Source organism: Pseudomonas gebzensis (assembly GCF_034427815.1).
Classification (GTDB): domain Bacteria; phylum Pseudomonadota; class Gammaproteobacteria; order Pseudomonadales; family Pseudomonadaceae; genus Aquipseudomonas.
In genome coordinates this window covers 227,044-284,714 of record NZ_JAXQNS010000002.1, presented here as the reverse complement: position 1 = coordinate 284,714, position 57,671 = coordinate 227,044, and the positions used below count along the sequence as shown (strand labels likewise).

Below are 57,671 nucleotides of genomic sequence, written 5' to 3'. Positions count from 1 at the left end.
CAAGGCCAGATCCGGCCGAGACACCAGGCCGCGACCGAGCATGATGTCCTGGGCGCCGCTCACTTCCCGGCAGCGCTGCCAGTCTTCGACCGTCCAGATTTCGCCATTGGCGAACACCGGTACCTTGACCACATCCTGCACGCGGGCTACCCACTCCCAGTGAGCGGGCGGCTTGTAGCCTTGAGCCTTGGTGCGTGCGTGCACCACCAGATGCTCGGCCCCGCCATCAGCCAAGGCGATGGCGCAATCGAGCGCGCCGTCGGGGGTATCAAACCCCAGGCGCATTTTCGCGGTGACCGGGATGTGCGCCGGCACGGCGCGGCGCACGTGCTGCACGATGGCATGCAGCAGCTCGGGCTCCTTGAGCAACACGGCCCCGCCCCGCGACTTGTTCACCGTCTTGGCCGGGCAGCCGAAATTAAGGTCGATGACTGGCGCACCCAGCTCACAGGCCAGCGCGGCGTTATCGGCCAGGCACTGCGGATCAGAGCCGAGCAACTGCACGCGCATGGGCACGCCCGCTGCCGTGCGTGCACCTTGGCGCAGCTCGGGCGCCAGCTTGTGGAACGACGAGGCAGGCAGCAAGCGCTCGCTGACGCGGATGAACTCGGTGACGCACCAGTCGATACCACCCACCCGCGTCAGTACGTCGCGCAGGATGTTGTCGACCAGCCCCTCCATCGGGGCCAGGGCAATTTGCATAATACAACTCTCAAAGAAGGCGGGGCGTAACGCTCGGCTGGCACCTCAGGCGCGGATCAGCGCCGGGGCGTAGCCGTCGATGAATTCAGGCGGCATGCGCTTGGGTTTGCCAGTGGACAGCTCGATACAGGCGAAGGTGGTCTGGGCCCGCAGCAAGGTGACGCCATCGCATGGACGTTTGAGCTGGAAGCGACGAACCATACGCAGCCGCTGGTCCCATTCGACGATCCAAGTGGCAAGTTGCAGCTCGTCGTCCTCGTAGCCGGCGGCCAGGTAATCGATTTCATGTCGGACCACTGCCATGGCACGGTCGAGCCTGCGGTATTCGGTGAGGTCCAGGCCCAGGCGCTGGGAGTGACGCCAGGCGCAGCGTTCCAGCCAGGTGACGTACGCGGCGTTGTTGGCATGGCCAAGGCCGTCGATGTCTTCGTTGCCGACACGCAGGTCGATGATGAATGGCGTTGCCAGGTCCCAGCTCATAGCCGCTCCGTGAATCAGGTGAGCGGCCGAGTGTAACGGATGTGCCGCCGCCCTGCTGACTGGGCGGCAGGACAGGGCAAGCGACCTGAAGCCAGAAAAACAAAAGGCCCATTCAATATGCGAATGAGCCTTTGAAGTCTCGCAAAACGCGAGTGAAAATGGCGTCCCCTAGGGGACTCGAACCCCTGTTACCGCCGTGAAAGGGCGGTGTCCTAGGCCACTAGACGAAGGGGACATGTAACCTTCGTGCAGATGCGTGGGTACGCATCCTGGCAAAAATGGTGGAGCTAAGCGGGATCGAACCGCTGACCTCCTGCATGCCATGCAGGCGCTCTCCCAGCTGAGCTATAGCCCCGAAAACAAAAGGCTCATTCAATAGGCGAATGAGCCTCTTTAAGTCCCGCAAAACACGGGTAAAGTGGCGTCCCCTAGGGGACTCGAACCCCTGTTACCGCCGTGAAAGGGCGGTGTCCTAGGCCACTAGACGAAGGGGACATGTAACCTTCGTGCAGATGCGTTGGTACGCATCCTGGCAAAATTGGTGGAGCTAAGCGGGATCGAACCGCTGACCTCCTGCATGCCATGCAGGCGCTCTCCCAGCTGAGCTATAGCCCCGGATTTCTAGCCTCGCGGCCCAGCGACAGTAGAGCATCGCTTGTGCAGAACTGGCGTCCCCTAGGGGACTCGAACCCCTGTTACCGCCGTGAAAGGGCGGTGTCCTAGGCCACTAGACGAAGGGGACGAACCTTCTTACCTTCAAGACCAGGCGCTGGACCTGATCCTGCTTCCCGGCCAAAGCCGTGAAGCGGAATGTGGTGGAGCTAAGCGGGATCGAACCGCTGACCTCCTGCATGCCATGCAGGCGCTCTCCCAGCTGAGCTATAGCCCCACGATGTCGCGAGTTGCCAAAACGCTGGCTGGGTGGCTGGCGTTTCATGTTGGCTCGTCGCTGTGGACGGGGCGCATATTAAAATCCGATTGCTTGTCTGTCAAACTTATTTTTTAAAATGACTTAAAAAAATTTCTCAGATAACAATCACTTAACGCTCCGCCTTGTCGCAAACAGGTTTCATTCTGCCTGCGACCGGCCGATCACCCCGAAGAGACGGGCAAACCCCGCCTCCTCACACCCTTCAGGCGATGGTTGCGAGCAGCTTTTCCCACTCTTTGTTTTCTTTCTTCGAGACACCGCCCAGCAGGTCCAATGCCTGGCGCAAACGGTAGCGCGTGAGGTCCGGGCCAAGGATTTCCATGGCATCGAGCACCGACACCGAGCTAGCCTGCCCAGTGATTGCCGCGAACATCAAGGGCATGGCATCGCGCAACTTCAACGACAACGCCTCGACCACCGCCTGGATGCAGCCAGTGATGCGATCCTTTTCCCACTGGCGCAGGCCTTCAAGCTTCCACAGAATGAGCTGCATGACCTGGCGCACCTGGTCGGCGCTGAGCTTCTTGCTCTGCAACAGGCTGGCATCGAGCGCCACGCCACCTTCGAAGAAGAACCCACCCAGCGGCACGACCTGGCTGAACGTCTCGACACGGCCTTGCACATGCGGCGCGATCTGCATCATGTAATCACTGTTGAACGCCCACTTCTGCAACCGCGCGGCGAACTGTTCGACCGGCAATTCACGCAGCCACTGGCCGTTGAGCCAGGACAGCTTCTCGATGTCGAAGATCGGACCGCCCAGCGACACGCGAGACAGGTCGAAATGCTCGACCATTTCGGCCAGAGAGAACTTCTCGCGCTCGTCAGGCATCGACCAGCCCATGCGCCCGAGGTAATTGAGCATCGCCTCGGGCAGGAAGCCCATGCGCTCGTAGAACGTGACCGAGGTGGGGTTCTTGCGCTTGGACAGCTTGCTCTTGTCGGGGTTACGCAACAGCGGCATGTAGCACAGCACCGGTTGTTCCCAGCCGAAATACTCATAGAGCTTGATCAGCTTGGGCGCCGAAGGCAGCCACTCTTCGCCGCGCAACACGTGGGTGATGCCCATCAGGTGGTCATCGACGACGTTGGCGAGGAAATAGGTGGGCAGCCCATCGTTCTTCATCAAGACCTGCATGTCCATGCGGTCCCACGGGATTTCCACGTCACCACGCAGCATGTCCGGCACCACGCAGACGCCCTCGGTGGGCACCTTCATGCGGATCACATGCGGCTCTCCAGCCTGCAGGCGCTGCGCCACCTCTTCAGCGCTCAATTGCAGGGCGCGACCGTCATAGCGCGGGGTCTCGCCACGCGCCATCTGTTCGGCACGCATCTGCTCCAGCTCTTCGGCGCTGCAGAAGCAGTAGAAGGCGTGCCCAGCTTCGACCAGCTGCTTGGCATAGCGGGCATAGATCTCGCCACGCTCGCTCTGCCGGTAAGGGCCGTGCGGGCCACCGACATCAGGGCCTTCATTCCACTCGATACCCAACCAGCGCAGGGCGTCGAAGATCTGCTGCTCCGACTCACGGGTCGAACGCAGTTGATCGGTGTCCTCGATGCGCAGGATGAACTCACCGCCGTGCTGCTTGGCGAAGCAGTAGTTGAACAGGGCGATGTAGGCGGTGCCGACATGGGGATCGCCGGTGGGCGATGGCGCGATACGCGTACGAACGGTGGTCATTGGGGGTCTCGAAGGGCAATGAAACAAAGGCGCGATGTTAGCAGGGAGCGGGCATCCTGCTCCAGCCATGGCAATACCTGAGCCCTGTCCGGGCCCAGGCAGCGCAGGTCAGCTGGCGATCAAGCGGTCACGCAACTTGCCGACTTCGTCGCGCAATTGCGCGGCGGTCTCGAACTCCAGGTCGCGGGCAGCCTGGAACATGCGCTCTTCAAGCTGCTTGATGCGCTTGGTGATGTCGGCCGGGGTCTTGAGCTGGGCCTCGGCCAGTGCGGTTTCCTCGGCCGCCTTGGCCGCGTTCTTGCGCTTCTTGCTCCGCGCTCCCGGCACGACCGCGCCTTCGAGGATATCCGTGATGTCCTTGACCACACCCTTGGGCACGATGCCATGCGCTTCGTTGAATGCGATCTGCTTCTCACGGCGGCGGTCGGTTTCATCGATCGCGCGCTGCATGGAGCCTGTGATCTGGTCGCCGTACAGAATGGCCCGGCCGTTGAGGTTGCGCGCCGCGCGGCCGATGGTCTGAATCAGCGAACGCTCTGAGCGCAAAAAGCCTTCCTTGTCGGCATCGAGGATCGCCACCAGCGACACCTCTGGCATGTCCAGGCCCTCGCGCAACAGGTTGATGCCGACCAACACATCGAATGTCCCCAGGCGCAGGTCGCGGATGATTTCAACGCGCTCGACGGTGTCGATGTCCGAGTGCAGGTAACGCACTTTGACATCGTGATCGGCCAGGTAATCGGTGAGGTCTTCGGACATGCGCTTGGTCAGGGTGGTCGCAAGCACTCGCTCACCCACGGCCACACGCTTGCGAATTTCGGACAGCAGGTCGTCGACCTGGGTCCGCGCAGGCCGTACCTCGACGGGTGGGTCGATCAGCCCTGTGGGGCGCACCACCTGCTCGATCACACGCCCGGCATGCTCGGCCTCATAGGGGCCCGGGGTTGCCGAGACGAAGATGGTCTGCGGGCTGATCGACTCCCATTCGTCGAAGCGCATGGGCCGGTTGTCCAGCGCCGAGGGCAAGCGGAAGCCGTACTCGACGAGGGTTTCCTTGCGCGACCGGTCACCCTTGTACATGGCGCCGACCTGCGGAACGCTGACGTGGGATTCGTCGATCACCAGCAGGGCGTCGTGCGGCAGATAGTCGTAGAGCGTGGGCGGCGCCGCGCCGGACGGGCGGCCGGACAGATAGCGCGAGTAGTTCTCGATGCCGTTGCAGTAGCCCAGTTCGAGGATCATTTCCAGGTCGAAGCGGGTGCGCTGCTCGAGGCGCTGCGCCTCGACCAGCTTGTTGTTCTTGTGCAGGTATTCCAGGCGATCCTTGAGCTCGGCCTTGATCCCTTCCATGGCATCGAGCAGCGTTGAGCGCGGCGTGACGTAATGGCTTTTGGGATAGAAGGTGAAGCGCGGCAGCTTGCGAATCACCTCGCCGGTCAGCGGGTCGAACGCGGCAATGTTCTCGACCTCGTCATCGAACAGCTCGATGCGGATGGCCTCGAGGTCCGACTCTGCCGGGAACACGTCGATGACATCGCCACGCACACGGAACGTGGCACGGGCAAAGTCCATTTCATTGCGCGTGTATTGCAGGTCAGCCAGGCGGCGCAGCAATGCGCGCTGATCGAGTTTGTCGCCACGGTCGATGTGCAGGACCATTTTCAGGTACGTGTCGGGGCTGCCCAGACCGTAGATGCACGACACGGTGGTGACGATGATCGCGTCGCGCCGCTCCAGCAGCGCTTTGGTGGCCGACAGGCGCATCTGCTCGATATGGTCGTTGATCGAGGCATCTTTCTCGATGAAGGTGTCAGATGACGGCACGTAGGCTTCAGGCTGGTAGTAGTCGTAATAGGAAACGAAATACTCGACGGCGTTATTGGGGAAAAACGCCTTGAACTCGCCGTACAACTGCGCCGCGAGGGTCTTGTTCGGCGCCAGCACCAGTGTGGGCCGCTTCACCTGCGCGATGACGTTGGCGATGCTGAAGGTCTTGCCGGAGCCTGTGACCCCGAGCAAGGTCTGATGCGCCAGGCCTGCATGGATGCCTTCGACCATCTGACGAATGGCCTCGGGCTGATCGCCTGCAGGCTCAAAACGGGTCACGAGCTGGAATTCGGACATGGACGACCTCTGCCACCTGTAAATTTAGCCAGTAGTTTATACCCATTCGGGCGCAACCTAGAACGCTTTCCTGGGCTGCACGACCGGCTGCTGTGCAGTGGACCTGGCGGATCGGGCAATGGTTGGAAAAAATTCAGCGTAAAACTCGGAAAAGCTGCGCCAGACTGTCGCGGCGCAGCAGCGCTATCACTATACTGACTCCCCGTTTGTGCACCGCTTCAGTGCATGTCGGCTGAAGGGTGCGCGCGCTCCCATCCTTCAATCAGAGCCAAGGTAAAATGAGCCTGTTTTCCGCTGTTGAGCTGGCACCCCGCGACCCCATTCTGGGCCTTAACGAAGCATTCAACGCCGACCCTCGGACCGACAAGGTCAACCTGGGTGTGGGCGTGTATTCCGACGAACAAGGGCGGATTCCATTGCTGCGCGCAGTGATCGAAGCCGAGCGCCAGCGCACCGCCCAGCAAGTGTCCCGCGGTTACCTGCCAATCGACGGTATCGTCAGCTATGACCAGGCCGTGCAGAAGCTGCTGTTCGGCGCGCAATCGCCGCTGCTGGCCGCAGGCCGCGTCGTTACCGTGCAGGCCGTAGGCGGAACGGGCGCGCTGAAAATCGGCGCCGATTTCCTCAAACGCCTGAGCCCGGAAGCGGTCGTCGCCATCAGCGACCCGAGCTGGGAAAACCACCGCGCGCTGTTCGAAACCGCCGGCTTCCCCGTACAGAACTACCGCTACTACGACGCCGCCAGCCACGACGTGAACCGTGCCGGCATGCTCGAAGACCTGCAGAACCTGCCGGCGGGCTCGATCATCGTGCTGCACGCCTGCTGCCACAACCCGACGGGTGTGGACCTCGGCCTGGACGACTGGAAAAACGTCCTCGAGGTGGTCAAAGCCAAAGGCCATGTGCCGTTCCTCGACATGGCCTACCAGGGCTTTGGCGACGGCATCGACGAAGACGCCTTCGCCGTGCGCCTGTTCGCCGATTCGGGTCTGGACTTTTTCGTCTCCAGCTCCTTCTCCAAATCCTTCTCGCTGTACGGTGAACGGGTCGGTGCACTGTCGATCGTCACCGGCTCCAAGGATGAAGCCACGCGCGTGCTGTCGCAGGTCAAGCGCGTCATCCGCACCACCTACTCCAACCCGCCGACTCACGGTGCGAGCATCGTCTCGGCGGTGCTCAACAGCGCCGAGCTGCGCCAGATGTGGGAAGCCGAGCTGGGCGAGATGCGTCAACGCATCCACGGCATGCGCAAGCAGATGGTCGAGCTGCTGACCGAATACGGCGCGCAGCGCGACTTCAGTTTCGTGGGGCGCCAGCGCGGCATGTTCTCTTACTCGGGCCTCAGCGCTGAGCAGGTTGCACGCCTGAAAGAGCAGTTCGGCATCTACGCGCTAGACACCGGGCGCATCTGCGTGGCGGCGCTGAATCAGGCCAACATTCACGTCGTCACCAAGGCGATTGTCGAGGTTCTGTAACCCTGACTGAAACCCGGGGAAGATTGACTTCCCCTTTGTAATCAGTAAGATACGCGCACATTCCGCGATAGCTCAGTCGGTAGAGCAAATGACTGTTAATCATTGGGTCCCTGGTTCGAGTCCAGGTCGCGGAGCCAGATAGAAAAAACCTCCAGTTGCGCGAGCACTGGAGGTTTTTTTATCGCCTGATTTCAGCGCAACCCGTGCGCCCCATCTGGCCGTACCCTGGCGGGCCATGCCTGACCGGCCGTACCTGACCGGCCGTACCTGACCGGCCGTACCTAACCGGCCGTACCTAACCGGCCGTACCTAACCGGCCGTACCTAACCGGCCGTACCTAACCGGCCGTACCTAACCGGCCGTACCTAACCGGCCGTACCTAACCGGCCGTACCTAACCGGCCGTACCGATAGGGTAGAACACGCCACCGCTCCACACGCCCAGCCATTCCTGGCCATCGATGAGCCTGGGGACCGCCAGCTCGACCATCTGGTAGAACACATTGCGATGGATCAGTGCGTGCAGGTTGCTGTGCACCAGCACGTACGGTGACGGCTGCCCATCACGCGGGTCGGTGGTGATATCGATCGGGTGCTGCGGCCCGGCCTCGACTTGCTCATCGACCTGAGTGGTAAAGCGCAGCACTTGCTGCTCGCCCTCCCCGATCACCTCCAGCAGAACGGCCACAAACGGCGCATCATCAACGCGGATGCCAACCTTTTCAACGGGCGTTACCAGAAAGTAGTCATCGCCATCGCGGCGCAAGATCGAGGAAAACAGCCGCACCATGGGCTTGCGACCGATGGGCGTACCCAAGTAGTACCAGGTGCCATCACGCGCAATGCGCATGTCGATGTCGCCACAGAAATCGGGGTTCCACAGGTGCACGGGGGCACGCCCCGAGCCTTTTGGAACCTGCGCCAGCAACTCACCGGCCTTGCCTGGATCAGTCATGCTGCCCTCAACGACTCATGCCTACGAGGCTTTGAGCGTACTCGCGCATGGGTGCGCCAAGCAAATCCTCGGGCCGGGTGTCGTGTAGCGTCAACAATCCGCCACGGCTCTTGATACGCACCGAATCGATGAGGTAGCGGGTGCTGGTTTCGATGAGCATCATCTGCACCACGCCAGAGTCCCAACCCAGCCGGTCGACGGCTTGCTCGTCGTACCATTGATCGCCATTGCCGATGCGGTCGTCGGTGCGGGCATAACGGGTGTACAGCACGTAGTGAGCGCCGAGTGACCGCGCTTCGTTCAGCGCCTCTTCCAGGCCCAAGGGGCCCTGGGCACGACGCACCAAAGGGAAATACTCGACGAATGCCTTGAACGCCTCCTCCGCCACCACATTCTGCCGGGGCTGTGGCCCCTTGCCCGGCGGCACGAAGGCACCCTGGCCGATGAAGATGAATGAGTCCGGCTGCAAACGGACTGACAGGGTGCGTCGGGTGTCGCTGTGATCGAGCAGGCCGGCGTCGCTCATCTGGTAGCGCACCCCCTCGCCCATGTCGCTGACCTTCATGCAACCGCCTAGCGCCAACAGCGCCAGCAACAAAACCAGGCTCCGCATCGTTCCTCTCCGTGTCGGTGTCGAAAAACCGACGATCAGACGCCTGATGCAGCTTTTGCGCCATGTACGGTCGCAGAGCCCGGTTTCATGCAGCGGATTCGGAATCGCGTTTGCGTTTGTTGCCCATGCGCACGCCAATGTCCATCAGGAACTGAAAGAAACCTTCCTGATCCTCCAGCACATTGCTCCAGAACGGCGAGTGGTAGAGCGCCACCGCACCATGCACCAGGGCCCAGGCGGCGCAGTAGTGGAAGTAGGGCGGCACGTCTTCGAGCTTGCCCTCGCTGATTCGCCCCTTGATCAGCAGCGTGAGCCGCTCGAAGTTGGAGGCGCGGATGCGGTGCAGCTCCTCGACCATCTCGGGCACCTGATTACCCTTGACGACCTTCTCCTCCAGCCGATCGAACAGGCGATAGCGCTGTGGATCACGCATGCGGAACTCGAAATAGGCGCGCGACAGCGCTTCCTGGTCACGGTCCACGTCATCGGAGTGCAGCAAGGTGTTGAGGTCACGCTCATAATCGAGCATCAGGCGCAGGTAGATCTCGGCCTTGGATTTGAAGTGCTTGTAGATGGTGCCTTTGCCGATACCGACTGCGTCGGCAATCATCTCGACGGTGACGCTGTCTTCACCTTGTTCGAGAAACAGCTTCAGGGAGGTATCGAGGATTTCCTGCTCGCGGCGGCGAAACTCACGGACCTTACGAGGTTCTTTCTGCATGGGGGAAGACTGGCTGAAAATCGAAGCGGATTATTATGCCTAACCAGCAGCAAAAAGCACGGAACATCGAACATCGATCACGTTCTCGATGACCTGCAGCAGGCTCAGCCGGCCCTGCCATCGAGCCGCATGACGCCATTTGATCGACCATTCGGCAGTTCGCCGCCCTACTGATCAAAAAGCAACCAACACGCACTGGCACTGTGCCAATCCTGGCCAATACTAGAAGTGTTGGCGCGTGGCATCCCCCCGTGATGCGCCAATGAAGGTGCCAAGGACCGCGCACCTTTGTTCTACTCCTAATGGTCTTGACCCGGATTCCGTCCCCCCAGAACCCGGGTTTTTTTTGCGTGACAGATCAAACCCCGTCAGGCCACGCGCGCCAACGGAAACAGCCGCTTGAAATTGTCCGTGGTCTGCGCGGCCAGCGCCTCGTAGCGCTCGCTGCGCAGCGAGGCGATGAATTCGGCGACCTCGCGCACGTACTGCGGCAGGTTGGGCTTGCCACGGTGCGGAATCGGCGCCAGGTAGGGTGAATCGGTCTCCACCAGCAGGCGGTCGGACGGCACCTTGCGCGCCACCTCACGCAGCGCCTCGGCATTGCGGAAGGTGACGATGCCCGACAGCGAAATGTAGTAGCCCAGGTCCAGCGCGGCCTTGGCCATCTCCCAGTCTTCGGTGAAGCAGTGCAGCACGCCGGCTTGCGGCAGGTTGAATTCTTCGAGCAGGGCCAATGTATCGGCCTTGGCCGCACGGGTATGGACGATCACCGGCTTGCCGGTGTGCCGCGAGGCCTCCAGGTGCAAGCGAAACGACGCCTGCTGCACGTGCGCAGCCTCAGGCTCGTAGTGGTAGTCCAGGCCCGTTTCACCAATGGCCACCACATGGGGATGCGCAAGCTCGCCCAGCAACCACTCCAGCGCGGGGGTTTCACCCGGCGTCAGGTCGAGGGGATGGATACCGACCGAGCAATCGACGTCGGCGTACTGCTCGCTCAATGCCTTGACGGCACCGGCGTTCTCAGCACTGACGCCGATGCACAGGAAGTGCCCTACCCCACGTTCGCGCGCAGCTTGCAGCGCTGTGTCGAGCGAGCCCTGGTGGGCGCCGAGGTCAAGGCGATCGAGGTGGCAGTGAGAATCTACGAGCATGGCGAAACAGACATCCGTTAATAAGTAGAGAGGATCATCGCGTGCCGGGCAACTGCGCCCACTGGGCCAGCAGCGCCTCCAGCAGCAGCGCACGGTTGAGGTTGGCTTTGCACAGCACCTTCTGGCGCTGCTGCAGAATCCAGGTCTGGGTATCGAGCACGCTGGCCTGGCGACTTTTCTGCGCCAGGTATTGCACGACCTTGCGCATGTCGGCCAACCCCAGCCCTTGCTCATCCTGAGTCAGCTGATAGCGCAGCACGTGTTGCGACCACTCGCAGAACCAGTCGAACAGGCGCAGCAACGGCACGCCGTTCCAGGCTTCGGCGAGCTGGCTAGGTGACTGTTGCTGCTTGAGCAATTTCTTCACCCCTTCCACCACCAGCGCCCGCTGCTCGCGTACGCCTTGCTGGTGCAAGCTCAACGCCATCAGCGCAGAGCCCGAAGCCAGCGCCAGCAGCTCATGGCGCTCGTGCTCTTCAGCATCCGGCAAGGCCGACGCCAACCAGGCCTGGCTTTGCGCCTGGCTCGGCAGTGGGCAGGCGATCTGCTGGCAGCGGCTCTTGACGGTCGGCAGCAACCGGCTGGGCTGATGACTGACCAACAACAGCACGGTATCGCCCGAGGGTTCCTCGAGGCTTTTCAGCAATGCGTTGGCCGCGTTGAGGTTCATGGCCTCCACTGGCTCGATCAGCACCACCTTGCGTCCGCCCATCTGCGCGGTCTGCACGACAAAGGCCACCAGCTCCCGGACTTGATCGACCTTGATCGGCTTGTCGGCGTCTTCAGGTTCGAGGATGAAGTTGTCAGGGTGCGTGCCGGCCTTCAGCAACAAGCAGGATTTGCACTGACCACAGGCTTGGGTAGCGCGCGGTTGCTGGCACAACAGTCGTGCCATCAAACGCTCGGCCAAAGCCCGCTTGCCCGTGCCCTGAGGGCCGTGCAAAAGGTAGGCGTGAGCATGCTGGGCGCGGCCTGCGAGCTGCTGCCAGAGCGTCTCCTGCCAGGGGTAGGCCTCAGCCACGGCAACGATCCAGAATGCTCGGCAACAGGCCATCGATGGCACGCTGCACCGCGTCCAGCGGCTGGCCCGCATCGAGCAGCCGGTAGCGCTCGGGTTGCGCGGCGGCGCGGTCAAGGTAGGTCTGGCGTACGGCTTCAAAGAAGTCGCGGCCTTCGCGCTCGAATCGATCGAGGCGGCCGCGCGCTGCAGCGCGAGACAGCCCCACGTCCACCGGCAGGTCGAAAATCAGCGTCAGATCGGGGCGCAGGCCGTGTTGCACGAACGCTTCCAAGGTCGCAATGCGGGCCATCGGCAGGCCTCGGCCGCCACCTTGATAGGCGTAGGTGGCATCGGTGAACCGGTCACAGATCACCACCGCTCCGCGCGCCAGCGCCGGCAGGATCACCTGGGCCAGGTGCTGGGCGCGGGCGGCGAACATCAGCAGCAGCTCAGTGTCCGTGGCCATGGCTTCATCGCCGGGTTCGAGCAACAGATCACGAATGCGCTCAGCCAGCGGCGTACCGCCAGGCTCACGACTGAGCACGACATCCACGCCTTGCTCGCGCAGGCGCGCGGCCAGGTATTGGCGGTTGGTGGTCTTGCCGGCGCCTTCCGGCCCTTCGAGGGTAATGAACAAGCCGCTCACAGGCATTCCTTAATGAGTGTTTTCGGGCACCGGCGCCTGCTCAGGGGCAGCTTCGCTGGACGGTGCGGCCACGTCGGGTTCTGCTTCGACGCCAGGCGCTGTGCTGTCTTGCGGCGACGCAGGCGCTTGATCGGCAGGTACGCGTTCGGCAGGTGCCGATGACGAACTGCCTTGAGCTGCGGGGCTCGAGCGGTAATCCGCGCGACGCTTTAGCTGGAACTCACGAACGGCCGAATTATGGTTGTCCAGGTCATCGGAGAACACATGGCTGCCATCACCGCGTGCCACGAAGTACAGGCTGGTGCCCTCGGAAGGGTTGAGCGCCGCGTGAATCGCCTCGCGACCGACCATGGCGATCGGCGTGGGCGGCAGTCCGGTCATGGTGTAGGTGTTGTAAGGCGTGGGTGCGCGCAGATCGGCGCGGGTGATCCGGCCGTTGTAGCGCTCGCCCATGCCATAGATGACGGTTGGGTCGGTCTGCAGCATCATCCCCAGGCGCAGACGCCGGATGAACACACCCGCGATCTGCCCGCGCTCTTGCACGATGCCGGTTTCCTTCTCGACCAGCGAGGCCATGATCAATGCCTGATAGGGATCGCGGTACGGCAGGTCGGTGGCACGCGCAGCCCATTCCTTGGCCAGCACTTCGTCCAGACGCTGATAGGCCTGCTGCAACAGCTCGACATCCGACATGCCCCGCACGAACCGGTAGGTATCGGGGAAGAAGCGGCCTTCCGGGAACACGCCGGAGTGCCCCAGCTTGTCCATGACTTCGGCGTCACTCAAGCCCTCCAGGGTGTGCTCGAGCGTATCGTGGCGCGCCAGCGCTGCACGCACCTGACGGAAATTCCAACCTTCGACCAAAGTGAGGGTGTACTGCACCACATCGCCCCGCCGCCAGGCATCGAACAGCTCGCCCATGGTCATACCGGGCTTGAGCCGGTACTCGCCGGTGTGCAGGGCAGTACCGGCCATGTTGAAGCGCCAGTAGAGGCGCAGCCAGACCGCTTCATCGAGCAGCCCATCATTCTGCATACGGTAGAACATGCGATTGGGTGTGGTGCCGCTGGGGACTTCAAGCATGCGCTCTTCGGTGAGCTGCAGGGGCTGGTCAACCACCGAGTGGACTTTCCAGGCCGCCCAGCCAAACGTCAGGCCGGCCACAACCAGGCCTATTTCCAGGAGCAGGAGGAGTTTACGTCTCACGAATCAGGTTTCCAGTAGCGTACGGGCAACGGCCTGCAGTTTACGGGTGAGCGGCCCTGGCGACCAGTTCAGCGTACCCAGGGCACGAACGGGCCAGATGCCATAGACGCTGTTGCAGACGAACACTTCGTCTGCCTGCTGCAATTCTTCGATCAAGACATCGCGCACCGTCACCGCAATGCCCAACACGCCGGCCTGCTCCATGAGCGCAGCACGCATCACACCGGCCACACCGCAACGGGACAGGTCAGGGGTGATCAACTGGTCGTGGCGCACGAGAAACAGATTGCTGTACACGCCTTCGACCACCCTGCCCTGCGTATCGCGCACCAAGCCTTCGACATGCTCGGCATCCTGCCATTCGGCACGGGCCAGGACCTGCTCCAGGCGATTGAGGTGTTTGAGCCCGGCCAGCAGAGGCTGTTCGGCCAGGCGCGTCTGGCACGCAAACAGGCGCACGCCGGCTTCGGCGTGCGCATCGGGGTACTGCGGTAGAGGGCCGGCCTGGAGAATGCGCCGAGGCGCAGCAGTTGGCGCGCCGGCATACCCGCGCGCGCTGTCGCCGCGGGTGAGGATCAGCTTGACCACGCCCTCGCCAACGGCGCTGGCATAACGCACCACCTCATCACGCACCAGGGCCAGATCAGCAGGAATGCGCAGGCGCTGGCAGCCCAACGCCAGGCGCGCGAGGTGTGCGTCGAGCAAGCTCGGCCACCCCGCACGCACGGCGATGGTTTCGAACAGGCCATCGCCGTAGGCCAGGCCCCGATTCTGCAGGTTCAACGCAGTCGCAGGCTGGCCATCGACCCAGCTGTGCATCAGCCAACGAACCTGCGGAACACCAGCGCACCGTTGGTGCCGCCAAAGCCGAAGGAGTTGGACAGCACGACGTCAATCGGCATGCTACGGGCCTGATGCGGCACGAAGTCCAGGTCGCAGCCTTCGTCTGGCTCATCCAGGTTGATGGTCGGGGGGGCCATCTGGCTGTTGATCGCCAGCACGCTGAAGATCGCCTCGACTGCGCCGGCAGCACCCAGCAAGTGGCCTGTCATCGACTTGGTGGAGCTTACCGCCACCTTGTAGGCATGCTCGCCGAACACCTGCTTGATGGCCGATACCTCGGCAATGTCGCCTGCTGGGGTGGAGGTGCCGTGGGCATTGATGTAGCTGACGTCTTGCGGGGCAACACCGGCATCGCGCAGCGCGTTGACCATGCAGCGGGCCGCACCTTCACCGTCTTCAGGTGGAGACGTCATGTGGAAGGCGTCACCGCTCATGCCGAAACCCACCAGCTCGGCATAGATGGTCGCCCCACGCGCCTGGGCATGCCCAAGCTCTTCGAGCACCAGCGCACCGGCGCCGTCGGACAGCACGAAGCCATCACGGCCTTTGTCCCACGGACGGCTCGCACGTGCGGGCTCATCATTACGGGTCGACAAGGCACGCGAAGCGCCGAAGCCGCCCATGCCCAGACCACACGCGGCCATTTCGGCGCCGCCGGCAATCATCACATCGGCTTCGCCGTAGGCAATGTTGCGCGCCGCCATGCCAATGCAGTGCGTACCCGTGGTGCATGCCGTGGAGATGGCATAATTCGGCCCCTGCAAACCCAGATGGATCGACAGAAAACCGGAAATCATGTTGATGATCGAACCCGGTACGAAGAATGGCGAGATGCGCCGCGGGCCCTGCGCATGCAAGGTCCGACTGGTTTCTTCGATGTTGGTCAGCCCGCCAATCCCCGAGCCCATGGCCACGCCAATGCGCTCTCGGTTGGCGTCAGTGATTTCCAGCCCGGCATTGCGTACGGCCTGGAATCCGGCCGCCAGGCCGTATTGGATGAACAGGTCGAGCTTGCGAGCTTCCTTGGGCGACAGATACTGCTCGACCTCGAAGCCCTTCACCGAGCCGCCAAAACGGGTGGAGTAAGCCGCAAGGTCCGTGTGTTCGATCGGACCGATACCACTACGGCCAGCCAGAATGGCCTGCCATGTGCTTGGCACATCGGTACCCAGTGGCGACAGCATCCCCATACCGGTGACCACGACGCGTCTACGCGACACAGAACTCTCCTTTTCAAATACCTACTGTTCTTGCAAAGAAAAAACCGCACGCCAGTAACGGCAGTGCGGTTTTTCCCGACAAGAAGCGTCGACTGCGAACGTCTTAAGCCTGGTGGCTGTTGACGTAGTCGATTGCAGCTTGAACGGTAGTGATCTTCTCGGCTTCTTCGTCCGGGATCTCGGTCTCGAATTCCTCTTCCAGAGCCATCACCAGCTCAACGGTGTCAAGCGAATCGGCACCCAGGTCATCGACGAAGGACTTCTCGTTGGTCACTTCCTCTTCTTTGACGCCCAGTTGCTCGGCGACGATTTTCTTGACGCGTTCTTCGATGGTGCTCATACCTAGTTTTCACTCCTAATGGACATATGTCAGGCAGCTGACCGGTGAGTAATTTTATAGAAAGACGCCCGCTTTTCAAGCGTAATGCGCCACCTCGTGGTCACCCGACCCACTGCCTGGAATCTGGATGCAGCTTTATAACGGATTTTAGCTTTGCAGTATGACTATTTTTTGATGCGATCCGTCACATTGCGCCGCTGATTACATGTACATGCCGCCGTTCACTGGCACCGTTGCGCCAGTCACGTAGGCCGCACCTTCCGAGGCCAGGAAGGACACCACCTTGGCGATTTCCTCTGCCTGGCCCAGGCGACCCAGAGGAATCTGGGTCTGCAGTGCCTCGCGCTGCGCCTCGGGCAGCTCACGGGTCATGTCAGTGTCGATGAAGCCTGGCGTCACCGAATTGACCGTGATGTTGCGCGAGCCCACTTCACGTGCCAAGGCACGGCTGAAGCCTTCGAGCCCGGCCTTGGCAGCAGCGTAATTGACCTGGCCGGCGTTGCCCATGGCACCGACCACCGAGCCGATGCTGATGATACGGCCCCAACGGGCCTTGGTCATGCCGCGCAAAACACCCTTGGACAGACGGTAGAGGCTGTTGAGGTTGGTGTCGATGACATCGAACCACTCGTCGTCTTTCATGCGCAGCATGAGGTTGTCACGGGTGATGCCGGCGTTGTTGACCAGAATGGTCGGGGCACCGAACTGTTCGCCGATAGCGGCCAGCACAGCGGCAACCGATTCGTCACTGGTGACGTTGAGCGCCAGGCCAGTGCCGGTGATGCCATGCTCCTTGAGGGTTTCAGCGATGCGCTGAGCACCGGAGTCGGACGTTGCCGTCCCGATCACCGTGGCGCCCTGGCGGCCCAGCTCAAGCGCGATGGCTTGGCCAATGCCACGGCTGGCGCCGGTTACGAGGGCAACTTTACCTTGCAGGCTCATGCAAGCTTCTCCTAGATCAGGCCAGCGCCGCGCGGGTAGCGGCGAAAGCGTCGGGGGTGTTGAGGTTGTAAGTGGTCACGCCGTCGGCGCAACGTTTGTTCAAGCCAGCCAGGACCTTGCCCGGACCGCACTCCACCAGGTTGACCGCGCCTTGCGCGGCGAGGGTCTGCACGCATTCGACCCAGCGCACGGGCTGGTAAAGCTGCGCCAGCAAGTTCTGCTTGAGGGTGTCCAGATCAGCCGCAATGCCAGCGCTGACGTTTTGCACCACCGGAATCACGGGCGCCTTCCAGTCAATGCTGTTGATCGCTTCGGCGAAACGCTCGGCAGCCGGCTTCATCAAGGCGCAGTGCGAGGGCACGCTGACGGCCAGCGGCAGCGCACGCTTGGCACCGGCAGCTTTGCACAGCTCGATGGCGCGATCGACGGCCGCCTTGTCGCCGGCAATGACCACCTGGCCTGGCGAGTTGAAATTCACGGCGCTGACCACCTGGGCCTCGGCAGCCTGGGCGCAGAGTTCGATCACTTTGCCGTCATCGAGCCCGAGAATCGCTGCCATACCGCCCTGCCCGGCCGGTACGGCCTCCTGCATCAGCTCACCACGGCGGCGAACCAGACGCACCGCATCGGCCAGGCTCAAGCAGCCCGCGACGACCAGCGCGCTGTATTCACCCAGGCTGTGGCCGGCGACGAAGGCCGGTTTCGCACCACCCTGCTGCTCCCACAGACGCCACAGGGCGACCGATGCGGTCAGAATGGCAGGCTGAGTCTTGTCGGTCTGGGCGAGCTGCTCCTCGGAACCTTCCTGGATCAGCTTCCACAGGTCATAGCCCAACGCTGTCGAGGCTTCCTTGAAGGTTTCGATGATACTGGGCTGCTCTGCGCCAAGCTCGGCGAGCATGCCCAGCGATTGGGAACCTTGCCCGGGGAAGACGAATGCGAGGGATGCAGACATTGAACACGCCCTTATGAAGAGGTCATCGATATGCAAGAACAGGCTCCGGGCCTGGCATGCAACTTGGAAACTTGGATGTAGACGCCGACCAAGCGGTCACATTTAACCACTTCATCGACCTGTTGCCTAAGGCAGGTGGTTGTCCAGAAGCCCCTGCAAACGCGCTGGCAGGTTCATCCGAACCTCGATCAAGGCACGCTCAACGGCACTCTGAAAACCCTGCAGCCCTGCTGCACCGTGGCTTTTGATCACGATACCCTGCAGCCCCAGCAAGCTCGCACCGTTGTGCCGCGCCGGCGCCAGGTCTGCCTTCAGGCGTCGCAACAACGGCAATGCCAATATGCCCGCCAGGCGCGCCAACAACCCCTGCCTAAACAGGGCCTGCAAGCGGTCGGTGATCATGCTGGCCAACCCTTCGCTGGACTTGAGCACCGCATTGCCGACGAAGCCGTCACACACCAGCACGTCCGCCTCACCGCGGTACAGCCCGTCACCCTCGACGAAACCGACGTAATTGAGCGTACGCGACTCGCCCAGCAACACCGCTGCCTGCCTGACCTGCTGGTTACCCTTGATGTCTTCGGTACCACAATTGAGCAATCCCACCCGCGGCTGGGCGATGCCCAGTGCCTGGGCGGCGACCGACCCCATGACCGCGAACTGGTAGAGATGCTCTGCGGTGCAGTCGACATTGGCACCCAGATCCAGCAACTGGCAAAAACCGCTGCGTGTCGGAATGGCCGCCACCATCGCCGGTCGGTCGATGCCCGGGAGGGTCTTGAGGACAAATCGCGACAGCGCCATCAAGGCCCCGGTATTGCCTGCGCTGACGCAGGCATGCGCCTTGCCATCGCGCACCAGTTCGAGCGCAACGCGCATCGACGAATCAGGCTTTCCCCGTAACGCCTGGCCCGGACGCTCAGCCATGCCAATCACTTCACTGGCCGCAACGATTTGCAGGCGCGCGCGATCGGCAGCGCAGAGGCCGCTGACAAACGGTTCGATAAGGGAGGGTTGGCCGACGAGAGCCAGGTGCAGCGAGGGCGTAGCTTTAAGGCAGGCGATGCTGGCCTTGACAATGAGACGGGGACCGGAGTCCCCGCCCATCGTGTCGATCGCGATGATCTGAGCGGACAAGATTTACTCGTCAGCGCCCTTGTCGATCACTTTGCGGCCACGGTATACGCCTTCTGGCGAAACGTGGTGGCGCAGGTGAACTTCACCGGTGCTCTTCTCTACAGACAGCGCGTTTTCCGACAGGGCGTCGTGCGAACGGCGCATGTCACGGGCAGAGCGGGATTTTTTGTTCTGCTGAACAGCCATAATTGATTAACTCCTAAACGTTTGGGTCACGCTTTAACTGCGCCAAAACACTGAACGGGTTGGACCGCGATACCTCGTCCTTGCTCGGCTCGGGCTCATCTGCGCCGGCCGGCTGCTGGCATTCTTCCGGATGATGAGCAGGCACGATGGGCAGAGCGAGCAAAAGCTCCTCTTCGATCAGCGCCTGCAGATCCAAAGGATCTTCGCCCAGTTCCAGCACGTCATAGCCTTTCGGCAACGACTGGGTATTCGCACCCTCCTTCACCACAGCGTATGTACATTCGCTATGGATCGGCAGGGTGACCAGCTCAAGACAACGCTGGCAAACCATCTTGACTTCGACATCCAGCGCCGTGTGGATAACCACCGAGTGCTGTTCGTCTCGTTCAAAATCGAACTTCGCCTGCACCGTACCGACGGTGTCGGAAAGCGGGTCGCAGAGTCTTTCCAAATCAGCGAGTTGCAACGAACCTTGAAGGGTTACGCCACGATCGGCTAATTTGCGCGGGTCAACGTGAGGTGGAATCGGGTCATTCAACATAGGCGCAGCATTCTAGGGATGACCCCCGCACCTGTCAAAGGAAATTAGGCGCAACGTGCATGTTAGGATTCAAGCACTTGCCTTGGAGTTCACCATGCTTCCTTTATTACTTGCCTCCAGCTCTGCCTACCGGCGCGAACTGCTGCAGCGCCTGCGCCTGCCTTTCACGTGCGCAAGCCCCGATCTGGACGAACGCCGCCACGCACACGAACCGCCCCGCGCGCTGGTCCAGCGACTGGCAGAAGCGAAGGCACGCGCCTTGGCTGGCCGCCATCCCGATCATCTGATCATTGGCTCGGACCAGGTCGCCGTGCTGGACGATCAAGTCCTGGGCAAACCTCATAGCGCCGAGCGTGCGTGCGAGCAACTGCAAGCGGCCAGCGGGCGCTCAGTGACCTTCCTCACCGGTCTGGCATTGCTGAACACGGCCACCGGCCACTGCCAGGTTGACTGCATCCCTTACACAGTCACATTCCGCACCCTCGATCAAGCGCGTATCGCGCGTTACGTCGAGGCCGAGCAGCCGCTCGACTGCGCAGGCAGCTTCAAGGCAGAAGGCCTGGGCATCAGCCTGTTCCAGCGCTGCGAGGGCGAAGACCCCACTAGCCTGATCGGCCTGCCGCTGATTCGCCTGGTAGACATGCTGCTCGCCGAACAGGTGCGCATTCCCTGAATGCAAACGGGGCGAGCCGACCACTCGACTCGCCCCGCACGTGTGCTGCGCTCTGCCCGGCTTAGCCTCAACGCAGCGAAGGCCCCTGAAGCCCCATCCACATCGCCAGACGCTCCGCCATGCTTGCGCCAATGCGCTTGGAGAAGCGGTCGAAGGGCGACTCCTGAACGGTGAAGTCGACCAGCTCCTTCTCGCCCACCACCTCGCGCGCCACATAGCCCGCACTGCCCAGACCATCCACCAGGCCAAGCGCCTTGGCTTGCTCACCGGTCCACACCAACCCGCTGAACAGCTCGGGATGCTCTTTATCCTTGAGCCGGTCACCACGCCCCTGCTTGACCATGGCAATGAACTGTTGATGCGTGGTGTTCAGCACACCCTGCCAGAACGCGGTCTCTTCAGGCTTTTGCGGCGAGAAAGGGTCGAGGAAGGTCTTGTGCTCACCGGCGGTGTACAGGCGACGCTCGACGCCAAGCTTCTCCATGGTGCCGACAAAACCGTAACCTGCGGCCGTTACCCCGATCGAGCCGACCAGGCTGGCCTTGTCGGCATAGATTTCGTCCGCCGCACTGGCAATGTAGTAAGCACCCGACGCACCCAGGTCGGCAATCACCGCATACAGCTTGATGGCAGGGTACTCGGCGCGTAGCCGGCGGATTTCGTCATAGACGTAGCCCGACTGCACCGGACTGCCGCCAGGGCTGTTGATGCGCAGCACCACAGCTTTGGTATTGGGGTCTTTGAAGGCTTCGCGCAGGCCCTTGACCAGGTTGTCGGCACTGGCCGACTCCTGATCGGCAATCACCCCGCGCAACTCCACCAGCGCCGTATGATGACTGCTGCGCGAAGCGGATTTGTCCATGTCCAGAATGGGCGTGAACAACACCAGCAGGCCAAACAGATAGGCAAAGGTCAGCAGCTTGAAGAAAATACCCCAGCGCCGCGCCCGACGCTGTTCCTGAACGCTGGCCAGCAGCGTCTTTTCCAGAAGTTTCCAGCTTTTTGCGTTTTGCTGGTCGCTTGGCTCAGATTTGTCACCCGACTCAGGCGCCTTCCATTGGTCGACCATACTCACCTACCCTGCGAATCGATACGCTGCTGGCCTGCCAGCCAGTCGCGCAATTGAGAAAAATGACTGATGCAGACTTGCGGACCGAATTCGGCAAGGGCCTGCAGCGACATGGCGCCATACCCCACCGCCACCGAATGCATCCCCGCATTGCTGGCCATCTGCAGATCGAACGCCGAATCACCGACCATCACCGCACGCTCGGCCGGCACCGCGCAGTGCGCGAGGATCTCTTGCAGCATCAAGGGGTGAGGCTTGCCGCGGGTTTCGTCGGCCGCTCGCGTGATGTCGAAGTAGTGCTCCCAGCCGTTGGCTTTGAGCACCCGGTCCAGGCCTCGACGCGCCTTGCCCGTGGCCACCGCCATGCGGTACCCCTCGGCACGAAACACTTCCAGTGATTCCAGCACACCCTCGAACAACGGCGAGGGCTCCTGGTCCAGCGCCACATAGACATCGGCATAATGTTGCCGAAACCGTGCAACCTGCTGTGCATCCAGGTGCGGGTAGAGTGTGGAAATGGCCTCATCCAGAGCCAGCCCGATAATGCCCTTGACCGCTGCGTCACTGCTGCGCGACTCACCTGCTCGGTCAGCCGCTTCGGCCATGGCTTGCAGGATGCGGCCGATCGAATCAGCGAGCGTGCCGTCCCAGTCGAAAATCAGCAGCTCATAGTCACGGCGCACTGAGACGCTCCACGGTCTGCGACCAGATTTCATCGACCGGCGCTTCGAGCTTGAGCTCACCGCCGTCAGGCAACGGCACGGTCAGCGCATAGGCGTGCAGGAACAGGCGCTTGCCGCCCAGCTCGCGAATCTCGCGACTGAAGTCTTCGTCGCCGTATTTGCTATCGCCGGCGATCATGTGCCCGGCGTGCAGGGTGTGCACGCGAATCTGATGGGTACGCCCGGTGATCGGCCGCGCCTCCACCAGGGTGGCGAACTCGCCGAAACGACGCAGCACGCGGAACATCGTCAGCGCATCCTTGCCCTCATCGTTCACTTCGACCATGCGCTCGCCCGAACGCAGGTTGCTCTTGAGCAGCGGCGCATTGACCTGCTTCTTGGCCGTTGGCCAGTGCCCACGCACCAGCGCCATGTAACGCTTGTCGACACCGTCACCGCGCAGCGCGGCGTGAAGGTGGCGCAGCATGCTGCGCTTCTTGGCGATCATCAGCAGGCCGGAGGTATCGCGGTCAAGGCGATGCACCAGCTCCAGCTCCTTGGCATCGGGGCGCAACTGGCGCAGCGCCTCGATCACGCCAAAGCTCAGGCCGCTGCCACCGTGCACAGCGATGCCGGCCGGCTTGTTCATGACGATCAGCGCCTTGTCTTCATAGACGATGGCCGCTTCAAGTCGCTGCAAAAGCCCTTGGGCAACGGGCGCCGGAGCGTCGCGCTCAGGCAGCCGCACCGGCGGCACGCGCACGATGTCGCCTGCCTGGAGCTTGTACTCAGGCTTGATACGGCCTTTGTTCACGCGCACTTCACCCTTGCGCACGATGCGGTAGACCAGGGTTTTGGGCACGCCCTTGAGGGCAGTAATAAGGAAATTGTCGATGCGCTGGCCGGCAAGCTCCGGCGGAACTTCGATCAGCTGGACGCCGGAAGTCGGGGGGGTATGGGTTGTCATGGCCGGAATCATAGCAATTTTTGATGCAATTGAAGCACTTAATCATTGCTGCTATAGTCGCGAGCGTCGCCAAAAGCGACAGGTTGGTGGTGCACATGCGGTACATCGTTGTACGCCAGCCATCAACTTACGCAATTCTCGAGGACGCGAGGCCGTCCTACGGGGCTTTCGCCAGTTAAACGAACTGCCTGGAATCGCCACCAGCGCTGTGTAGAGAAGACCGAAAACAAACGACAAGTGCGGTGTAAAGCCTGCTTCCCGATTTTTTTCGCATCATTTCCCCTCTGCCCCCGCGACGCTTCCCTGCACCGTCCGGCGACTGCTTCGGAAATACCTGCCTTGGACATGAAATGGCGTCAGCTTCACAGCGAAGCTGGCGAAAAATGCAACCCGTTGCGGATTCAGCGCGCGGCAGCACCCGAATTTTCACGGGATACGTGCAGGGTGGAGATGCATAGCCGCCGGACTGTGTAGCAGATGCCTACTGGCGTCCACGGCCGGCGACTGATTCCTCCTCCTGACTGAGTGCACAGGGTTTGTTCGAGATGTCGCCCAGCGGCGATCAGACAAGGTGAGACAGGCAATGAACGCGGACCATGCCGGCGACAACGGGCATGCCGGGCCTGATTTCAATACAGCCTGACCGACACGCAAGCACTTATCGCCAATGCCCGGTCTGTAAGGTTGATCCGGATACCGCAGACCACGTGGCACCACAGCAATCAGGACGCGTCGTCGCGACCACGGCAGGCTGGGCAACCGGCTGGTGCCGAATGTCGCTGGACACGGGGGTAGCTCGCTACCCTTTGCGCACCCAGGCACCGACCATGGAAAGTCGTGTGTGCCGAACGCCGTTTCCGGCAGCCCGGAAACCGACGGTACAACATGAAAAGAATGCTGATCAACGCAACTCAACCCGAAGAGTTGCGTGTCGCACTGGTCGATGGCCAGCGTCTCTACGACCTGGACATCGAGTCCGGCGCCCGCGAGCAGAAAAAAGCCAATATCTATAAAGGCCGCATCACCCGCATCGAGCCCAGCCTCGAAGCCGCCTTCGTCGATTTCGGCTCTGAGCGCCATGGCTTCCTGCCACTGAAAGAAATCTCCCGCGAATACTTCAAGAAGACCCCGGAAGGCCGCGTCAACATCAAAGACGTTCTGACCGAAGGCCAGGAAGTCATCGTCCAGGTCGAGAAGGAAGAGCGCGGCAACAAAGGCGCAGCCCTCACCACCTTCATCAGCCTTGCCGGTCGTTACCTGGTGCTGATGCCCAACAACCCGCGTGCTGGTGGCATTTCGCGCCGCATCGAAGGCGAAGAGCGCAACGAGCTGCGTGAAGCGCTCAATGGCTTGAACATCCCCGCCGACATGGGCCTGATCGTCCGCACGGCCGGCCTGGGCCGCAGCAGCGAAGAGATGCAGTGGGACCTCGACTACCTGCTGCAACTGTGGACTGCCATCAAGGAAGCCTCGCTCGATCGCAAGGCACCGTTCCTGATCTACCAGGAAAGCAACGTCATCATCCGCGCTATCCGCGACTACCTGCGCCAGGACATCGGCGAGGTGCTGATCGACAGCATCGAAGCGCAGGAAGAAGCCCTGACCTTCATCCGCCAGGTCATGCCGCAATACGCCAGCAAGGTGAAGCTGTACGAAGACAGCGTGCCGCTGTTCAATCGCTTCCAGATCGAAAGCCAGATCGAAACCGCCTTCCAGCGCGTGGTCGAGCTGCCGTCGGGTGGCTCCATCGTCATTGACCCGACAGAAGCCCTGGTCTCCATCGACATCAACTCGGCGCGCGCCACCAAAGGCAGCGACATCGAGGAAACCGCGCTGCAGACCAACCTGGAAGCCGCCGAAGAAATTTCCCGCCAGCTGCGCCTGCGTGACATCGGCGGCCTGATCGTCATCGACTTCATCGACATGACCCCGGCCAAGAACCAGCGCGCCGTCGAAGAGCGTGTGCGTGAGTGCCTGGAAGCCGACCGTGCCCGCGTGCAAGTGGGCCGCATCTCGCGCTTCGGCCTGCTGGAAATGTCGCGTCAGCGCCTGCGCCCATCGCTCGGCGAAAGCAGCGGCATCGTTTGCCCACGCTGCTCGGGCACCGGCATCATCCGCGACGTCGAGTCGCTGTCGCTGGCGATCCTGCGCCTGATCGAAGAAGAAGCCCTGAAGGACCGGACTGCCGAAGTCCGCGCCCAGGTGCCGATCCCGGTGGCCGCGTTCCTGCTCAACGAGAAGCGCAATTCGATCACCAAGATCGAGCTGCGCACCCGTGCACGGATCATGATCCTGCCCAATGATCATCTGGAAACCCCGCACTTCGAAGTCCAGCGCCTGCGCGACGACAACCCGGAAGTGCTGAACAACCTGTCCAGCTACGAAATCGCCACTACCGAAACCGAGGAAGCCCAGCCACAGGCGGCCACACGTACCCTGGTGCGTCAGGAAGCGGCCGTGAAGACTGCTCCGCCGCGCACCAGCGCGCCGATGCCAAGCACCCCGCAAGAGCAGCAACCTGCTGCGCCGGTCGCCGCCGCGGCGCCTGCGCCGAGCGTCCCGGAGCCTAGCCTGTTCAAAGGCCTGGTGAAATCGCTGGTCAGCTTGTTCGCCGGCAAGGAAGAACCCGCCCCTGCACCGGTCGCAACGCAAGAGAAGCCTGCCACCGAGCGTACGCCGCGCAACGAAGAACGCCGTAACGGTCGCCAGCAGAGCCGTAACCGTGGTGGCCGCCGCGACGAAGAGCGCAAACCGCGTGAAGAGCGCAGCGAGCGCCCGGCCCGTGAAGAGCGTCAGCCACGTGAAGAGCGTGCACCGCGCGAAGAACGCGCCCCTCGCGAAGAACGCGCTGCCCGCCAACCGCGCGAAGACCGTCGTGGCAACCGCGAAGATCGTCCGACCCGCGAGCGCGAACTGCGTGAACCACTCGATGCAGCGCCTGTTGCTCGTGAAGAACGTGCTCCGCGTGAAGAGCGTGCACCTCGTGAAGAGCGCAGCACCCGTGAGGAACGAGCACCTCGCGAAGAACGTGCTCCACGTGAAGAACGTGCCCCTCGTGAAGAACGTGCCCCACGCGAAGAGCGTGCCCCTCGTGAAGAACGCGCCCCACGCGAAGAACGTGCCCCTCGTGAAGAACGCGCTCCCCGCGAAGAACGTGCCACTCGTGAAGAACGCGCTCCACGCGAAGAACGTGCCCCTCGTGAAGAACGCGCTCCACGCGAAGAACGTGCATCCCATGAAGAACGCGCTCCACGTGAAGAGCGTGCGCCGCTTGAAGAAGCCATCGCACTGGCCGCCGATGCCGCCTTGGAGCAGAGCACCGACGAACAGCAGGCACCTGCTACCCGTGAAGAACGCCAACCACGCACCCTGCGTGAAGAGCGTCAGCCTGCCACTGCCGAGTCGACTGAAGAAGCCACCGACGAGCAACTGGCTGCAGACGATGCTCAAGGCGAGCAAGAGGGCAACGATGATGAACGTCCTCGCCGCCGCTCCCGCGGCCAGCGTCGCCGCAGCAACCGCCGTGAGCGTCAACGCAATGCCAATGGCGAGCTGATCGAAGGCGAAGAGGAAGGCAACGACGAGCCATCGTCCGAGCAGCCAAAAACCGCCGCTTCGGGTAACGAACTCGCTACCGGCCTGGCCGTCACTGGCGCGGTTGCCAGCAGCCACATCAGCGCTGACGCTGAAGCACAGGCTCAACAGCAGGCCGAACGCGCCACAGACGCCATCCCTGATGTCAACGTGCAAGTGCCTGATGACAACGTGCAAGCGCCTGTCGACACCGTAGCAGCTGCCGAGACTGCCGCCATCGCCCCGGCGGTCGAGCAACCGATGAATGCACCGGTCGCTGAAGTGGACGCCGGCATCGCCCCTGTCGTGGATGCTGCACCCCAGGCTGAAGCTGCAGCGCCCGCCGAAGGCGGTGAAGCGGAGCATCCGGTGAAATCCGAGCGCGCCATCGAGCCTGTTGAACGCCTGAGCCCTGCGCAGGAACACTCGGTGCAAGCCCGCGAGACGGCTGAACCTGCAAGCATCTCGGTCGAAGCGAGCGAAACCGTGAAGCCTATGGAGACGCCGGTAGAGCGCCGTGAGATCGCTCAGTCCGAGGCAACGCCGGTCGAGGCGCATGACGTCGCCACGCCTGCGCAAACGCCGGTCGAGGCCCAACTGCCGCTGGCGATTGAGGCTGAGCCGTCTGCTATCACGCGTGATGCCACGTCCGAAACCGTTGAAGCTGCTCCGGCAGTTGCCGAGGCGGCTCAGGAGCAGGCTCCGGTCGTCGCCGAACCTGCGCCAGTCATGCTGTCGAATGGTCGCGCGCCGAACGATCCGCGCGAGGTGCGTCGTCGCAAACGTGAGGCCGAAGCCGCCGCCGCCGCAGCCCAGACCGCCGCGGATGCAGCAGTCAGCCACACCACCCCAGCTGGCGATTCGACCGAGGTGCACAAACCGCACCAAGGCTGATTCTTCGGCTGACTAAAAAGCCCCGCCAGTGCGAACTGAGCGGGGCTTTTCAATGGGGCGGATGCAATGGATGGGCTGCAATCTAGAGGCTGATGGCTTGGCGCCTATGGCTCGGCGCGTGCCGCTCTCCACTCAATACACATTCGGCTCCATCTCCAGGTCGACGCCAAACCGTGTCCGGATGTCGTCCTGAATCTTCCCTGCCAGCGCATACAGCTGCGCGCCGGTGGCCTGGCCATGATTGACCAGCACCAACGACTGCAAGCTATGCACACCCGCATCGCCCTCTCGATACCCTTTCCAACCCGCCTGTTCGATCAACCAGCCCGCCGCGAGCTTCACACCGTCCTCACCCTGGGGATAGGCGACGACCCCTGGATGAGCGGCGCGAATGCGCTCAGCACACGCCACCGACACCACCGGGTTCTTGAAAAAGCTCCCAGCATTACCCAGCATCGCTGGATCAGGCAGCTTTTCCCGGCGGATGCTGCAAATCGCGGCGCTGATGGCCTGTGCAGTGGGCTGCTCAACGCCCTGCTCTTGCAAGCGCTGGCGAACGGGCCCGTAGGCCAACTGCGGCTCCAGTGTGCGGCGCAGTGCAAACCGTACCCGCAAGATCAGCCAGCGACCCGGGTTGGCCTTGAACACGCTGGCGCGGTAAGCGAACGCGCAGTCTTGCAAGCTGAACTCCTGCAGCTCGCCCGTCTGGCGATCCAGCGCGGTCAAGCCGGAGAACACGTCTTTGATCTCGATGCCGTAGGCACCGATGTTCTGCATGGGCGCGGCGCCGACGGTGCCGGGAATCAGGCTGAGGTTTTCCAGCCCGCACAGGCCTTGGGCAAGGCTCCACTGCACGATCGAATCCCAGGCCTCACCCGCTTCGGCTTCGATGACCACCTGCTCGCCATCGTCGCTCAGGATGCGCCGACCGCGACTGGCCATGTGCAGCACCAGCGCGTCGACATCCCGGGTCAGCAACAGGTTGCTGCCGCCGCCGAGCACCAGCACCGGCAGCTGGCGCTCGGCGGCGCCAGCCAGGGCCTGACGCACCGCGTCGTCATTGTCGGCGTGCACCAGGTAGCGGGCCTGAACATCGATGCCGAAGGTGTTGAACGGCTTGAGCGAGACCTGCGTCTGCCAAGGCGCCGTCATACACGCCCCTTGATTTCGACGAGCAGGGACTGACAGGCGCCCTCGATCAGGTCCAGGACCTGCTCGAAACCATCGGCGCCGCCATAGTAAGGATCGGGCACCTCATCCAGCGGAGCGTCATTACGGCGCAAAAACAGGTCAAGCTCTGCGCTGGCAGTGCCAGGGCGCAGGGCCTTGAGGTCCTGCAGGTTGCTCGAATCCATGGCCAGGATCAGGTCGTAGCGAGTGAAATGCTCAGGCTTGACCTGTTGCGCACGCTGCTTCGATAGATCGTAACCGCGCGCCAGGGCAGCGCGGCAGGTGCGGCTGTCGGGGCCTTTGCCGACGTGCCAGTCACCCGTACCCGCCGAGGCGACCTCGACACGGTCGGCCAGCCCTGCCCGCTCCAGTTGCTGGCGCAGGACGCCCTCTGCGGTGGGCGAACGGCAGATGTTGCCCAGGCACACAAACAGAATGCGCATCAATGCTCCAGCAGGCGCCGAACGCGCTCGAGGTCTTCCAGGGTATCGACGCCCACCGCCGGCGCTTCGATTGCATCAGCCACATGGATGCGCACGCCATGCCACAAGGCCCGCAGTTGCTCCAGCGCTTCGGTCTGCTCAAGCCAGCACGGGCCCCAGGCGACGAAGTCTTGCAGCAAGCCTGCTCGGTAGGCGTACATACCGATGTGACGGCGGTACGGCACGCCTTCGGGCAGTTGGTCACGCTGCAGGGCGAAGAGGTCGCGCGCCCAAGGCAGCGGCGCGCGGCTGAAGCTCAGCGCCAGCCCGTTCTTGTCGCTGACCACTTTCACGGCATTGGCATTGAACACGGTTTCGGGTTCGTGGATCGCTTCGGCCAGCGTAGCGATGCCAGCCTCGGGGTGTGCGGCCAGGTTGATCGCTACCTGGTCGATGATCACCGGTGCAATCAACGGCTCGTCGCCCTGCACATTGACCACGATGGCATCTGTGGCCAGGCCCAGCGCGGCGGCCACTTCGGCCAACCGGTCAGTGCCGGATTCATGCTCGACGCGGGTCATCACCACTTCAGCACCAAAGGCCTGGCAGGCTTCGAGGATGCTCACGTCGTCGGTGGCGATGACCACGCGTGACGCAGCGCTTTTACGCGCCTGCTCCCAGACGTGCTGCACCATCGGCTTGCCGGCAATCATCAGCAGGGGTTTGCCCGGCAGACGCGTGGAGCGCAGACGCGCTGGGATGACCACGGTGAAGTCGAGGCTCATTTGTCCAGGCGCTCTTCATCGGTGAGGGTGCGCGCTTCGGTTTCCAGCATCACCGCAATACCATCGCGGATCGGGTAGGCCAGGCCGGCGCTCTTGCTGATCAGCTCCGTCTTGTCGGCGCTGAGCTTGAGTGGGCTCTTGGTGATCGGGCAAGCCAGGATATCGAGCAGTTTGGTGTCCATGAGTGCGTCCTAAAGGCCTGAGGCTAGATGTGACAAAATTCAGAGCAAGCGTTGCAGTTGCGCATCGAGCCAGTCGCCGAAGGCGGCACTGGGCTGGGCCTCTACGGCCAGGTAATACCAGTCGGCCTTGGCAAAGGCTCGGCATTTGACCGCGTCCTTTTCAGTCATGACCACGGGCAGCCTGGGGCTGAAATTCAGCGCCTGGGGCGTGAACGCGGCGTGATCAGCGAAAGCATGGACCTGCGGTTGCCAGTCGAGTGCCTGCAAGGTGTTGAAAAAACGCTGGGGGTTGCCGATGCCGGCCACGGCGTGCATGGCCTGGCCTGCGGGAAAGTAGTCGAGTGGCTGGCGCTCGCCGGTCAACAGGTTGACCAGCACACTGGGGCGCAACTGGAACGCGAAACCCTGCTCAGTATCGGCGGCTGCGCCGTTGTACAGCACGGCATCGACCGTCTGCAGACGCTCGACCGGCTCACGCAAGGGACCGGCTGGCAGGCAGCGGCGATTGCCCAGGCCGCGAGCGGCGTCGATCAGCACCAGTTCCAGATCACGGGCCAGGCGATAGTGCTGCAGGCCGTCGTCGGACAGGATCAGATCCAATGGCTCGGCTGCCAGCAAGGCTTGGACCGCGCGGCCGCGATCAGGGTCGATCATCAACGGCACACCCGTGCGCTGCACGATCAGCAACGGCTCGTCGCCAGCCTGCTCGGCCGATTGTTGCGCCTCGACCCGCCACGGCAATTCAGGCGGCTTGGCGCCATAACCACGGCTGACCACCGCCACACGCAAGCCGCGCTGGCGGCAATGCTCGATCAACCAAAGGATCATGGGCGTCTTGCCGGTACCGCCCACCGTGATATTGCCTACCACGATCACCGGCACCGGGGCGCGATACGCGGGGCGCTGGCCAGACAGGAACTGCGCACGCTTACGCCGTACCACCCAGCCATACAGCGCCTCCAGCGGGCGCAACAACGCCAGCGCTGGATGCCCCGCATACCAGGCCTGCGACACGCGCTCGCCCAGGCCCATCAAGGCGTGCCCTGCACGGCCTCGACAGTGGTCATGCGCAGTTGGCTGAAACCGAGCTTGCCGGCGGCATCCATTGCAGTGACTACGGCCTGGTGGGGTGTCTTGCCGTCGGCGCTGATCAGCAGGGGCAGCGTGTTATCCCCTTCGGATGCGCGCTGCACGGCGTCGATCAAGGTATCGAGATCGCTCTTGGGCAGCAGGTTGTTGTTGACCGAATAGACGCCCTCGGCGCTGATGGTGATTTCCACCTGACGCCCAGACTCAGCGGCCGCCGGCGTAGCACTGACAGACTCGGGCAGTTCGACCCGCAACTGGTGCTCGCGGGTGAAGGTGGTGGTGACCACGAAGAACAGCAGCAGCACGAACACCACATCGATCAGCGACGCCAGGTTGATGTCGACGTTTTCCCGCTGGCGGTTGCGCCGAAACTTCACGCCTTGGCCCCTGCGACTTCGACCTCACGGTCCCCCTGCAGCACTTCCACCAGCTTGATCGCCTCCTGCTCCATGCCGACCACCAGCTCATCGATACGACGCAACAGGAAGCGGTGGAAGAACACAGCGGGGATACCGACCATCAGGCCTGCGGCGGTGGTGACCAAAGCTTTGGAAATACCCCCGGCAAGCACCGAGGCGTTGGCGCTCATTTGCGAACCCATGAAGGCGCTGAAGATGTCGATCATACCCAGCACGGTGCCGAGCAAACCCAATAGTGGGGCCATGGCAGCGATGGTGCCGAGGGTGCTGGTGTAGCGCTCGAGCTCATGAATGACCCGAGAGGCGGCCTCTTCGATGCATTCTTTCATGATCTCGCGGCCGTGCCGGGAGTTGGCCAGGCCCGCTGCGAGAATTTCACCCAGCGGCGAGTCGGCGCGCAGCGCCTTGAGCTTGTCGCTGGTCAGTTGCTTGTCCTTGATCCACAGCCATACCTGGCCGAGCAGGTGCGGTGGCGTGACGCGGCTGGCGCGTAAGGTCCACAGGCGCTCGACGACGATCGCCATGGCGGCGATGGAGCTCAGAATGATCGGCAGCATCATCCAACCGCCCGACTTGACCAGTTCCCACACGTTAGGCATCCCCCTGAAAAAAGGTCGACACTTTACCATAGGAAGGATTGTCGCTGGCCTGTCGGGAGCCTTCCATTCAGCGGTCTAGGGCGGCGCATCATCAGGCACTGGACGATCGCGCCAGAAACGCGGTTCGCCGCGCAGGCGGTGCACAGTGCCATGGGCGCCAAGCTGGAGGCGTAGTGCCCCGTGCAGCGCCGTGTCATGCACCTCCAGGCCGTGCCGCCGATAACGCGCCAACACCTGCGGATGCGGATGCCCGAAGCTGTTGCTGCGCCCCCGCGAAATCAGCACACCACGCGGTTTCAGGCCGCGCAGGAAGGGCTCGGTGGACGAGCTGCGGCTACCGTGATGGGGCGCCTGCAGCCAGTCGACGCTGGGTTGGCCAGGCTGAGCCAGCCACGCCTGTTCGGCGCCGCGTTCGATATCGCCGGCGAGCAACAGGCGTTCGCCCTGCGCCTGCACCAGTAACACGCACGAACGCTCATTGCTGCTGTCGGCGGCTGGCCAGTGCCAGAGTGAAAAGTGCACACCATCCCACGTCCAGCGCGCGTCGGCATGGCAGCGCTGTGCGGTTATCCCGCCAGGTAGTTCGCCAGGCTCGCCACTGATGACTCGCCTGACCGGCAGACCGCGCTGCAGCGCTCGCGCCCCGCCTGCATGGTCGGCATGAGCGTGGCTGATCACCATGAGGTCAAGCTGCCTCACGCCCAGTTTGCGCAGAGTCGGCAGTACCACCTGCTCACCCAGGTCGACATTGCCCAATGCCGGACCGGCGTCGTACAACAGCGTGTGATTGCGAGTGCGCACCAGCACGGCCAGGCCTTGCCCGACGTCCAGTTGCAGGACCTCAGCCTGCCCCACCGGCACCTGGGCGCGGGGCACCCACAGCGCCAACAGCATGACCCAGCCCAGCCCGCGCAAGGGCACACCGCGGGGCAACAGCACGACGAGCGCCCCCGCCGCCACCAGCAGCCAGGCCCAAACGGGCAACGCCGGCGGCTCCCAGGCAGGCTGCCACTGCGCCACCCGTTCGAGCACCTCGAACAGCAGGGCCAAGGCGCCACCCGCCAACCAGAGCAACCACTCACCCACCGGGCCGAGCCACAACAGCCCTGCGCCTGGCAAGGCCAAGGGCAACACCACCAGGCTGATCCAGGGTACCGCCAGCAGGTTGGCAACTGGTGCACTGAGGCTCACCGGCAGGCCGAGGGCCAGCAGCGCTGGCAGCAGACCGATGGCGATCACCCACTGCGCGCGGCTCCAGGCCTGCCACGGGCGCCAGCCACCGAGCCGCCCGGCAAAGCAGTAGATCAGGATCGCGACCGCACCGAACGACAGCCAGAACCCCGGCAGCAGGCTGGCCAGCGGTTCGTTCAGCAACACACCATTGATCGCCAGCAGCCAAGGGACAGTGGCGCCCAGCTGGCGAAAACGCAGTCGCCAGAGCAGTACCGCCGCAAGCATCAGGCAAGCACGCTGGACAGGCACCTGAAAGCCTGCAAGCCACCCGTAGCCCAGCGCAGCGAGCAGCGACAGGCCGCATGCCCAGGGCAGCCACGGCAACCGCTGCGGCCACCAACCCAGACGCGCCAGGCCAGCAACCAGCGCATAGACAAGCCCTGCCAACAGGCCGATGTGCTGACCGGAAATCACCAGCAGGTGCACCGCGCCGGTGGCCCGCAGCACCTGCCACTGGTCCTCGCGGAGGCCGCTCCCGTCACCGAGGATCAACGCAACGAGGGTGGCTTCCTGACCGTGTGCCTCCACCGTCAGCAGGCGTTGGCGCAGTGCCTCACGCCAACCTGCGGGCAGCGCCTGCAATCGCTCGCCGGCCTTGACCGTTCCGGTCGCGCCGATCCGGCGCGCCAGCAGACTGGTCTCGCGATCAGGCCCATGCGGATTGAGCAGGCCGTGAGGCCGCCTGAGGGTCACCGCCAGGCGCCAGCGTTCACCAGGGGAAAGCCGCGGCCCATCGAACCAGTTCAGCTGCAACCGCGCCGGCAGCTCGGCGCGGCGGGAGGTCGCCTGCTCCAGCTGGAAACGCACGCCGCTGCTGGTCTGCACCGGCAGGCCCGCCACCCGCCCCTCCAGCCACACCGTGCGCCCGTCCAGCTCAGCAGGCAGACGGTCCGCCAACGCCAGGTGCGCCGAGGCGCAGGCCCAGCACACCCCGAGCAGCAGCAATCCTGCGAACCAGCGCCGCGCGCACAGGCAGCAGACTGCCAGAACGCCCCCGGCCGCCACCCAGCCGACGGACGGCAGTACCGGCAGCAAACGCAGGCTCAACAGGCCAAGGGCCAGCGCAATCATCCCTGAGCGCATGGGTTGGGGCTCCCGGCGTGGAAAAGGCCCTTAGCAATAACGCATGAGGAAACAGCGCTCGCTTAACAATTGTCACAAACTCTGAACGAGGCTGTACGACGATGCGGGCATACTGGTTCGCCTACACCCCGGGGGCCCCCATGCCGCGTCGTCTGTTCAAACGTTTCCTGCCGGATCCGGCCAGCATCCGCGAACACAAGCACTTACGGTTTTTTGGCCGGCTGTTGCACGAGCCGAACCTCTGGCACCTGAATCGACACTCCGTATCGCGGGCCATGGCAGTCGGACTGTTCGCGGCATTGATTCCCGTGCCGTTGCAAATGCTCCTGGCCGCGTCGCTGGCGATTCCGCTACGGGGCAATCTGCCGATTGCCGTGAGCCTGGTGTGGCTGACCAACCCGCTCACCATGCCACCGGTGTTCTTCGTCACCTACATGACCGGTGCCTGGTTGCTGCAGGTGCCACCCCGCACGCTGCCCGACAGCGTCACCATGGAGTGGGTGACCGGGCAGTTGGCGACCCTCTGGCAGCCTTTTCTGTTGGGTTCGGTGGTGTGCGGGGTGGCACTTGGCCTGGTTGGCTATGGCGCCACCCTGCTCTACTGGCGTTGGTGGGTGGGCCGGCAATGGCGCCGGCGCAAATCCAGAGGATCAGGCACGCATGCCGCGACCGCTGACCAGCAGACGCACGCACAGCACGTACAACACGACCGTGGCCACCAGCATGAAGGTGATGGCAGTGCCGATGCTGATGTCCGACACGCCGAGGATGCCGTAGCGGAACGAGTTGACCATGTGCAGCACGGGGTTGGCCAACGACACCGTTTGCCAGAACGGCGGCAGTAGATTGATCGAGTAGAACACCCCGCCCAGGTAAGTCAGCGGCGTGAGCACGAAGGTCGGGACGATGGAAATATCATCGAAGTTGCGTGCGAACACCGCGTTGACGAAGCCCAGCAGCGAGAAGATGGTAGCGGTCAGCAGTACCACGAGCACCGTGATGCCCAAGTGGTGCACCTGAAGATCCGTGAAGAAGAACGACAGCAGCGTGACGATCACACCGACCGCAAGACCGCGCAACACACCGCCCAGGGCATAGCCGATCAAGATGGTGTGCGGCGACACCGGCGACACCATCAGCTCTTCGATGGAGCGCTGGAACTTGGCGCCGAAGAAGCTCGACACCACGTTACCGTAGGAGTTGGTGATCACCGACATCATGATCAGCCCCGGCACGATGTACTCCATGTACGTGAAGCCGCCCATGTCGCCGATCTGCCGGCCAATCAGGTTCCCGAAGATGACGAAGTACAGCACCATGGTGATCGCAGGCGGCAGCAAGGTCTGCGGCCAGATCCGCAGAAAGCGTCGCACTTCGCGATAGACGATGGTGTTCAGCGCTACCCAGTTGGTGCTCAGTTCCACGCTCATACCGCCACCTTCGACAGGTTCTTTTCCACCAGTGACACGAACAGCTCCTCAAGTCGGTTGGTCTTGTTGCGCAGGCTCAGCACTTCCAGGTTCTGCAGCGCCAACTGGCTGAACAGCGCCGTGATGCCGATGTCCTTGTCGACCTGCACCTCCAGGGTATGCGGGTTGATCAGTCGCGTGGGGTAACCGTGCAGCGTGGGCGCGGCCGACAGCGTCTGCTTGATGTCCAGCACGAAGGTCTCGACATGCAACTTGCCCAGCAACTGACGCATGCTGGTGTTTTCGACGATGGTGCCGTGGTCGATGATGCCGATGTTGCGGCACAGCTGCTCGGCCTCTTCCAGATAATGCGTGGTCAGGATGATGGTCACACCCTTCTGGTTGAGCTCGGTGAGGAACGTCCACATCGAGCGGCGCAGTTCGATGTCAACGCCCGCAGTGGGTTCGTCGAGAATCACCAGGCGCGGCTCATGAATCAGCGCACGCGCGATCATCAGACGGCGCTTCATGCCGCCCGACAACGAGCGCGACGGCACATCGCGCTTGTCCCACAGGCCCAGCTGAGTGAGGTACTGCTCGGCACGTTCCTTGGCCAGTGCCGGCTTGATGCCGTAGTAACCCGCCTGGGTCACGACGATATCGAAGGTCTTCTCGAACTGGTTGAAGTTGAACTCCTGGGGCACCACGCCAAGGTTGCGCTTGAGCGCGGCCGGCTCGCGGTCGAGATCATGGCCGAACACGTTGACCGTGCCACTGGTCTTGTTCACCAGCGTCGAGAGAATGCCGATGGTGGTGGATTTGCCGGCACCGTTCGGGCCGAGCAAGGCGAAAAAGTCGCCTTCGGCGACGTCCAGATCAATGCCGCTGAGGGCCTGGAAGCCATTGCCGTAGGTCTTGGTCAGCTGTCGGATGGACAGGGCAGAACTCATAGCAGGTCGAGTACCAAATAGGGGAAGTGAGGCGCGCCAGGACAGACCACCGGCGCAATCGGTGCAGGCATGGTGCTGGGCCATGCCGCGCAAGTACAGTCATGCATATCGATAGTGACTATCGAAACCATCAAGGTGTTCGATCAGGTCAATGCCGTCATGACCGCAGCCTGATACGCCGGCCGTTGTTTGAGGCGCTCGTACCAGGCGTGCAAGTGGCGCATTGCCGGCCGTTCGATGGGCATCTCGAACCAGGCGTAGGCGAAACTGCCCAAGGGAATGTCGCCCATGCCGACGTGCTCACCTGACAAATAGGGTTGGATGGACAACGCTTGGTCGGCCATCGACAGCAGGTGGGCACATTGCTTGTGCGCGGCGTTGATCGCTACCCAGTCGCGCTGGTCTTCAGGGGTGCGCAGCAAGCCCCAGAACAGGGGCTTGAACGGGCCGGCCAACGCCGAGGTGGTCCAGTCCATCCATTTATCTGCCAACGCACGTTGCCGTGGATCGTCGAGATACCAGCCTTGCTCGGCGCCATACTGCGCGCATAGATAGCGAACGATGGCGTTGGATTCCCAGAGCGTCAACTCGCCGTCTTCGAGCATCGGCACCAGACCGTTGGGGTTCTTGGCACGGTACTCGGGCTGGTCGACCACGCCGAACGCGCCACCGGCGTCGATCGACTCGAACTCCAGGCCCAGCTCATGGGCAACCCACAGCACCTTGCGCACGTTGCTCGAGTTCTTGCGGCCCCAGATCTTCAGCATGGCGATGTCCTCTTCAGTGCACAGGACGCGCCAGTGTACGCCACCGCAACCGCCTTTAGCGGACATCGCCTGACACATCACTCGCCTGACCGGCACTGGGAACGAACTCCCCGTGACACAACCTGTCACTGCACTGACGATTGCTGTTCCCGCAGGCAGGCTACGCTCTGTGGTTTCGGCACTAAAGCCTAGGTTCCACGGAGGAAACGCTCATGTTGCTGTTGTGGCTGGTAGTGCTGGTGCTCGGCGTTGCGTATCTCACGCATCGGCGTATGGCGCCGTTGCAGATTGTCGCGGCGGTGGCCGCATACACGGTGCTCATGGGCATCTTCAGCAAGGCGCCAGGCCTGTTGCTGATCCTGCTGTGGGTCGCCATTACACTGGTCACCGCCATCCTGGTGCTGCCTGACTGGCGCCGCAAGACCATCAGCGGCCCGACCTTCAACTGGGTGCGCCGCACCTTGCCGCCCATGTCGCAAACCGAGCGGGAAGCCATCGACGCCGGCACCGTGTGGTGGGACGGCCAACTGTTCAGCGGCCGTCCGAACTGGGACACGCTGCTTGCCTACCCAGCGCCCAGCCTGACCGAAGAAGAGCAGGCGTTCATCGACGGTCCCACCGATGCGCTATGCGCCATGGTCAGCGACTGGCAGATCGGCCAGGACCTGGACCTGCCCCCCGAAGCCTGGCAGCACATCAAGGATCACGGTTTCTTCGCACTGATCATTCCCAAGGAATATGGCGGCAAGGGTTTCTCCGCCTACGCGCATTCGCAGGTGGCGATGAAGCTGGCCACCCGCAGCGGCGACCTGGCCTCTACCGTGATGGTGCCCAATTCCCTGGGCCCTGCCGAACTGCTCCTGCACTACGGTACCGACGAGCAACGCAACCACTACCTGCCACGCCTGGCCCGTGGCGACGACATTCCCTGCTTTGCACTGACCGGGCCGCACGCAGGCTCTGATGCCGGCGCAATGCCCGACACCGGGATCATCTGCAAAGGCCAGTGGAACGGTGAAGAAGTGCTGGGCCTGCGCCTGAGCTGGGAAAAGCGCTACATCACCCTGGGCCCTGTCGCGACGTTGCTGGGCCTGGCCTTCAAAGCCTACGACCCCGACCACCTGCTGGGCGACCAGGAGGAACTGGGCATCAGCCTGGCCTTGATCCCCACCGATACTCCCGGCGTCGAAATCGGCAAACGCCACCTGCCCCTTGGCGCCGCCTTCATGAACGGCCCCAACAGCGGCAAGGACGTCTTCGTGCCGCTTGACTTCCTGATCGGCGGCCAAGACATGCTCGGCAAAGGCTGGATGATGCTGATGAACTGCCTGTCGGTCGGCCGTTCCATCTCCCTCCCGGCGGTCGGCACCGGTGCTGCCAAATACACCAGCCTGGTCACCGGCCAGTACGCCAACATTCGCGAACAGTTCAACGTACCGCTGGCCGCCTTCGAGGGTATCCAGGAGTCCCTGGCGCGGATCGGCGGCAATGCCTGGCTGATGGACAGCGCGCGCTTGCTTACGGCCAAAGCCGTGGATCTGGGCGAAAAACCGTCAGTGCTGTCGGCGATCCTCAAGTATCACCTGACCGAACGGGGTCGCGAGTGCATTCAGCACGCCATGGATGTGCACGGCGGCAAGGGCATCATCATGGGCCCCAACAATTACCTGGGGCGAAACTGGCAAGGCGCGCCGATCTTCATCACCGTGGAGGGCGCAAACATTCTGTCGCGCAACCTGATGATCTTCGGCCAGGGCGCTATTCGCTGCCATCCGTTCGTGTTGAAGGAAATGGCTCTGGCGGCGCGCCCCGATCACGAGGAGGCGCTCAAAGCGTTCGACCCTCTCCTGATGCAGCACGTCGGCTTCGCATTGAGCAACGCCGCCAGCACGTTCGTTCTGGGCCTTGGTCTGGGTCGCTTTGAAAAAGCGCCAGGCGACGCCTTGAGTCAAGGCTATTTCCGCGCGCTGAACCGCCAGGCAGCAGCCTTCGCCCTGATGGCTGACTTGTCGATGATGATGCTCGGCGGTTCGCTCAAGCGTCGCGAACGGCTAAGCGCCAGGCTAGGCGATGTACTGAGCTACCTTTACCTGTCTTGCGCAGCGCTCAAGCGTTACCACGATCTTGGCTCACCGGAGCACATGCAGGCGCTGCTGCGCTGGGCGATGGAGGAAAGTCTTGGCAAGGCGGAAACCGCACTGGACCGCCTGCTCGACAACTTCCCCAACCGCTTCGTCGGCTGCGCATTACGCGTACTGGTGTTCCCGTTCGGGCGTCGGCATACCGGTCCGAGCGATGAACTGGACGCCGAAATCGCCGCACTGCTCGGTCGGCAGAGCGGCGATCTGACATTGGAAGAGCTGCTTGCCGGTTGCTACAGGCCACAGGCCGACGGCGATCCGGTGGCTGCCCTACAACGTGCCAGAGATCTGCTCGATGAAACAGCGCCGCTGCGCAAGTCGCTGCATCAGGCTATCAAACAGGCCAAGGTCACTCCTGCGCCAGGACAATCAGCGATCGATGCAGCTGTCGAAAGCGGTGTGCTACAGCCCGACGAAGGGCAGCGACTGCATGCGGCGGAGCAGGCACGCCGGGTAGTGATCGATGTAGATGCTTTCGACAAAGAGCAATTGCGACCAGCACCCGACACAGTACGCTGACTCAAAGGGGCCGCTGTGCGGCCCCAAGCGCTCCTTGAAAAGCCCTTAGGCGCTGTCTGAAAAGTTCTGAGACGAAGGCCAGGCAAGGCGAAAACCGGCGAGGAAGCGGAGTGTACTGGAGTACATGAGCATTCCGAGCCGGTTTTCAACGCAGCATGGACGAGTATCAGGACTTTTCAGACAGAGCCTGGCACAGGTCAGGCGACAGCTCGCGTTAGACGGGTGGAGCCGCGCTTGGCCTGGCTGGCGAAAATGAACATTTCGAGCGGCTTTGAACGCAGCACCGCCAGAGAACCAGGCTCTGCGGGCAGCGTCTGGCGCTGGCAAGCTTCTTCGCATCCATAGCGCATCACTTTCAATCGGCAGAGTTTCTGTGACGGCTGGCTGGTCGAACACCAAGCCGGCACGACCATCACCTCGCCCATCGTGCAGCCAACCGGCGTATACTCCCCGCCCGTTTCAATAACCCCCGAGGATCGCTCCATGGCTAACCCCCACCTCCAATACCATCTGCAACTGCTCAACCACCTGCGTACCATCCTGGCCGCTCTAGGTGAAGCAGAGCAGATACCGGAGGAAAGCCACGTCCTGTTTCTCGAACGCTTCGACGAGTTGCTGAGCCTGTTGCCGCAAGATCCGTTGCAAAGCCAATACCTAGGCCAAGACCTGATCTGCCAGATCATCCAGCGCTATCCACAAATCGCTCATCTGGTGCCCCGTGATCTGCTGTGGTTCTTTGGCGGAGAGTGCCTGCATTTCATGCCCGATGACGAGCTGGAGCAGTACCAACGCCTGGAAGAGCGTCGGTACGAGGCCGAACAGGATGATCAGCCGTTCGACTGGAATCTGGAAAAGCAGTTGCTCAACCACTCCTCAGGTGAGCAGCACTGATTCGACGTGCTCGAACCATGCGCGCTGAGGCCATGACCCTCAGCTTTGCTGCAAGCTCACTACGTCACGTGCTGACATCAATGGCAGTGGAATGATGCTTACGGCGAATCTCCACTCGGTAAGGTCGCGTATATCCACAGCCATTACGACCGTGACAGGTGTCGCCGCCACCGAGGCAGGTGTAAACACACCATCAGACACGGCGCCGTTCCCCGCAATAACATGCCATGTCACTTCCTGGGGCTGAAGCCCTACCTCTTCACTGTCTATATTGAAATAGCAGCATTTCAATTGCAGCACACCGTCCTGGGCCGCGAATCGGATGAAATGTGTGGGGTATGCAAATGTCGTAACGAACCACGCGCAAGCATCAGCACCCTGCCCCACCGCTGTCACGACATCCGCGCGCGCTGGCACTTCCCGTAGACTGGCCCTGGTCACGGCCGGGATCAAAGTCTCACTGGGTTGTCGAAAGATGAGATCAGGTCTTTTTTTGGCGGGCAGGTAAAAATGGTCATTACCCTCTTTCACCAGCGCCCCCCCTGCATTACCCGTTACGCTCCACACTGCACCGGGCACTGGATCGGCTACAAAGCCCAGGCGTTCTTTCTGGGCACCGGCATGAAAAATCTGGCAGTACGGAGCAATCTTGTAGTCGAATTTTTTTTGCGCGTTTCTGAAAGGAGCCCAAGGCTTCTTGGGTACTGTCTTATAGCGGCTGGTCCAGCCGTCTGGGGTTTCCTCTCCGCCATCCAACTCAACCGAGCCTGGGGGTGTAACCAAATGGCCGAACCACGCTTCGTCCGCAGGCGCTCTGCCGACTGCCACTTCTGGGAAGCTGAAGCTTGGAAACAAAGCAGATAGAAACGTCTGGTACGCGGCCGGCGAGCTTTTCTGCATCACCCGCCGCACATTTTCGAATGCACTGGGCTGCTGGAAAAAGACGAAATTCCGGTCTCTCAGGGTTTCTGTGGTCACCATGTAGATATACAAGTCTTGGCACCGCGCACTGACAGGGCGTGGCATTATCGCAATTTCGACTTTATTACGCCGATTATAGTGTTGAATGTACTCGTCGGGGACTGTAGATGGGAGCCGCGAGTCGCTTGGCTCGTAGAAGGCATAGCTGGCCTGGCCTGTCCATTCAATGCTCAACACACTTTGCTCGTGCGCACGGTACCTGAGGCAGCTACTGTCCATACGCACATTGATTCTGAGCCTTGTCGAACTAAGAACGACCTCATTCAATCGCACGATTTGTTCAGCACCCAGATTGCTTAGCGTTCTCGTAAGTATGTCAATATCATGAGAGGGGTAAAGATTAACTGTCGTATAAACGTTGCCCGTTCCGATAATTTCAACACGAGAGAAACACCTTAGTGATACCTGGGACATCTCACCCCCCAAATAAACGACACTCGGCAGTGATTCAATCAGAAAATCATTATGGGTGACATCTGCCCATTGTGAGTTCGCCCATTCCAGACCCGTCCACATGCTGAACAACGCCTCTACGGACGTGACACCAACATCATCATTTTCGACATCTTGATCGATTTTCACAGGGGCTTCTTCCACAGCGAGCTAAAATGGATATAAGCCCTCGCATGCTGGAAACTGTAAACTGGCATTTCTGACAGTTGATCTCTCGACCACAGCAGCCGGACACTGCACATCGTACTGTGCGGTAAGCACAGCGGTAAGCACAGCAGTCAGCCATTACCCACTGAACATACAGCCAGTGACGCTCCTGCTGAGGCATTTCACTCTATCCTTTATCTAACGAGTGAAACCTGGTTGATCCAAAAAATGGCACCAGCCGCAAAGTGTATCCAATCACAAAAATCTTTCGGATTATTCCTACATACGCATCAAAGCCAGGTCTCCATATTGCTTGCCGTCGGCTCAAGAGCTTCAAGCAGCTGACCACCCTCTACGTAGGCATGGACCCGGAGTTTAGTTATGAAACACACCCTTCTCGCGTTGACGCTTGGCTTGGCCAGTAGCGCCGCACTCGCCAATACCGGCTCTATCAACTTCTATGGTCAAGTGCATTCAGGCACGTGCCCGATCGAAATCATCGACCCGTCAACCGGATTGCCAGTCGCACGCATCAACATGGGTAACGTCAGTTCCTCGCAGTTTGAAGCTGTAGGTGATGAGGCTGCGTCGCGCGCCTTCGGCATGCGTGTAACACCCAGTGCTGGCTGCGTTGTTGCCCCTACTGCCAAGGCGAAAGTCACTTTCACCGGCGCCTATGGCGGCGCGGGGTCCACGGGCAGCCTGTATGCTCTTGAACCAGGTGGTGCGACCAATCTGGCCTTGATCATCAAGGACAATACCGGTGCGGCCGTCGCTAACGGCACAGCGTCCAAGGAATACCCGCTGAGTGCCACAGTACCAACAACCATGATCTTCTCCGCCGCTTACCAGGCCACGGGCGCGCAAGTGACTGCGGGCACTGCCAACACCGATGTGCAATTCCTCGTCGATATCCCATGATAAAAGGCCCCTGGCCAAGTTATGTTGGCCGGGGGTTGCCTTATCACGTTGTGAGGTATCGCCAGATGAAGATTCATTTGCGCCGTCTTGCTTTTGGTATTTGCTTAGCAGCCACTGTGCAATCCGCTCAGGCAGCGCTGACCGTCAATACTACACGCATTGTTTTCGACAGCGAAAAACGCAGCACTTCCGTGGTGATCGCCAATCCCAGCCCCCGACCTTATGCCGTACAAAGTTGGGTCAACACTGCAAAGGACGATACGGATACAACCGTGCCCCTGGCAGTGTCGCCGGGTCTGTTTCGCCTGGACCCAGGTAAAGAGCAGATGGTGCAGATCAGCCGTCTGCCCAATAATCTCCCCGAAGACCGCGAAACGCTGTTCTATCTCAATGTGCAGGAAATCCCCCAGATAACGCCTGAGGATGTAAACGTACTCAACGTCGCGCTGCGTACACGCCTGAAGCTTTTCTATCGCCCCAAGCAACTGGAGGGTCGGCCTGCCGATGGCATCGCCGAGCTGAAATGGTCGTTGCGTCAAGGCGCTGAGCATGTGCAGTTGGTGGTCGATAACCCCACGCCGTACCATTATACATTTGGCCGGCTGGAAGTCAGTACTGCAGGTAAAACAGAGAAGGTTCAGGCCATGGCAATGGCACCGCCTCTTGGCCAGCAGGTTTATGACCTGGTCCACACCAAATCGGTCACTGGTCTGCAGTTGACCTTCACCACCATCAACGACTATGGGGTCGCCACTCCAGCGGTGCAACAGGCAATTTCCAGCACACCTTGAGTCTGCATTACTTACACATGGCCGAGCCTCTGGCTCGGTCGCTCTCGCGTAGCCACATACATTAGGAAACGTCCATGAAGACCCTAGTCTTTGCTATCGGGCTCGTTCTGACCAGTCAACAGACCATGGCAAACACTGGTTCGATCGGCTTCTTTGGCCAAGTCAACAATGGGACCTGCCCGATTGAAATCATCGACCCTTCGACCGGTCTACCCGCCAATAGAATCTACATGGGCAACGTCAACACTGCCCAGTTTGAGCAGGAAGATGACGAGGCTGCAACTCGCGCCTTCGGCTTGCGTATTACACCCGGCAACGGCTGCATACTGCTGCCTGGCGCCAATGCCAGCGTAACCTTTACAGGAAACTACGGCGGCGCCGGGGCCAACGGCACACTGTATGCTTTGGAACCCACGGGCGCCTCTGGGTTGGCCTTGATCATCAAAGACAACCTGGGTACGCCCATCGATAACGGCCTAGCCTCCAAGCAATACCCACTGCATGACAGCAAACCCACCGACATGCTGTTTTCGGTCGCATACAAAGCCATTGACACACAGGTATCCGCCGGTTTTGCCAACGGTGATGTGCAGTTCAGAGTGGATATATTATAAGTTCAGCTGATAATCGCGTCTTGCTGCCTGATATGGGTCAAGACGCGTTCTTGAGCTGAAGTGCGTAGGCCCCAATCCGATGCCTGGAAACACGCATCGGATTTTTGCGCGCCCCTTTTACTACTTCAGTGAGGAAGTGGCTTCGTGGCCGCACACTGCCCTACAACGTCCTGCTCGATCGGCGAGCCGACCAGGGACAGCGTGCTCAATAGACAGCGAACAACAGCCTCTCTGCTGAGCAAATGAAAATGCCAGTCAGCTTGACTGACTGGCATTGGTTTCACGGCCCGACCTTCATTTCATCTGCGTCAGGCGTCTTGGCTAGACAACCTGTCCAGTGGGTCGTATCCATACCCGCTGCCATCATAGCTTGCCAGGCGCCCCAGGGCGTCATAGGTCAATCTCTTGCCTTTGTCATCCAACGTCATGTTGCCGTCGCGGTCGTACTCCAGCGAAAAATCAGCATAGTCGGCATGGGAATTGACGACCCCAGTCAGTTGCGCCGGGTCTTCGTTCTCGAACAGGTAGGTCGCTTCATTGGCGTCCATGCTCCCGTCCGCCTCCTCGAACTCGGTCAGCACCCAGGTGATGTTGTCGATCGCATCAAAGTCGAAATACTGTTGGCGAATGGTTTTTCCTGCGGGATCTTTCGGACTGTGAGCAACCAGCCCACTGCAGCTGTATTCCTCCAAACGACCACGCACATCGTACCGGTACGTCTCCCCACGTAATACGCTGCCATTTTCGCTCAGGTGCTTTGAGGTGATCTGGTCAAGCACGCTGTACTCCTGCACCAGTTCCTGAACGCCCTGCACCAGCAGGCCTGCTGCTGCCACCTGCGCCTTCACAGTTTCATTAGCGAACTCGAAGCCCTCGACCGGTGCGTCGACATTGGCATTGAGGAATACGAACCTGCGCAGGCGCTCACGCCCCTGATGATCGTACTCCAGCTCCGTGGCCAGCCCTTGGGTGCCATCCAGGGTCAGGATGCACTCAACATCGCTCAAGCCATTGTAGAAAAACTGGCTGCTGGTCGTCCCCAGCGCCGTGCGTTCGAGTAGACCACTGGCGTAGTAGTCATAGGTCTGTGTCTGACCCAGGACGTCTTTGTAGAACAACTGACGCCCCAACAGGCTGGTGCCGTATTCCATGGACCAGGTTTCACCACCGATCGTACGGCTTTCGTGCTTCATCTCACCCGTACTGAAATAGGACCGCGACAACTCCTCCTGTTCCTCCTTGCACCAGGTAAGCCGCGCGTTTTGCGAATCGAATCTGTAGTCTGCTTGCCTACCCGAAATGCGCCTGACTTCAGGGGACTCACCCAACTGTGGACGATATTCATACTCGATGAGCTCACCTGCAGCGGATTTCACCTTGCTCGGGTTGAGCTGACCCGGCTCATAAAGCATGTGACGTGCCCTGCCCCCCGTGATCGAAGTAATCATTCGACCCAGGCCATCGAACACCTGCTCTCCCAATACGACGCCTTTGACGCTGATACTGATCGGGAGGTCTTCGCTGCTGTGTACGGCATAGTCACGGTGTACCACAGACCTGTCCGCCAGGGTCTGGTCGACCAGGCGGCCGAACACATCGTAGCTGGAGCCGGTAACCGCCTTGCGGGCATCGATCTCCCGCACGTTACGCCCCAAGCCGTCATAGAAATACTCATGCGTGGCATACACGGTGTTTGCCGCGTCGAAGCGCTGTACCCGAGCGGGTTGCTCGAACAGGTTCAACCACGTTGTGGTCTTGCCCAGGCTTAGCGCGCCGTCTGCCGATTCACTCCATGCGGTCTGGGTCGCCAGGTTGCCACTTGGCTCTGTACCCTGAGGATTAGATCCGATGGGGTCGTGCACCTGGAATCGCCTGACGTTATCCGGCCCGGTTTCGCAATACTGCTGCCCCCAGTCATCGTACTCATACTGGGTCACCAACGGCATTTGCTCGTCGCCTTTCCAATCGTATTCGATGGCCTCAGTCAACTGGCCAAGCGCATCGTAGGTAAACGAGTTGCGTAGACGAAAAGCCTGACGCACGCTGATGTCTTCTGACTCAGCGTCAGCGTCATGACGCTCTTCACTGACCACACGTCCCAGGCCATCGATGTATGAACGGACGGCTACCCCCTTGACGTCTACCCTGCATTGCGACGCCCTGTCACCAGGCGCCCTGACGAGCGCATACTGGTAAGTACGGGACGCCTTGTAAACCGGGTCACTGGGTGCAACCGTCTCGCGAATCACACGGCGCAACGCATCGTAGGCGTATTCGATTTCAACGTCGTTGTCATCGCGGTTCAGCAACGGCTCGCCGATGAGCACCGAATTCTTCAGCGTGACCACCTTGCAGACATGGCGCGGTTCTTCCGTGATGGGGTCAATATCCCCATGGTCAAAGCCCGTGGTCTGCTGCTCGATCGTCAGTGCGGGATGGCCATTGAGGTCCTCCAGGGCATAGGTAAAACCTGTTCGGGTGCTTTTCCCGCCCATCAGCAGCGTTTGCAGCAATGGACGTCCATGACGCAGCAGGTCTTGCGGGTCATTGACCGAGTTCACAGTGGTGACCTGCACCGCTGGCTGCTCTACATCGGCGACGACTTCGCAGAGGGTTTCCTGTTTGAGGACGAGCCAGTTCGACGCGGGCGCTACGGCTGAGGCGTCTTGATGATCCACCCGGGCGAGCGATTCATACTCAAAGCGTTTACGCAGGATCGGCGCCGGCTTGTCGCCACCCGAGGCGGGATACTCTGTCACGCACTTCTGATTGCGTACGAAGCCGTCGGGATCATGGTCGGCAGGGTAGTACTCGATAACGGTACGCTGTCCGGAGGGCAGGGTCTGAGCAGTCAAGTTGCCGTGGAGGCTATATTCAGTCCTGGTGGGAGGCTCTTGGCGTACCCGCGCAGCATCGCCCAGAACCGACCAGGTACGGGCCTGTTCCAGTGGTAGCTGGAAATTGCTCGGCTGGCGCTCGAACTCGGTTGTCACGTTGCCGTGATACACCGTGTTGCTGACCAGCTGGTTCCTGCCCTGCACAGTCACTTCAGTCACTTGCAAGTGAAAGCGGTTATAGATCGACTGGACAGTACGCAGTACCCGGTCCTTGCCATCCACGCCCTTGCCCCAATGGTGGGCCGTACTCCCGTAAAGATAAGTGGAACGTGCTCGATAGAGGTTGTCTTCCCCATCATCACGCCAGCTGATCCCGCTGCCATGACCTACGAAGTTATGCGGCGCCTCAACGCCCTCTTGCAGGACGGTATAGCTGAATGTGGTTTTCAGCGGCGGCTGGCCAGCACCGGGATTGACGGTATGAGAGGTGACCCGTGGCAGCGCCACACGCGTCCCGCCGCCGGGGAGCAGATGGCCTGCGTCCCCCTCCTCGCCATAACGGATATCTTCCACACTGCCATAGGGCGTCGACACCTTGCTCAGGCACGTGAGGCCATGGACGCGGGCGTACTCGAATCGCCAGTTGCCGCCCGTTTCGGTCGGCAAGTCAGCCTGGCGCAGCTCGTCGTTGATCAGTAGCAGCTTGTATTCGGCGAGCGGTTTACCGCCCAAGGCACGCGGGTGCAGTTTCAGCGTAACCGTGCTGCCATAGCTGATTTCCAGCAAATCAAGACCCATGCCATCGGTAATACGCTCCAACCGTTGGTTCTCGGCCGTATAGCTCAATCGGATGCAATGGCCCGATGAAGCACGCACCTCATAAGGCAGTGCAACCTTATTCCCTGCAGTGCCAAACTCCTTGAGCACTTCTTCCATATGGGATTTATGGACCACACGGTATTGTTTGTTTTCCGCGTCACTGTCATCGAAAAAGCGGAAGCTTTCCAGCTTTCTTTCTTTGATGCCTGGCTCTGCACCAGAGCCCGTGACCTTGAAGCTTTCTCCGGTGTGAAGGCGCAACATGCGCGTGCCTGGCACATATTGGGTGAGTTCAATATACCAACCTCGGCCAAAGCCGACATTGCTTTCACTGAACGGGTTGTACACCAGGCGAAGAGGAAGCTCGGGACCGAGCTGGGCATTTCCAACAAGGCTCGGCAGATTGATACTCAATGCATACTGACCCGTGCGCGGATCAACAGCGTTTTGCACAAAGCCAGAGGCATTCAATGCATTGGAGTGAAGTACGGTTTCGACAGCCATATTATTAGCGCTCTAATATCGAATCAGATGCACCCGACACTTCTTCAGTGCCGGGGCCTGCGTTTGCTCAACGAAGTGAAAGTTTCAGCAGATCGCGACGGGTTATGCCCCGAGCCAGATCGTCCGATGTGGTTTCAAAAGCAAAAGTCAATGGATGCACATTGCCTTCCACATCCAGCAGGGTAAGTCTCAGAGACGGTTCGAGTGCGCGTCGATAGGCTGGCTCTTCGTTGCTACTCGACAGCACGAAACCTGTGTCCCGCTGCAGCATGATCATTAGCTGCCCGTCGCCTGGTTTGGCGCCCTTGACCTCCGCAGGAAGTTGATACGCTCGATGTCTGGCCATGCGGTAGAGCAACCCGTCGAACAATAATTCGTCCTTGACCAGGCCATCGTCGGACTGAAACGAAAAACCGGTATAGCTGACGAAATCATCATCGCTCACAGGTGGCGTCGACGACCCCGGCATCCATGACCAACTGACTGCTGACTTGCGTTCGGTATCCTTGATGAACAGCCGGGCAAATTTGATTATCTGCCCCTCTCTGAGGACGTGCTCAAGCAACCAGTTATCGGTACTGGTGTCGACATAAGCGAATTCATCGCCTTGAGAGGGTGACGTATTCCCTGCCACGCGGGTGCGCCTGAAGGAATAGAGTTCTTGAGTAAAGGATGGCACGTTCTGCGCGCGCAACTCGATCTTACCTTTTTCGCCATTCGCTTGAGAGACAATCGTTTTGCCCGTGAGCGTATTCTGTATCGATGCGATAAGGCGGATTGTTCCCGGCTTTCGGGCGTGCAGGTAGAACCGACGGCTTCTGGCCTGAAGGGGAGCGGCACTATCATTGTGCAGCGCGGCTTGCCTATGAACGATGTTGGGTTCCCTGTTAACCGCCCAGTCATTTCCTTCACTACCGTTACCAGCGCCCAAGGCTTCTTCCAGCGGCGCCAGGAAAGGAATGTCGTTATTGCTATCGGCATCCAGGAACTTCAATGTTGCCAAATCAGCGTCGGAGATGGGCACCGGCTGACCGTTGTGATCATTGGCCGCTGCAACGGTTACCTCGACCTCGATCTGCTGCCAACCGTTAGCGAAGCACTGGGGGGCACCAATGGCTTTGAGCTCAAACGTGCTCAGGGCTTCCCACGACATCAGACCTGCCGTTCCCTGAAGGTTTTCGCTGAACTCCACGATGGCGTAGCCCGTGCGCTCCCCCCCATCGTACGCGGTGACCACCGCAATGGGAGACTGCGGATTTTCCGGCGGCATATAGACGTTACCGTCGAAGGTGCCCTCACCGTTTACCGTCCAACTCACCGCGCGCTCAGCGCGATGCGTCGAATCTTCAGTCATGACTGCGAACGGCGTGGGTTGAATAGACGACGCTTGCGCCACGTGGAACGGCACGACATTCAGGGCCGCCCTCCAGCGAATCACCACCACCGCGGCCTCAGCGCTAGCCCCCGTCTGCCGATTAGTGCAGCGGATGCGCTGGACCTTGAAAAAATCACGGTCGCCGCTGGGTCGATGGGGCGTAAACACCGCCCGGCCGTCGCCCTGGTCCTCAAGATCACCAATCGGGGCCTCAAGCCTCTGCACGCGTTGTGCTTCCTGCGACAGCAGTACTGCGCTGTCCAGACTCCATTGCAGGGCCCCGCTCTCGACACTGGAGGCGTGCAATTCGATGGGGTCCTCACCGTACACAAAGGTGGCGACGCGCGGCGCGACTTGCACGGCGCGAGCACTTTCCACCACCAGTGCATGGCTCCGCATCTGCTCGTCATTATCAGACGAAGTGGCCGTCACCAGCACCATCTGCTGGTCCTCGACGAAACTGGCGGCAGAGCGCGGGCTGTAGCTGGCGCGGCTGAAAGTGCCGACTGCTCCGGGACGTCTCAGGTTGATGGCCGACCATTGAACTTGGTCAGCAGCGCCATCCGCCGTGAACGCAACCGACTCGCCGGCCACTGCAGTCGCAAAAGCAGGCTCCACCGTCATGCTGTTGAGCTTCTTCTGCCAATGTCCGGTGATCACGAGATCGACGCCGATCTTGGATGCTTTAATCGCAAACTCACGGCCGCCGGGCATTGCGAAGGTGCTCAGCACATCGCTGGCCTGGCCTGCTCCCAACTTGTCGACATCCGGAACCAGGATCAGCGTACCCGGCAGATTCTGCTCGTTCTCGGCGATGGGATAGGGAACATCGGTAGCCGGGGTTGGCTGTGCACCGGCGCGCAAATCGATCCCCAGCTTCATGAAGACCAGTACCGCACCGTCGCCGTAGCGCGGCATCCCTTCGTTTTTCCCCCAAGGTGCGCACATCGTGCGAACGAGGAACTGTTCTGGGCTCAGCGGATAGTAATCATCCATGGCAAAACGGCCCAGATCATAGGTGACCTGGTAAGGCCGCATGTAGCTGATGGATTCCTGCAGGTGACGCCCAAGCATGATCTGGGCAAAGGCAGTGGGCCCCAGGTTAGTGGAAAAACGGTGTGCGCTCGCCAGATCGAGTTCCAGCGATGTGAATCGGCTGCCCTCCGGGCGGACGGCCCGCAGTGCCAGCGGTGCTTCGACCCTATAGCCCATGGCCTCAGTGATGGTAAAACTTTCCACGACGCGTTTGGGGCTTCCGGGCAGTTCCAGTACCCGTCTATATTCCCCGCCAAGAATGTTCATTCGGACCTTCAGGTCCGAAGTGAATCCTGTCGCATCTTCAAAGCCGACCTGGGGCGCGCCCAGTATCAACCCTTGCAACGAAATGCTGACCCGTTCCCCCTCGTCAAGGTAGGCCTGCAGATCGATCGGGTCCATCGCACCGAAATTTGCCAGCTGGGCGAGAAACTGCTCACGAAGGGTAACGTCGACAAGCGTGCGGTCCAGGGCGAGCATGCCGCCCCAGCCCAGACGCACCGAAGACTCATTACCTGTTTGCACCATAGCCTTAGTGTCCATCTCATACCTCCTTCGTCGAGGCATCGAGGATATTGGCGTAGCGTTTTACCGGTACGAAAGGCAGTGGCAGGATCACGTAGTCGAGTGTACCGGGGTCACCGCTGGTGGTTTGGCAGGCCGAAATGATCACGTATTGGTCCTGGGCATCCAGCGCTGGCGTATAGACTTGAGTAACAGGGTCGACCGTGCCGCTGCCACGAAGCACTGTCCATTCAATGGGCTCGGGTACCTTCTCCTGCTCCCAATCAACGTTGAGCCTGTAGAACGGCAGCCCTATGGTGCCGTCGGCTCGGACTTCGGGCGCCAGCCAGTAATTGGCATTCTTGGTGGCAGCGACCAGCATGTCGATCGTTGCCGGGGCACCCCCTGCAGTGGGCCGGACGGTGACCGGGTCCAGACGCAGAGCCCTGTAGTAGTGCGGCTCATGCGCCTCGCGCTTGGGCAGTCTGACGGGTGCCGAATACTTGTACCCACCCGGGTTAAGCGGATCGGAATCGAAGTCGACCGTACCCAGCGCAGGCGTGTCCCAGGTCAGCGCTGAACCGTCTGGAGTCGCCGCACTCAATGCATAGCCTTTGCCCAGACTAACCACCGCCACCCAGGGATTCACCGAAACATGGCTTGGCACCACACTGATCAACGCCTTACTGACCATGTCGCCGCTGGTGGCGGTCACGATCAGCCGGCGCTGTCCCTCCTGACGCAACGCATCATCGGCCGGCGCGGTATATCGTCCTTTGCTGGGGTCCTTGAACTCACCGGTGTCCCCTGTCTCGCCGGGAACGTTCTTGACCGACCACGTGACAGGCCCGGGCGCAGATTCAACTTGGAAATCGAGCACCTGACCACTGGCGAGCATTTGTTCCGAAGGGCTGATGGTCATGCTGGTGTACTTGGGCGCCAGGTTACCGAGCAGGGTCAGGTCGGTTGGCCATGAGACGTCACGTGGCTCAACGACGTTGTCGCCACGGAACAGAAGCTTGTTGAGTCGCAAAGCGTCAATTTCAAAGGTGATGTTTTCGAGGGTTTCGATTTGCGTCTTGAGCTCCGCCTCCAATGCGGCCTTCAAGGGTTCTATTATCTTGTTTGCGTTCGCCTTGGCATCGGCAGCACCGTCGCCGGCACCGAATTCATCTGGAATGTTAATCTTCACATGCGAAGTGAAGTTGTTGACTGAGAATCTTATCGGCTGTCCTGCGCTCGGGGAAACTTCAAACTTGTAACTCGCAGAAAGGCTCACTTCAGCGGTTAACTGGATCGATACGGTACGCCCTGCGCTCTGCCCGGTCTGAATCCAATAGACCAACGTACCGACCTTGGTATTCGAGCTCCACATCGCCTTGAGCAGTCGATCTTCAAAGACAAGCTTATTACCTTTTGAGAACAGGCCTGCAAATCCGCCAGTCATGCTTAACTTCCAGCGCCAAGGCTGATGCGATCCGCCGTTACCCACATCGGAGTAGCTGAAATCAAATCCGGAGAAGGCATCTGCATTAGCGACCAGTTGGTAGCGACCGCCAACCAGCTCCTCCAGGTCAAACTTGCCCTTCAGCCAGTCCAACTGATCGAATCCTAGCTTCAAGACTTGCTGCATCAAAAACTTGTGGGACAGCACCAAGTTACTGGAATACGGTTGTGTTGCACGCGGCAACATGTATAACAAGTCACTGTCAGACGGGGGATATTTACCTGCGCTGTTGCCTTTCATGGCGACAAACACAACCACTGCGCCGTCGCCAAAATTTTTGCTATCGCGTAGCCTGGCGCCCGGTTCGGCATGCGTACCCAACGCAAATAAACCGGGATCTATGGGCGAACCATCGTCGACCACCAGCTCGCTGAGCGGAAATTGCAAAAGCTCCGCATTCTGGTCTTTCCAGTCGTCAAATACCTCCTTGAAGTACAGGCCCAACCGAACCTTTTCAGGGCCCGTCGAGCCGCCGCTGAATTGGTGCTCATACGCCTTGGCGATATCAAGCAACACTTTCCCGCTGCTATCGACAGTACCCTGTACTGCGGTCAGATCAACTGTCATGTCGAGCACGGCGTGGGTAGCAGCGTTGTACACCGCCAACGCCTTGATACTCCTGAATGGCTCACCTTCGAGGTAGGTTTCAACCACCTCAAGGTGCTTGCCGCCGACCAGGCGCATCTGCAATTTACCTTTGGGTTGGCGCAGGTTTGCATTCTCGAAAGACAACCGTGCCCTGTCGAGCTTCAGCCCTAGCAACACATGCTCGATGCCATTACCCGAGTCGACAACAGCGTCGGGCAAGTCAGGAAAGAACAGGACAGGATCATGGGTGCGATCAATGTACTCTTGCGCCAGCAGCGTGTTGGCGGCGCCCCGGTCAAATACCAGCAGGGCATCCCATTCGTAGGTTTGTGGCTCTTTGTCCATTTCTTTTAGAAAATCGTCAAGCGACTGAATACCCACGGCCAGTGGATTTTCGGTGGTCATGCTGTTCATCTAGATTCTTCTCCGTAATATGCGGACGAGTAGGCGCTGCCACGAAGCGCGGAAAGTTTCACTTAGCGCTTCGTGGCAAAGAAGTTTATTGGGATTTTTTGGGAATAATCATAAACGGTCGAATACTGTGCCAGCTGTCGCCACTATCAAAGCTTATTGTTCCGCTGATGGTGTACTGCAGGCTATCTTCCAAGCGATCATACGTAGCGAGACTCAACCGCTGTTGTATGCGTGCGTTGGCGACTTCAGCCGAGGTAAGTGGCTTGCGATCACGTAATATCTCGCCAGCTTGAATGGCCAATGTAAAAAGCTGACCGACTTCGGCGAAGGGCCAGAGCAGCACGCCCGACACTTCGAGCAGGGCACCATTGCTCTGATTGAGTTTGGACCGCCAAAGTTCTCCATTGCTCTCGGCCTGCAGACACCGGATATTGCTTTCGAAACTCAGGGGTAGGACGCGCAAGTCAACAGCGGCAGAAGGCGCCGAGTAATTACTGTCAGCGTCGACAATGTAGTAGAAAACACTGAAACGGCGGCTGTCATTCTGGCCAGGCTGCTGCATGTTTGCAGCGACCACACCAGGGTCGATCTTGAATCGTCGCCCGCCTTGCTGCACCGGTGTGGCGGTAATTTGCTTGCCGTTCTTTTCGTAGCCGTCCCAATGGACCTCAAAGTATTCGCCCGGGCGCAAGGGGATATCAGGCACGTTTACATACGCCCCGAGGATCGCGCTATCGGCCGCCAGCATCTGCTTGCCTGGGCCATCCGCCTCAGCACGTTCAATGCTCGGGGCGGCAAGGCTGCGGGGCGCTTCGAACAGGAGGTCCAAGCGCTGCGAGGTCAATGCGTGCCCTACACGCGCAAGCTGGTAAAACACCTGATGGTTGCCGGGGGCCAATGCAGCGACGTCAATCTTGAACGTGGTCTCGTCGCTTTTCAGGTTACTCGGATCCATACGCGCGAACTGTACGTGCGGCTCGAGTGTGCCGGGGCTTTGCCAGTGCAGCAGCAGGTAGTCACCCGCTTCGACATCAGGATGGGTAGGCACACGAACCGTCAATCCAGCGGGGAACAAGCCAGGATCGAGCGGCGCTCCCGTGAAGCCGTCGACAGTGACTTCAGGAAGCAAGTCGGTACCGCTCGGTGCTCGGGCTACAGTCATTTCCTGTACAGGTGATGTGACCTGTTGAGCGCCAGCGGCCAGCGTAGCGGTGTACTGGAACTCTACCCGGCCATCCTGCACACGGATAAAAAATGACTTGGGTATCTGCCATTGTATAGGCTCACCGACGGTGGCCTCGGTCACTTCGTGCAACTCTGTTGTGGAGTCCAATTCCGTGTCGGCCGAGTTGAATCTGCGCACTACCATCTCGACACTGTCACCTGCCTGCATGGCCCGGTAACTCGGGGCCAAAAGGCACACTCCTTCAGTTTCGAGATCCGACGCGACGATGACACGATCATGTGACTCGCGTGCCTGCGCCACGGCCAAGGTTTCTGCAACACTACCGTGGTCGCGCAGACCCAGGTGACAAAAGGTACGCATTGAATCCTGGGTAGACTCAGCCGCGTCGTCAACCTTGTACGACAGAAATGCCCAACCCCCTTTAAAAGGTTCGACATAACGATTGGAGACAAACGCTGTCATCGTTCTTGTAGTGTCGTAATCCACAGGTACGTCTTGCATCGCAGTCAGTTCATCGAACGGAGTACCATCGGCGGCGACGCCGCGCCAGATGGGGTAGATAGACTGCCCGAATTTCAAATCTGCATCTTTGATATCAAACTTTAAATCAGCCCCATTCAAATTTTCGATGTCAACTTCATTCCACTGATTCAGCGTCGGAATTATAGGGGCGGGATTGTGCAGCGCCTGCTCAGTTTCCGAATGCGGCGTAATAGGCAAGGGTGTCATGAGATCATTCCATTAAATATATGATGCCCTCATTTTCACAAGCCATGGTGCGACTGCCTACTAACAGAAATGGCAGGTAGCCGCTGCGCTCGAACATCGGCGTTCCTGGTAATTGTAATAGGCGTCACGCCAAGAAATCCTGATTAAGCTCTTGGCTGTAGCACTCTAATTATTTACGCCGCAATGAATATAACTATTTCAAATCCCCGACCCCCGTTCAATAGGAAGCACTGACGAATGAAGCGCTTACCCCACCTACAGCCCACGCCCATCGTAGCGATCAAACGGGCACTCCTGACCCTACCGTTGTTGACGTGCGTTGCCGCCCATGCCGCTAGCACTTCCGAGGCTACACAGGCGGACATCACTCCCATCATCTCGATGTATCAGGGAGAACTAGCATGCTCGAAAGAGCTGCCAGCAACGGGCGGCCTTGTGCCCGTCCAATGGCGGCCAAAACAGGTGTGCCCCAAAGGAGGAGAAGACGAGGACGAGCCGTTCGAGGCTCATTCGATCCGAATTCGAAATATGCCGATCAAATCGACAGTCTTGCTGATCGACAGTAACACCTGTGTCAAAGACGGCAACGCCTGGATTGAACTCGACACCAGCCGCGCTAATGCCTCGCTGGAAAGAATGGGTGTCGACAAGCTTTGGACCTACGCTGGCAGCGCAGAGAAACCAGGCTATGTCTATAACAAGGGCGACGATAGCAATGCACCGAGTTACGGCTTCAGGATCATCGGCAAAGGAAACGCGATCAAACCCGGTGAGCTCGCCTGTGTGGTCATCAGTACGCCTAAGCGGGGTCACTGATCATGATCAACTCCTCTGGACTACATAGCAACGCCAGCAACTTCCAGAGCTTTGTGCAGAACCAAGTCGACCAACGCACCGGCCAGTACAATCTCTCGATCA

The 57,671-nt window shown here is 60.7% G+C and carries 48 protein-coding genes, 7 tRNA genes and 2 pseudogenes (2 of these 57 only partly in view); 12 read left to right on the top strand and 45 right to left on the bottom strand.

The features are described from left to right. The 10 genes from SJI00_RS05400 to uvrB form a co-directional block, all read right to left on the bottom strand. On the bottom strand, positions 1-702 hold the 5' portion of the coding sequence (locus tag SJI00_RS05400) for a tRNA dihydrouridine synthase (protein ID WP_322460706.1). The gene continues 282 nt to the left of window position 1, outside the view; only the first 702 of its 984 coding nucleotides appear in the window; its start codon is at positions 700-702; its stop codon lies beyond the left edge, outside the window. Positions 703-747: 45 nt separating this feature from the next. Further along, on the bottom strand, positions 748-1,182 hold the full coding sequence (locus SJI00_RS05395; RefSeq protein ID WP_322460705.1) for an acyl-CoA thioesterase: 435 nt from the start codon (positions 1,180-1,182) through the stop codon (positions 748-750). A gap of 159 nt (positions 1,183-1,341) precedes the next feature. Next, positions 1,342-1,417: transfer RNA gene (locus tag SJI00_RS05390), tRNA-Glu, on the bottom strand. Between the two features lie 44 nt (positions 1,418-1,461). Next, a tRNA-Ala gene (locus SJI00_RS05385) sits at positions 1,462-1,537 on the bottom strand. Between the two features lie 64 nt (positions 1,538-1,601). Then, positions 1,602-1,677: transfer RNA gene (locus SJI00_RS05380), tRNA-Glu, on the bottom strand. 44 nt (positions 1,678-1,721) lie between these two features. Next, positions 1,722-1,797 (bottom strand) — tRNA-Ala (locus SJI00_RS05375). Positions 1,798-1,848: 51 nt separating this feature from the next. After that, a tRNA-Glu gene (locus tag SJI00_RS05370) sits at positions 1,849-1,924 on the bottom strand. A gap of 71 nt (positions 1,925-1,995) precedes the next feature. Beyond that, positions 1,996-2,071 (bottom strand) — tRNA-Ala (locus SJI00_RS05365). A 244-nt stretch (positions 2,072-2,315) separates the two neighbouring features. After that, positions 2,316-3,797 (bottom strand): glutamate--tRNA ligase, encoded by a 1,482-nt coding sequence (gene gltX / locus SJI00_RS05360; protein ID WP_322460704.1) that lies wholly within the window; start codon positions 3,795-3,797, stop codon positions 2,316-2,318. Between the two features lie 108 nt (positions 3,798-3,905). Then, on the bottom strand, positions 3,906-5,921 hold the full coding sequence (uvrB, locus tag SJI00_RS05355; protein ID WP_322460703.1) for an excinuclease ABC subunit UvrB: 2,016 nt from the start codon (positions 5,919-5,921) through the stop codon (positions 3,906-3,908). A gap of 278 nt (positions 5,922-6,199) precedes the next feature. On the opposite strand from uvrB, the gene SJI00_RS05350 reads away from it, so the two are divergent. Together SJI00_RS05350 and SJI00_RS05345 are read left to right on the top strand one after the other, a co-directional pair. Continuing rightward, positions 6,200-7,396, top strand: a complete 1,197-nt coding sequence (locus SJI00_RS05350) for an amino acid aminotransferase (RefSeq protein WP_322460702.1) — start codon at positions 6,200-6,202, stop codon at positions 7,394-7,396. 61 nt (positions 7,397-7,457) lie between these two features. Beyond that, a tRNA-Asn gene (locus SJI00_RS05345) sits at positions 7,458-7,533 on the top strand. A gap of 256 nt (positions 7,534-7,789) precedes the next feature. Here SJI00_RS05345 and SJI00_RS05340 read toward each other — a convergent pair. From SJI00_RS05340 to SJI00_RS05270, 15 genes are all read right to left on the bottom strand, one after another. Beyond that, positions 7,790-8,350 (bottom strand): DUF1285 domain-containing protein, encoded by a 561-nt coding sequence (locus tag SJI00_RS05340; RefSeq protein ID WP_322460701.1) that lies wholly within the window; start codon positions 8,348-8,350, stop codon positions 7,790-7,792. A gap of 7 nt (positions 8,351-8,357) precedes the next feature. Then, positions 8,358-8,963 (bottom strand): DUF4823 domain-containing protein, encoded by a 606-nt coding sequence (locus SJI00_RS05335; protein WP_322460700.1) that lies wholly within the window; start codon positions 8,961-8,963, stop codon positions 8,358-8,360. Between the two features lie 85 nt (positions 8,964-9,048). Further along, positions 9,049-9,684: a TetR/AcrR family transcriptional regulator gene (locus SJI00_RS05330; protein WP_322460699.1), complete on the bottom strand. Its 636-nt coding sequence runs from the start codon at positions 9,682-9,684 to the stop codon at positions 9,049-9,051. A gap of 368 nt (positions 9,685-10,052) precedes the next feature. Then, positions 10,053-10,835 carry a TatD family hydrolase gene (locus SJI00_RS05325; protein ID WP_322460698.1) on the bottom strand — a complete coding sequence of 261 codons (783 nt, stop codon included), beginning with the start codon at positions 10,833-10,835 and terminating at the stop codon, positions 10,053-10,055. Between the two features lie 34 nt (positions 10,836-10,869). Beyond that, positions 10,870-11,856, bottom strand: a complete 987-nt coding sequence (locus tag SJI00_RS05320) for a DNA polymerase III subunit delta' (RefSeq protein ID WP_322460697.1) — start codon at positions 11,854-11,856, stop codon at positions 10,870-10,872. Continuing rightward, entirely contained in the window at positions 11,849-12,481 is a 633-nt protein-coding gene (gene tmk / locus SJI00_RS05315; RefSeq protein ID WP_322460696.1) for a dTMP kinase, read from the bottom strand. The genes SJI00_RS05320 and tmk overlap by 8 nt, the downstream gene beginning before the upstream one ends. A gap of 9 nt (positions 12,482-12,490) precedes the next feature. Further along, entirely contained in the window at positions 12,491-13,687 is a 1,197-nt protein-coding gene (gene mltG, locus SJI00_RS05310) for an endolytic transglycosylase MltG (RefSeq protein WP_322460695.1), read from the bottom strand. 3 nt (positions 13,688-13,690) lie between these two features. Continuing rightward, the gene (pabC, locus tag SJI00_RS05305) at positions 13,691-14,506 is read right to left on the bottom strand and encodes an aminodeoxychorismate lyase (protein ID WP_322460694.1); all 816 of its coding nucleotides are present in this window, start codon (positions 14,504-14,506) and stop codon (positions 13,691-13,693) included. Next, on the bottom strand, positions 14,506-15,750 hold the full coding sequence (gene fabF / locus SJI00_RS05300; protein ID WP_322460693.1) for a beta-ketoacyl-ACP synthase II: 1,245 nt from the start codon (positions 15,748-15,750) through the stop codon (positions 14,506-14,508). The genes pabC and fabF overlap by 1 nt, the downstream gene beginning before the upstream one ends. Before the next feature lie 103 nt (positions 15,751-15,853). Continuing rightward, complete coding sequence (gene acpP, locus SJI00_RS05295; RefSeq protein ID WP_027914361.1) at positions 15,854-16,090, bottom strand: acyl carrier protein; 237 nt, start codon at positions 16,088-16,090, stop codon at positions 15,854-15,856. Positions 16,091-16,291: 201 nt separating this feature from the next. Continuing rightward, positions 16,292-17,032, bottom strand: a complete 741-nt coding sequence (fabG, locus tag SJI00_RS05290) for a 3-oxoacyl-ACP reductase FabG (RefSeq protein WP_322460692.1) — start codon at positions 17,030-17,032, stop codon at positions 16,292-16,294. A gap of 16 nt (positions 17,033-17,048) precedes the next feature. Next, complete coding sequence (gene fabD / locus SJI00_RS05285; RefSeq protein ID WP_322460691.1) at positions 17,049-17,987, bottom strand: ACP S-malonyltransferase; 939 nt, start codon at positions 17,985-17,987, stop codon at positions 17,049-17,051. 126 nt (positions 17,988-18,113) lie between these two features. Next, positions 18,114-19,124 (bottom strand): phosphate acyltransferase PlsX, encoded by a 1,011-nt coding sequence (gene plsX / locus SJI00_RS05280; RefSeq protein WP_322460690.1) that lies wholly within the window; start codon positions 19,122-19,124, stop codon positions 18,114-18,116. Between the two features lie 3 nt (positions 19,125-19,127). After that, positions 19,128-19,310: a 50S ribosomal protein L32 gene (gene rpmF / locus SJI00_RS05275; RefSeq protein WP_008096416.1), complete on the bottom strand. Its 183-nt coding sequence runs from the start codon at positions 19,308-19,310 to the stop codon at positions 19,128-19,130. Between the two features lie 13 nt (positions 19,311-19,323). Further along, positions 19,324-19,851, bottom strand: coding sequence for a YceD family protein (locus tag SJI00_RS05270; RefSeq protein WP_322460689.1), 528 nt, complete (start codon positions 19,849-19,851; stop codon positions 19,324-19,326). Between the two features lie 94 nt (positions 19,852-19,945). Here SJI00_RS05270 and SJI00_RS05265 point away from each other — a divergent pair, with 94 nt between their 5' ends. After that, positions 19,946-20,524 (top strand): Maf family protein, encoded by a 579-nt coding sequence (locus tag SJI00_RS05265; protein WP_322460688.1) that lies wholly within the window; start codon positions 19,946-19,948, stop codon positions 20,522-20,524. A gap of 67 nt (positions 20,525-20,591) precedes the next feature. Here the strand turns inward: SJI00_RS05265 and SJI00_RS05260 are convergent, their stop codons facing one another. From SJI00_RS05260 to rluC, 3 genes are read right to left on the bottom strand one after another with little or no spacing between them, the layout of a single operon-like run. Then, positions 20,592-21,593, bottom strand: a complete 1,002-nt coding sequence (locus SJI00_RS05260) for a S49 family peptidase (RefSeq protein ID WP_322460687.1) — start codon at positions 21,591-21,593, stop codon at positions 20,592-20,594. A 2-nt stretch (positions 21,594-21,595) separates the two neighbouring features. Then, complete coding sequence (locus SJI00_RS05255; RefSeq protein ID WP_322460686.1) at positions 21,596-22,276, bottom strand: HAD family hydrolase; 681 nt, start codon at positions 22,274-22,276, stop codon at positions 21,596-21,598. Then, on the bottom strand, positions 22,266-23,222 hold the full coding sequence (gene rluC, locus SJI00_RS05250; RefSeq protein WP_322460685.1) for a 23S rRNA pseudouridine(955/2504/2580) synthase RluC: 957 nt from the start codon (positions 23,220-23,222) through the stop codon (positions 22,266-22,268). The genes SJI00_RS05255 and rluC overlap by 11 nt, the downstream gene beginning before the upstream one ends. Before the next feature lie 885 nt (positions 23,223-24,107). On the opposite strand from rluC, the pseudogene rne reads away from it, so the two are divergent. Beyond that, a pseudogene (rne, locus tag SJI00_RS05245) lies at positions 24,108-26,912 on the top strand (ribonuclease E); the annotation flags it as partial. Between the two features lie 909 nt (positions 26,913-27,821). Here the strand turns inward: rne and murB are convergent. From murB to SJI00_RS05205, 8 genes are all read right to left on the bottom strand, one after another. Next, a complete protein-coding gene (gene murB / locus SJI00_RS05240) occupies positions 27,822-28,841 on the bottom strand; it encodes a UDP-N-acetylmuramate dehydrogenase (RefSeq protein ID WP_322460683.1) in 1,020 nt (339 codons plus the stop codon). Next, positions 28,838-29,302, bottom strand: coding sequence for a low molecular weight protein-tyrosine-phosphatase (locus tag SJI00_RS05235; RefSeq protein WP_322460682.1), 465 nt, complete (start codon positions 29,300-29,302; stop codon positions 28,838-28,840). The genes murB and SJI00_RS05235 overlap by 4 nt, the downstream gene beginning before the upstream one ends. Beyond that, on the bottom strand, positions 29,302-30,066 hold the full coding sequence (gene kdsB, locus SJI00_RS05230) for a 3-deoxy-manno-octulosonate cytidylyltransferase (protein WP_322460681.1): 765 nt from the start codon (positions 30,064-30,066) through the stop codon (positions 29,302-29,304). The genes SJI00_RS05235 and kdsB overlap by 1 nt, the downstream gene beginning before the upstream one ends. After that, positions 30,063-30,248: a Trm112 family protein gene (locus SJI00_RS05225; protein ID WP_322460680.1), complete on the bottom strand. Its 186-nt coding sequence runs from the start codon at positions 30,246-30,248 to the stop codon at positions 30,063-30,065. Before SJI00_RS05225 ends, kdsB begins: the two co-directional genes overlap by 4 nt. Before the next feature lie 39 nt (positions 30,249-30,287). After that, a complete protein-coding gene (gene lpxK / locus SJI00_RS05220) occupies positions 30,288-31,280 on the bottom strand; it encodes a tetraacyldisaccharide 4'-kinase (RefSeq protein WP_322460679.1) in 993 nt (330 codons plus the stop codon). Next, a complete protein-coding gene (locus SJI00_RS05215) occupies positions 31,280-31,714 on the bottom strand; it encodes an ExbD/TolR family protein (RefSeq protein WP_322460678.1) in 435 nt (144 codons plus the stop codon). Before SJI00_RS05215 ends, lpxK begins: the two co-directional genes overlap by 1 nt. Next, the gene (locus SJI00_RS05210; RefSeq protein WP_312934042.1) at positions 31,711-32,346 is read right to left on the bottom strand and encodes a MotA/TolQ/ExbB proton channel family protein; all 636 of its coding nucleotides are present in this window, start codon (positions 32,344-32,346) and stop codon (positions 31,711-31,713) included. The genes SJI00_RS05215 and SJI00_RS05210 overlap by 4 nt, the downstream gene beginning before the upstream one ends. Positions 32,347-32,430: 84 nt before the next feature. Further along, positions 32,431-34,671, bottom strand: coding sequence for a DNA internalization-related competence protein ComEC/Rec2 (locus tag SJI00_RS05205; RefSeq protein WP_322460677.1), 2,241 nt, complete (start codon positions 34,669-34,671; stop codon positions 32,431-32,433). Between the two features lie 140 nt (positions 34,672-34,811). Here SJI00_RS05205 and SJI00_RS05200 point away from each other — a divergent pair. Beyond that, a pseudogene (locus tag SJI00_RS05200) lies at positions 34,812-35,312 on the top strand (DUF2062 domain-containing protein); the annotation flags it as partial. A gap of 9 nt (positions 35,313-35,321) precedes the next feature. Here SJI00_RS05200 and SJI00_RS05195 read toward each other — a convergent pair. From SJI00_RS05195 to SJI00_RS05185, 3 genes are all read right to left on the bottom strand, one after another. Continuing rightward, complete coding sequence (locus SJI00_RS05195) at positions 35,322-36,101, bottom strand: ABC transporter permease (protein ID WP_322460676.1); 780 nt, start codon at positions 36,099-36,101, stop codon at positions 35,322-35,324. Beyond that, on the bottom strand, positions 36,098-37,030 hold the full coding sequence (locus SJI00_RS05190; RefSeq protein ID WP_322460675.1) for an ABC transporter ATP-binding protein: 933 nt from the start codon (positions 37,028-37,030) through the stop codon (positions 36,098-36,100). Before SJI00_RS05190 ends, SJI00_RS05195 begins: the two co-directional genes overlap by 4 nt. A 143-nt stretch (positions 37,031-37,173) precedes the next feature. Beyond that, complete coding sequence (locus tag SJI00_RS05185) at positions 37,174-37,797, bottom strand: glutathione S-transferase (protein ID WP_322460674.1); 624 nt, start codon at positions 37,795-37,797, stop codon at positions 37,174-37,176. Between the two features lie 212 nt (positions 37,798-38,009). On the opposite strand from SJI00_RS05185, the gene SJI00_RS05180 reads away from it, so the two are divergent. Continuing rightward, positions 38,010-40,457 carry an acyl-CoA dehydrogenase gene (locus tag SJI00_RS05180; RefSeq protein WP_322460673.1) on the top strand — a complete coding sequence of 816 codons (2,448 nt, stop codon included), beginning with the start codon at positions 38,010-38,012 and terminating at the stop codon, positions 40,455-40,457. A gap of 197 nt (positions 40,458-40,654) precedes the next feature. Here the strand turns inward: SJI00_RS05180 and SJI00_RS05175 are convergent, their stop codons facing one another. After that, complete coding sequence (locus tag SJI00_RS05175; RefSeq protein ID WP_322460672.1) at positions 40,655-40,942, bottom strand: hypothetical protein; 288 nt, start codon at positions 40,940-40,942, stop codon at positions 40,655-40,657. On the opposite strand from SJI00_RS05175, the gene SJI00_RS05170 reads away from it, so the two are divergent. Further along, positions 40,941-41,348 carry a PA2817 family protein gene (locus SJI00_RS05170; RefSeq protein WP_322460671.1) on the top strand — a complete coding sequence of 136 codons (408 nt, stop codon included), beginning with the start codon at positions 40,941-40,943 and terminating at the stop codon, positions 41,346-41,348. The two genes, SJI00_RS05175 and SJI00_RS05170, sit on opposite strands and share 2 nt — an antisense overlap. A gap of 39 nt (positions 41,349-41,387) precedes the next feature. Here SJI00_RS05170 and SJI00_RS05165 read toward each other — a convergent pair whose 3' ends face one another. After that, complete coding sequence (locus SJI00_RS05165) at positions 41,388-42,911, bottom strand: hypothetical protein (protein WP_322460670.1); 1,524 nt, start codon at positions 42,909-42,911, stop codon at positions 41,388-41,390. A 399-nt stretch (positions 42,912-43,310) separates the two neighbouring features. Here SJI00_RS05165 and SJI00_RS05160 point away from each other — a divergent pair, with 399 nt between their 5' ends. The 3 genes from SJI00_RS05160 (at position 43,311) to SJI00_RS05150 (ending at position 45,255) form a co-directional block, all read left to right on the top strand. Next, a complete protein-coding gene (locus tag SJI00_RS05160; protein WP_322460669.1) occupies positions 43,311-43,850 on the top strand; it encodes a fimbrial protein in 540 nt (179 codons plus the stop codon). 65 nt (positions 43,851-43,915) lie between these two features. Next, a complete protein-coding gene (locus tag SJI00_RS05155) occupies positions 43,916-44,641 on the top strand; it encodes a fimbrial biogenesis chaperone (RefSeq protein WP_322460668.1) in 726 nt (241 codons plus the stop codon). 74 nt (positions 44,642-44,715) lie between these two features. Continuing rightward, positions 44,716-45,255 (top strand): fimbrial protein, encoded by a 540-nt coding sequence (locus SJI00_RS05150; protein WP_322460667.1) that lies wholly within the window; start codon positions 44,716-44,718, stop codon positions 45,253-45,255. Positions 45,256-45,563: 308 nt separating this feature from the next. Here the strand turns inward: SJI00_RS05150 and SJI00_RS05145 are convergent, their stop codons facing one another. From SJI00_RS05145 to SJI00_RS05130, 4 genes are all read right to left on the bottom strand, one after another. Beyond that, positions 45,564-49,415, bottom strand: a complete 3,852-nt coding sequence (locus tag SJI00_RS05145) for an RHS repeat domain-containing protein (RefSeq protein WP_322460666.1) — start codon at positions 49,413-49,415, stop codon at positions 45,564-45,566. Between the two features lie 67 nt (positions 49,416-49,482). Beyond that, entirely contained in the window at positions 49,483-52,368 is a 2,886-nt protein-coding gene (locus tag SJI00_RS05140) for a hypothetical protein (protein WP_322460665.1), read from the bottom strand. A 1-nt stretch (position 52,369) separates the two neighbouring features. Continuing rightward, on the bottom strand, positions 52,370-54,838 hold the full coding sequence (locus SJI00_RS05135) for a hypothetical protein (protein ID WP_322460664.1): 2,469 nt from the start codon (positions 54,836-54,838) through the stop codon (positions 52,370-52,372). 85 nt (positions 54,839-54,923) lie between these two features. Further along, positions 54,924-56,753 (bottom strand): hypothetical protein, encoded by a 1,830-nt coding sequence (locus SJI00_RS05130; protein ID WP_322460663.1) that lies wholly within the window; start codon positions 56,751-56,753, stop codon positions 54,924-54,926. A 237-nt stretch (positions 56,754-56,990) separates the two neighbouring features. Between SJI00_RS05130 and SJI00_RS05125 the strand changes: the two genes are divergently transcribed. Together SJI00_RS05125 and SJI00_RS05120 are read left to right on the top strand one after the other, a co-directional pair. Beyond that, positions 56,991-57,569 (top strand): hypothetical protein, encoded by a 579-nt coding sequence (locus SJI00_RS05125; RefSeq protein ID WP_322460662.1) that lies wholly within the window; start codon positions 56,991-56,993, stop codon positions 57,567-57,569. A gap of 2 nt (positions 57,570-57,571) precedes the next feature. After that, on the top strand, positions 57,572-57,671 hold the 5' portion of the coding sequence (locus SJI00_RS05120) for an RHS repeat-associated core domain-containing protein (RefSeq protein ID WP_322460661.1). Its footprint extends 5,054 nt past the window's final position; 100 of the gene's 5,154 nt are visible here — the first part of the coding sequence; its start codon is at positions 57,572-57,574; its stop codon lies off the right edge, out of view.

What these genes read in the sequence shown, in the direction of transcription:
- SJI00_RS05395 (WP_322460705.1), bottom strand. Translation starts at nt 1,182, where the DNA reads ATGAGCTGGGACCTGGCAACGCCATTCATCATCGACCTGCGTGTCGGC.
- gltX (WP_322460704.1), bottom strand. Translation starts at nt 3,797, where the DNA reads ATGACCACCGTTCGTACGCGTATCGCGCCATCGCCCACCGGCGATCCC.
- uvrB (WP_322460703.1), bottom strand. Translation starts at nt 5,921, where the DNA reads ATGTCCGAATTCCAGCTCGTGACCCGTTTTGAGCCTGCAGGCGATCAG.
- SJI00_RS05350 (WP_322460702.1), top strand. Translation starts at nt 6,200, where the DNA reads ATGAGCCTGTTTTCCGCTGTTGAGCTGGCACCCCGCGACCCCATTCTG.
- SJI00_RS05340 (WP_322460701.1), bottom strand. Translation starts at nt 8,350, where the DNA reads ATGACTGATCCAGGCAAGGCCGGTGAGTTGCTGGCGCAGGTTCCAAAA.
- SJI00_RS05335 (WP_322460700.1), bottom strand. Translation starts at nt 8,963, where the DNA reads ATGCGGAGCCTGGTTTTGTTGCTGGCGCTGTTGGCGCTAGGCGGTTGC.
- SJI00_RS05330 (WP_322460699.1), bottom strand. Translation starts at nt 9,684, where the DNA reads ATGCAGAAAGAACCTCGTAAGGTCCGTGAGTTTCGCCGCCGCGAGCAG.
- SJI00_RS05325 (WP_322460698.1), bottom strand. Translation starts at nt 10,835, where the DNA reads ATGCTCGTAGATTCTCACTGCCACCTCGATCGCCTTGACCTCGGCGCC.
- pabC (WP_322460694.1), bottom strand. Translation starts at nt 14,506, where the DNA reads ATGCACAGCTGGGTCGATGGCCAGCCTGCGACTGCGTTGAACCTGCAG.
- acpP (WP_027914361.1), bottom strand. Translation starts at nt 16,090, where the DNA reads ATGAGCACCATCGAAGAACGCGTCAAGAAAATCGTCGCCGAGCAACTG.
- fabG (WP_322460692.1), bottom strand. Translation starts at nt 17,032, where the DNA reads ATGAGCCTGCAAGGTAAAGTTGCCCTCGTAACCGGCGCCAGCCGTGGC.
- fabD (WP_322460691.1), bottom strand. Translation starts at nt 17,987, where the DNA reads ATGTCTGCATCCCTCGCATTCGTCTTCCCCGGGCAAGGTTCCCAATCG.
- rpmF (WP_008096416.1), bottom strand. Translation starts at nt 19,310, where the DNA reads ATGGCTGTTCAGCAGAACAAAAAATCCCGCTCTGCCCGTGACATGCGC.
- SJI00_RS05270 (WP_322460689.1), bottom strand. Translation starts at nt 19,851, where the DNA reads ATGTTGAATGACCCGATTCCACCTCACGTTGACCCGCGCAAATTAGCC.
- SJI00_RS05265 (WP_322460688.1), top strand. Translation starts at nt 19,946, where the DNA reads ATGCTTCCTTTATTACTTGCCTCCAGCTCTGCCTACCGGCGCGAACTG.
- SJI00_RS05260 (WP_322460687.1), bottom strand. Translation starts at nt 21,593, where the DNA reads ATGGTCGACCAATGGAAGGCGCCTGAGTCGGGTGACAAATCTGAGCCA.
- rluC (WP_322460685.1), bottom strand. Translation starts at nt 23,222, where the DNA reads ATGACAACCCATACCCCCCCGACTTCCGGCGTCCAGCTGATCGAAGTT.
- murB (WP_322460683.1), bottom strand. Translation starts at nt 28,841, where the DNA reads ATGACGGCGCCTTGGCAGACGCAGGTCTCGCTCAAGCCGTTCAACACC.
- SJI00_RS05235 (WP_322460682.1), bottom strand. Translation starts at nt 29,302, where the DNA reads ATGCGCATTCTGTTTGTGTGCCTGGGCAACATCTGCCGTTCGCCCACC.
- kdsB (WP_322460681.1), bottom strand. Translation starts at nt 30,066, where the DNA reads ATGAGCCTCGACTTCACCGTGGTCATCCCAGCGCGTCTGCGCTCCACG.
- SJI00_RS05225 (WP_322460680.1), bottom strand. Translation starts at nt 30,248, where the DNA reads ATGGACACCAAACTGCTCGATATCCTGGCTTGCCCGATCACCAAGAGC.
- lpxK (WP_322460679.1), bottom strand. Translation starts at nt 31,280, where the DNA reads ATGGGCCTGGGCGAGCGCGTGTCGCAGGCCTGGTATGCGGGGCATCCA.
- SJI00_RS05205 (WP_322460677.1), bottom strand. Translation starts at nt 34,671, where the DNA reads ATGCGCTCAGGGATGATTGCGCTGGCCCTTGGCCTGTTGAGCCTGCGT.
- SJI00_RS05195 (WP_322460676.1), bottom strand. Translation starts at nt 36,101, where the DNA reads ATGAGCGTGGAACTGAGCACCAACTGGGTAGCGCTGAACACCATCGTC.
- SJI00_RS05190 (WP_322460675.1), bottom strand. Translation starts at nt 37,030, where the DNA reads ATGAGTTCTGCCCTGTCCATCCGACAGCTGACCAAGACCTACGGCAAT.
- SJI00_RS05185 (WP_322460674.1), bottom strand. Translation starts at nt 37,797, where the DNA reads ATGCTGAAGATCTGGGGCCGCAAGAACTCGAGCAACGTGCGCAAGGTG.
- SJI00_RS05180 (WP_322460673.1), top strand. Translation starts at nt 38,010, where the DNA reads ATGTTGCTGTTGTGGCTGGTAGTGCTGGTGCTCGGCGTTGCGTATCTC.
- SJI00_RS05170 (WP_322460671.1), top strand. Translation starts at nt 40,941, where the DNA reads ATGGCTAACCCCCACCTCCAATACCATCTGCAACTGCTCAACCACCTG.
- SJI00_RS05175 (WP_322460672.1), bottom strand. Translation starts at nt 40,942, where the DNA reads ATGGAGCGATCCTCGGGGGTTATTGAAACGGGCGGGGAGTATACGCCG.
- SJI00_RS05160 (WP_322460669.1), top strand. Translation starts at nt 43,311, where the DNA reads ATGAAACACACCCTTCTCGCGTTGACGCTTGGCTTGGCCAGTAGCGCC.
- SJI00_RS05155 (WP_322460668.1), top strand. Translation starts at nt 43,916, where the DNA reads ATGAAGATTCATTTGCGCCGTCTTGCTTTTGGTATTTGCTTAGCAGCC.
- SJI00_RS05150 (WP_322460667.1), top strand. Translation starts at nt 44,716, where the DNA reads ATGAAGACCCTAGTCTTTGCTATCGGGCTCGTTCTGACCAGTCAACAG.
- SJI00_RS05145 (WP_322460666.1), bottom strand. Translation starts at nt 49,415, where the DNA reads ATGGCTGTCGAAACCGTACTTCACTCCAATGCATTGAATGCCTCTGGC.
- SJI00_RS05140 (WP_322460665.1), bottom strand. Translation starts at nt 52,368, where the DNA reads ATGGACACTAAGGCTATGGTGCAAACAGGTAATGAGTCTTCGGTGCGT.
- SJI00_RS05135 (WP_322460664.1), bottom strand. Translation starts at nt 54,838, where the DNA reads ATGAACAGCATGACCACCGAAAATCCACTGGCCGTGGGTATTCAGTCG.
- SJI00_RS05130 (WP_322460663.1), bottom strand. Translation starts at nt 56,753, where the DNA reads ATGACACCCTTGCCTATTACGCCGCATTCGGAAACTGAGCAGGCGCTG.
- SJI00_RS05125 (WP_322460662.1), top strand. Translation starts at nt 56,991, where the DNA reads ATGAAGCGCTTACCCCACCTACAGCCCACGCCCATCGTAGCGATCAAA.